The 54,721-nt window shown below is 56.5% G+C and carries 59 protein-coding genes, 1 tRNA gene, 1 other RNA gene and 1 pseudogene (1 of these 62 cut by a window edge); 30 read left to right on the top strand and 32 right to left on the bottom strand.

The window, feature by feature from the left end; translation table 11 throughout:
* Nucleotides 1-178 precede the first annotated feature (178 nt).
* The 9 genes from AAC620_RS08590 to AAC620_RS08630 form a co-directional block, all read right to left on the bottom strand.
* Entirely contained in the window at nt 179-496 is a 318-nt protein-coding gene (locus AAC620_RS08590) for an H-NS histone family protein (RefSeq protein WP_340244297.1), read from the bottom strand.
* 696 nt (nt 497-1,192) lie between these two features.
* Nucleotides 1,193-1,624, bottom strand: coding sequence for a hypothetical protein (locus tag AAC620_RS08595; protein WP_340244298.1), 432 nt, complete (start codon nt 1,622-1,624; stop codon nt 1,193-1,195).
* 273 nt (nt 1,625-1,897) lie between these two features.
* Entirely contained in the window at nt 1,898-3,400 is a 1,503-nt protein-coding gene (locus AAC620_RS08600; RefSeq protein ID WP_340244646.1) for a Do family serine endopeptidase, read from the bottom strand.
* Between the two features lie 193 nt (nt 3,401-3,593).
* Nucleotides 3,594-3,797 carry a DUF2065 domain-containing protein gene (locus tag AAC620_RS08605; protein ID WP_317655503.1) on the bottom strand — a complete coding sequence of 68 codons (204 nt, stop codon included), beginning with the start codon at nt 3,795-3,797 and terminating at the stop codon, nt 3,594-3,596.
* Nucleotides 3,797-4,675: a protease modulator HflC gene (hflC, locus tag AAC620_RS08610; protein ID WP_317655504.1), complete on the bottom strand. Its 879-nt coding sequence runs from the start codon at nt 4,673-4,675 to the stop codon at nt 3,797-3,799. The genes AAC620_RS08605 and hflC overlap by 1 nt, the downstream gene beginning before the upstream one ends.
* Nucleotides 4,675-5,811 (bottom strand): FtsH protease activity modulator HflK, encoded by a 1,137-nt coding sequence (gene hflK / locus AAC620_RS08615; protein ID WP_317655505.1) that lies wholly within the window; start codon nt 5,809-5,811, stop codon nt 4,675-4,677. Before hflK ends, hflC begins: the two co-directional genes overlap by 1 nt.
* Nucleotides 5,812-5,935: 124 nt before the next feature.
* Nucleotides 5,936-7,291, bottom strand: a complete 1,356-nt coding sequence (gorA, locus tag AAC620_RS08620) for a glutathione-disulfide reductase (RefSeq protein WP_340244303.1) — start codon at nt 7,289-7,291, stop codon at nt 5,936-5,938.
* Nucleotides 7,292-7,312: 21 nt separating this feature from the next.
* On the bottom strand, nt 7,313-8,095 hold the full coding sequence (gene rpiA, locus AAC620_RS08625; protein WP_340244305.1) for a ribose-5-phosphate isomerase RpiA: 783 nt from the start codon (nt 8,093-8,095) through the stop codon (nt 7,313-7,315).
* A 104-nt stretch (nt 8,096-8,199) separates the two neighbouring features.
* Nucleotides 8,200-8,904, bottom strand: coding sequence for a thiamine diphosphokinase (locus AAC620_RS08630; RefSeq protein ID WP_340244307.1), 705 nt, complete (start codon nt 8,902-8,904; stop codon nt 8,200-8,202).
* Nucleotides 8,905-9,013: 109 nt separating this feature from the next.
* On the opposite strand from AAC620_RS08630, the gene AAC620_RS08635 reads away from it, so the two are divergent.
* A complete protein-coding gene (locus tag AAC620_RS08635) occupies nt 9,014-9,457 on the top strand; it encodes a hypothetical protein (protein ID WP_340244308.1) in 444 nt (147 codons plus the stop codon).
* A 14-nt stretch (nt 9,458-9,471) separates the two neighbouring features.
* A complete protein-coding gene (locus AAC620_RS08640; RefSeq protein WP_340244310.1) occupies nt 9,472-10,929 on the top strand; it encodes a hypothetical protein in 1,458 nt (485 codons plus the stop codon).
* A gap of 3 nt (nt 10,930-10,932) precedes the next feature.
* Here AAC620_RS08640 and AAC620_RS08645 read toward each other — a convergent pair whose 3' ends face one another.
* Nucleotides 10,933-11,166: a DUF2842 domain-containing protein gene (locus AAC620_RS08645; protein WP_317655511.1), complete on the bottom strand. Its 234-nt coding sequence runs from the start codon at nt 11,164-11,166 to the stop codon at nt 10,933-10,935.
* 33 nt (nt 11,167-11,199) lie between these two features.
* A complete protein-coding gene (locus AAC620_RS08650) occupies nt 11,200-12,495 on the bottom strand; it encodes an adenylosuccinate synthase (RefSeq protein ID WP_340244312.1) in 1,296 nt (431 codons plus the stop codon).
* A gap of 283 nt (nt 12,496-12,778) precedes the next feature.
* Here AAC620_RS08650 and secG point away from each other — a divergent pair, with 283 nt between their 5' ends.
* The 10 genes from secG to AAC620_RS08700 all read left to right on the top strand — a co-directional run bounded on the left by secG (nt 12,779) and on the right by AAC620_RS08700 (nt 23,992).
* On the top strand, nt 12,779-13,162 hold the full coding sequence (secG, locus tag AAC620_RS08655) for a preprotein translocase subunit SecG (protein WP_340244313.1): 384 nt from the start codon (nt 12,779-12,781) through the stop codon (nt 13,160-13,162).
* A gap of 192 nt (nt 13,163-13,354) precedes the next feature.
* Complete coding sequence (locus tag AAC620_RS08660) at nt 13,355-14,998, top strand: CTP synthase (RefSeq protein WP_317655514.1); 1,644 nt, start codon at nt 13,355-13,357, stop codon at nt 14,996-14,998.
* Nucleotides 14,999-15,018: 20 nt separating this feature from the next.
* Complete coding sequence (rlmJ, locus tag AAC620_RS08665; protein WP_340244316.1) at nt 15,019-15,807, top strand: 23S rRNA (adenine(2030)-N(6))-methyltransferase RlmJ; 789 nt, start codon at nt 15,019-15,021, stop codon at nt 15,805-15,807.
* Nucleotides 15,808-15,847: 40 nt separating this feature from the next.
* Entirely contained in the window at nt 15,848-16,285 is a 438-nt protein-coding gene (locus tag AAC620_RS08670; RefSeq protein WP_340244317.1) for a tellurite resistance TerB family protein, read from the top strand.
* Nucleotides 16,286-16,359: 74 nt separating this feature from the next.
* Nucleotides 16,360-17,694 (top strand): glutamine synthetase family protein, encoded by a 1,335-nt coding sequence (locus AAC620_RS08675; protein ID WP_340244318.1) that lies wholly within the window; start codon nt 16,360-16,362, stop codon nt 17,692-17,694.
* Between the two features lie 66 nt (nt 17,695-17,760).
* Entirely contained in the window at nt 17,761-18,450 is a 690-nt protein-coding gene (locus tag AAC620_RS08680) for a type 1 glutamine amidotransferase (protein ID WP_340244320.1), read from the top strand.
* Entirely contained in the window at nt 18,447-19,814 is a 1,368-nt protein-coding gene (locus tag AAC620_RS08685; RefSeq protein WP_340244322.1) for a glutamine synthetase family protein, read from the top strand. Before AAC620_RS08680 ends, AAC620_RS08685 begins: the two co-directional genes overlap by 4 nt.
* Nucleotides 19,811-21,112 (top strand): NAD(P)/FAD-dependent oxidoreductase, encoded by a 1,302-nt coding sequence (locus AAC620_RS08690; protein WP_340244324.1) that lies wholly within the window; start codon nt 19,811-19,813, stop codon nt 21,110-21,112. The genes AAC620_RS08685 and AAC620_RS08690 overlap by 4 nt, the downstream gene beginning before the upstream one ends.
* Before the next feature lie 132 nt (nt 21,113-21,244).
* The gene (locus tag AAC620_RS08695; RefSeq protein ID WP_340244326.1) at nt 21,245-22,471 is read left to right on the top strand and encodes a DegT/DnrJ/EryC1/StrS family aminotransferase; all 1,227 of its coding nucleotides are present in this window, start codon (nt 21,245-21,247) and stop codon (nt 22,469-22,471) included.
* A gap of 144 nt (nt 22,472-22,615) precedes the next feature.
* On the top strand, nt 22,616-23,992 hold the full coding sequence (locus AAC620_RS08700; RefSeq protein ID WP_340244328.1) for an aminotransferase: 1,377 nt from the start codon (nt 22,616-22,618) through the stop codon (nt 23,990-23,992).
* Here the strand turns inward: AAC620_RS08700 and AAC620_RS08705 are convergent.
* Genes AAC620_RS08705 through yajC form a run of 4 tightly spaced genes read right to left on the bottom strand, consistent with a single transcriptional unit; the run spans nt 23,989 to nt 27,342 of the window.
* Nucleotides 23,989-24,342, bottom strand: coding sequence for an Mth938-like domain-containing protein (locus tag AAC620_RS08705; protein WP_317655523.1), 354 nt, complete (start codon nt 24,340-24,342; stop codon nt 23,989-23,991). The genes AAC620_RS08700 and AAC620_RS08705 overlap by 4 nt on opposite strands.
* 22 nt (nt 24,343-24,364) lie before the next feature.
* Nucleotides 24,365-25,333 carry a protein translocase subunit SecF gene (secF, locus tag AAC620_RS08710; RefSeq protein WP_340244330.1) on the bottom strand — a complete coding sequence of 323 codons (969 nt, stop codon included), beginning with the start codon at nt 25,331-25,333 and terminating at the stop codon, nt 24,365-24,367.
* Nucleotide 25,334: 1 nt separating this feature from the next.
* A complete protein-coding gene (secD, locus tag AAC620_RS08715; RefSeq protein WP_340244331.1) occupies nt 25,335-27,002 on the bottom strand; it encodes a protein translocase subunit SecD in 1,668 nt (555 codons plus the stop codon).
* Nucleotides 27,003-27,060: 58 nt separating this feature from the next.
* Nucleotides 27,061-27,342, bottom strand: coding sequence for a preprotein translocase subunit YajC (yajC, locus tag AAC620_RS08720; RefSeq protein WP_317655526.1), 282 nt, complete (start codon nt 27,340-27,342; stop codon nt 27,061-27,063).
* Between yajC and AAC620_RS08725 the strand changes: the two genes are divergently transcribed.
* The 5 genes from AAC620_RS08725 to AAC620_RS08745 all read left to right on the top strand — a co-directional run bounded on the left by AAC620_RS08725 (nt 27,333) and on the right by AAC620_RS08745 (nt 31,683).
* On the top strand, nt 27,333-27,578 hold the full coding sequence (locus tag AAC620_RS08725; RefSeq protein WP_340244333.1) for a hypothetical protein: 246 nt from the start codon (nt 27,333-27,335) through the stop codon (nt 27,576-27,578). The two genes, yajC and AAC620_RS08725, sit on opposite strands and share 10 nt — an antisense overlap.
* A gap of 99 nt (nt 27,579-27,677) precedes the next feature.
* On the top strand, nt 27,678-28,970 hold the full coding sequence (gene serS, locus AAC620_RS08730) for a serine--tRNA ligase (protein ID WP_340244335.1): 1,293 nt from the start codon (nt 27,678-27,680) through the stop codon (nt 28,968-28,970).
* The gene (locus tag AAC620_RS08735; protein ID WP_340244337.1) at nt 28,954-29,679 is read left to right on the top strand and encodes a hypothetical protein; all 726 of its coding nucleotides are present in this window, start codon (nt 28,954-28,956) and stop codon (nt 29,677-29,679) included. The genes serS and AAC620_RS08735 overlap by 17 nt, the downstream gene beginning before the upstream one ends.
* A gap of 64 nt (nt 29,680-29,743) precedes the next feature.
* Entirely contained in the window at nt 29,744-31,156 is a 1,413-nt protein-coding gene (locus AAC620_RS08740; RefSeq protein ID WP_340244339.1) for a helix-turn-helix domain-containing protein, read from the top strand.
* Between the two features lie 71 nt (nt 31,157-31,227).
* Entirely contained in the window at nt 31,228-31,683 is a 456-nt protein-coding gene (locus AAC620_RS08745; RefSeq protein ID WP_340244341.1) for a CoxG family protein, read from the top strand.
* A 44-nt stretch (nt 31,684-31,727) separates the two neighbouring features.
* Here the strand turns inward: AAC620_RS08745 and AAC620_RS08750 are convergent, their stop codons facing one another.
* Complete coding sequence (locus AAC620_RS08750) at nt 31,728-31,967, bottom strand: YdcH family protein (protein ID WP_317655531.1); 240 nt, start codon at nt 31,965-31,967, stop codon at nt 31,728-31,730.
* Nucleotides 31,968-32,108: 141 nt separating this feature from the next.
* Here AAC620_RS08750 and AAC620_RS08755 point away from each other — a divergent pair, with 141 nt between their 5' ends.
* Nucleotides 32,109-33,077, top strand: a complete 969-nt coding sequence (locus AAC620_RS08755) for a Gfo/Idh/MocA family protein (protein WP_340244343.1) — start codon at nt 32,109-32,111, stop codon at nt 33,075-33,077.
* Between the two features lie 58 nt (nt 33,078-33,135).
* On the opposite strand, the gene AAC620_RS08760 is transcribed toward AAC620_RS08755, so the two are convergent.
* The 5 genes from AAC620_RS08760 to AAC620_RS08780 all read right to left on the bottom strand — a co-directional run bounded on the left by AAC620_RS08760 (nt 33,136) and on the right by AAC620_RS08780 (nt 37,953).
* A complete protein-coding gene (locus AAC620_RS08760) occupies nt 33,136-34,959 on the bottom strand; it encodes a M3 family oligoendopeptidase (RefSeq protein ID WP_340244344.1) in 1,824 nt (607 codons plus the stop codon).
* Between the two features lie 102 nt (nt 34,960-35,061).
* A complete protein-coding gene (locus AAC620_RS08765; RefSeq protein WP_340244346.1) occupies nt 35,062-36,069 on the bottom strand; it encodes an endonuclease/exonuclease/phosphatase family protein in 1,008 nt (335 codons plus the stop codon).
* Nucleotides 36,070-36,762 (bottom strand): molecular chaperone DjiA, encoded by a 693-nt coding sequence (locus AAC620_RS08770; protein WP_340244348.1) that lies wholly within the window; start codon nt 36,760-36,762, stop codon nt 36,070-36,072.
* A gap of 60 nt (nt 36,763-36,822) precedes the next feature.
* Nucleotides 36,823-37,302, bottom strand: a complete 480-nt coding sequence (locus AAC620_RS08775) for a GNAT family N-acetyltransferase (RefSeq protein ID WP_317655539.1) — start codon at nt 37,300-37,302, stop codon at nt 36,823-36,825.
* Nucleotides 37,303-37,335: 33 nt separating this feature from the next.
* Nucleotides 37,336-37,953 carry a VOC family protein gene (locus AAC620_RS08780; RefSeq protein WP_340244350.1) on the bottom strand — a complete coding sequence of 206 codons (618 nt, stop codon included), beginning with the start codon at nt 37,951-37,953 and terminating at the stop codon, nt 37,336-37,338.
* A gap of 111 nt (nt 37,954-38,064) precedes the next feature.
* On the opposite strand from AAC620_RS08780, the gene AAC620_RS08785 reads away from it, so the two are divergent.
* The 5 genes from AAC620_RS08785 to AAC620_RS08805 all read left to right on the top strand — a co-directional run bounded on the left by AAC620_RS08785 (nt 38,065) and on the right by AAC620_RS08805 (nt 42,567).
* Nucleotides 38,065-38,658 carry a 5-formyltetrahydrofolate cyclo-ligase gene (locus AAC620_RS08785; RefSeq protein ID WP_340244351.1) on the top strand — a complete coding sequence of 198 codons (594 nt, stop codon included), beginning with the start codon at nt 38,065-38,067 and terminating at the stop codon, nt 38,656-38,658.
* A 10-nt stretch (nt 38,659-38,668) separates the two neighbouring features.
* Nucleotides 38,669-39,481: a TIGR00282 family metallophosphoesterase gene (locus tag AAC620_RS08790; protein ID WP_317655543.1), complete on the top strand. Its 813-nt coding sequence runs from the start codon at nt 38,669-38,671 to the stop codon at nt 39,479-39,481.
* An 84-nt stretch (nt 39,482-39,565) separates the two neighbouring features.
* Complete coding sequence (locus tag AAC620_RS08795; RefSeq protein WP_340244354.1) at nt 39,566-41,347, top strand: SLC13 family permease; 1,782 nt, start codon at nt 39,566-39,568, stop codon at nt 41,345-41,347.
* A 15-nt stretch (nt 41,348-41,362) separates the two neighbouring features.
* The gene (locus AAC620_RS08800; RefSeq protein ID WP_340244356.1) at nt 41,363-41,746 is read left to right on the top strand and encodes a hypothetical protein; all 384 of its coding nucleotides are present in this window, start codon (nt 41,363-41,365) and stop codon (nt 41,744-41,746) included.
* Between the two features lie 80 nt (nt 41,747-41,826).
* Nucleotides 41,827-42,567, top strand: coding sequence for a YebC/PmpR family DNA-binding transcriptional regulator (locus tag AAC620_RS08805; RefSeq protein WP_340244357.1), 741 nt, complete (start codon nt 41,827-41,829; stop codon nt 42,565-42,567).
* A 60-nt stretch (nt 42,568-42,627) separates the two neighbouring features.
* On the opposite strand, the gene AAC620_RS08810 is transcribed toward AAC620_RS08805, so the two are convergent.
* Both AAC620_RS08810 and AAC620_RS08815 read right to left on the bottom strand, forming a co-directional pair.
* Complete coding sequence (locus AAC620_RS08810; RefSeq protein ID WP_340244359.1) at nt 42,628-43,335, bottom strand: HAD family hydrolase; 708 nt, start codon at nt 43,333-43,335, stop codon at nt 42,628-42,630.
* A gap of 149 nt (nt 43,336-43,484) precedes the next feature.
* Nucleotides 43,485-44,414, bottom strand: coding sequence for a DMT family transporter (locus AAC620_RS08815; protein ID WP_340244361.1), 930 nt, complete (start codon nt 44,412-44,414; stop codon nt 43,485-43,487).
* A 124-nt stretch (nt 44,415-44,538) separates the two neighbouring features.
* Here AAC620_RS08815 and AAC620_RS08820 point away from each other — a divergent pair, with 124 nt between their 5' ends.
* Nucleotides 44,539-45,396, top strand: a complete 858-nt coding sequence (locus AAC620_RS08820; protein ID WP_340244362.1) for a LysR family transcriptional regulator — start codon at nt 44,539-44,541, stop codon at nt 45,394-45,396.
* Nucleotides 45,397-45,402: 6 nt separating this feature from the next.
* On the opposite strand, the gene rpoH is transcribed toward AAC620_RS08820, so the two are convergent.
* Nucleotides 45,403-46,296, bottom strand: coding sequence for an RNA polymerase sigma factor RpoH (gene rpoH, locus AAC620_RS08825; RefSeq protein ID WP_340244363.1), 894 nt, complete (start codon nt 46,294-46,296; stop codon nt 45,403-45,405).
* Nucleotides 46,297-46,577: 281 nt separating this feature from the next.
* Between rpoH and AAC620_RS08830 the strand changes: the two genes are divergently transcribed.
* Nucleotides 46,578-48,164 (top strand): gamma-glutamyltransferase family protein, encoded by a 1,587-nt coding sequence (locus tag AAC620_RS08830; protein ID WP_340244365.1) that lies wholly within the window; start codon nt 46,578-46,580, stop codon nt 48,162-48,164.
* On the opposite strand, the gene AAC620_RS08835 is transcribed toward AAC620_RS08830, so the two are convergent.
* Complete coding sequence (locus tag AAC620_RS08835; RefSeq protein ID WP_340244367.1) at nt 48,161-49,192, bottom strand: RluA family pseudouridine synthase; 1,032 nt, start codon at nt 49,190-49,192, stop codon at nt 48,161-48,163. The genes AAC620_RS08830 and AAC620_RS08835 overlap by 4 nt on opposite strands.
* On the opposite strand from AAC620_RS08835, the gene AAC620_RS08840 reads away from it, so the two are divergent.
* A complete protein-coding gene (locus AAC620_RS08840) occupies nt 49,191-49,520 on the top strand; it encodes a DUF6476 family protein (RefSeq protein WP_340244369.1) in 330 nt (109 codons plus the stop codon). The two genes, AAC620_RS08835 and AAC620_RS08840, sit on opposite strands and share 2 nt — an antisense overlap.
* A gap of 19 nt (nt 49,521-49,539) precedes the next feature.
* Here the strand turns inward: AAC620_RS08840 and AAC620_RS08845 are convergent.
* Nucleotides 49,540-49,616 (bottom strand) — tRNA-His (locus tag AAC620_RS08845).
* A gap of 140 nt (nt 49,617-49,756) precedes the next feature.
* Here AAC620_RS08845 and AAC620_RS08850 point away from each other — a divergent pair.
* Nucleotides 49,757-49,945: a DUF6324 family protein gene (locus AAC620_RS08850; RefSeq protein ID WP_340244370.1), complete on the top strand. Its 189-nt coding sequence runs from the start codon at nt 49,757-49,759 to the stop codon at nt 49,943-49,945.
* Here the strand turns inward: AAC620_RS08850 and AAC620_RS08855 are convergent, their stop codons facing one another.
* The gene (locus tag AAC620_RS08855) at nt 49,946-50,404 is read right to left on the bottom strand and encodes an MmcB family DNA repair protein (protein WP_340244372.1); all 459 of its coding nucleotides are present in this window, start codon (nt 50,402-50,404) and stop codon (nt 49,946-49,948) included.
* Nucleotides 50,405-50,499: 95 nt separating this feature from the next.
* Here AAC620_RS08855 and ssrS point away from each other — a divergent pair.
* Nucleotides 50,500-50,655, top strand: a non-coding RNA gene (gene ssrS, locus AAC620_RS08860) — 6S RNA.
* A gap of 15 nt (nt 50,656-50,670) precedes the next feature.
* Here the strand turns inward: ssrS and AAC620_RS08865 are convergent.
* The 3 genes from AAC620_RS08865 to AAC620_RS08875 all read right to left on the bottom strand — a co-directional run bounded on the left by AAC620_RS08865 (nt 50,671) and on the right by AAC620_RS08875 (nt 52,288).
* Nucleotides 50,671-50,982, bottom strand: a complete 312-nt coding sequence (locus tag AAC620_RS08865) for a hypothetical protein (protein WP_340244373.1) — start codon at nt 50,980-50,982, stop codon at nt 50,671-50,673.
* 111 nt (nt 50,983-51,093) lie between these two features.
* On the bottom strand, nt 51,094-51,591 hold the full coding sequence (gene nusB, locus AAC620_RS08870; RefSeq protein ID WP_317655558.1) for a transcription antitermination factor NusB: 498 nt from the start codon (nt 51,589-51,591) through the stop codon (nt 51,094-51,096).
* A gap of 106 nt (nt 51,592-51,697) precedes the next feature.
* On the bottom strand, nt 51,698-52,288 hold the full coding sequence (locus tag AAC620_RS08875) for a riboflavin synthase (protein ID WP_340244374.1): 591 nt from the start codon (nt 52,286-52,288) through the stop codon (nt 51,698-51,700).
* 257 nt (nt 52,289-52,545) lie between these two features.
* Here AAC620_RS08875 and AAC620_RS08880 point away from each other — a divergent pair.
* Nucleotides 52,546-52,677 (top strand): annotated as a pseudogene (locus AAC620_RS08880) (capsule biosynthesis protein CapA); the annotation flags it as partial.
* A 34-nt stretch (nt 52,678-52,711) separates the two neighbouring features.
* Here the strand turns inward: AAC620_RS08880 and ribD are convergent.
* Both ribD and nrdR read right to left on the bottom strand, forming a co-directional pair.
* Nucleotides 52,712-53,821: a bifunctional diaminohydroxyphosphoribosylaminopyrimidine deaminase/5-amino-6-(5-phosphoribosylamino)uracil reductase RibD gene (gene ribD / locus AAC620_RS08885; protein ID WP_340244375.1), complete on the bottom strand. Its 1,110-nt coding sequence runs from the start codon at nt 53,819-53,821 to the stop codon at nt 52,712-52,714.
* Between the two features lie 6 nt (nt 53,822-53,827).
* Nucleotides 53,828-54,295 carry a transcriptional regulator NrdR gene (gene nrdR / locus AAC620_RS08890; RefSeq protein ID WP_317655566.1) on the bottom strand — a complete coding sequence of 156 codons (468 nt, stop codon included), beginning with the start codon at nt 54,293-54,295 and terminating at the stop codon, nt 53,828-53,830.
* 276 nt (nt 54,296-54,571) lie between these two features.
* Between nrdR and rpmB the strand changes: the two genes are divergently transcribed.
* Nucleotides 54,572-54,721: the 5' portion of a 50S ribosomal protein L28 gene (rpmB, locus tag AAC620_RS08895; protein WP_317655567.1), read on the top strand. 141 nt of this gene lie beyond the right edge of the window; 150 of the gene's 291 nt are visible here — the first part of the coding sequence; its start codon is at nt 54,572-54,574; its stop codon lies off the right edge, out of view.

The following is a 54,721-nucleotide window of genomic DNA, read 5'->3' on the forward strand; positions in this document are numbered from 1 at the left end:
CCTCCATTTTTTCCAACGTATAGCGCAACCGCGCGACATTGGTGAGGATGTCAAAATTTAAAGCCAATTGCCTCCACCTCGCAAAAGTTTGCCTCACTGGTTTGAATTATAACCCGCAAAACACTTGCTGCATAGCCGCTCATGTGGCCAAGCACGGCCTGGCCACACAACGCTTCAGTTACTTTATGAGCAAACCGTCAAGTGACTTGCCGGAGGCAAGGTGTGCCTCGACCCACTTTGGCTGGCGCCCACGCCCAGTCCAAGTCTGCTCTGAATTGTCCGGGTTCACGTATTTTGGCGCCACCTTGGATACCGACTTCCTTGGTTGCCCGCCCAATAAGTCCGAAAGCGAAAAGCCCATCTCAGCAGCCTGCTTCTCAAGTTTGGCTAGCGCCTCCTTCTTCATTCGGTCTTCGTAGCCATCGATAGCCTTACTGACGCGCTTATTCAAATCACGGAGTTCAGCTAAGGAAAGGTTATCAAGATCTATATTCATTTTGATACTCCAAATAAACTACTTGAAACCAATTCAGTAAATGGAAGAAAAATTCAAGATTTTTTTTAATGGGAGCGCAAAAAAATTTTTTAAATTTCTCATCAATAATTAATCAATGAAGCAAAAATAATTAAGTGACAAAAGAACTTCAGAATGAAACAGAAGATTTAATACCAAAAATGTAATAATATCAATCTGGCAACGAAATTGCGTACCCAGCTCTCTTGTCCGTTCCGAGCCTAGTTACGTAGCCACCCGCACACAAAGCTTTGAGTGAACGAAAAAAAGAACTCCGAGACACACCGTCCTCTCCCCTCAACATTTCCAGAACCTCAACCGGAGAAAATATATTTTCCGAATTGGATGCCGCAAAGGCTGCCCTCAACACCCTCCTCTCAAGATGAGACAGGCTGCCTATCCCAGCAGCCTGCTCCATACGCTCCAGACGCGATGCCAGTACACAGATACGAGCTAAACTTGCATGCCGCCCCATTGGAAGCCAATCCAAATAATTTAATCCACGCGGACAATATATCTCAGCAGGTAAAATCAATCAATTGCGCCAGCAATCGAGGGTAATATTATTCATACAACGGCGACCATTTTATCAAGCTACCATTACATTAGAAATCGCCAGAAATGATAAAATTCATCGCGAGACGAGCGGCCCAAAGATATCGATAACCATATAGGCCCTCAGCTCGCTGGCGGCGCCTCTTGAGTTGACGCGTCTGCTTCAGCTTCAGACTGGGCAGCCGCACGCTCGAGTGCAGCCGCCTCCCGGGCTATAAAATCACAGTGAGCACCCAATTGAGCCGACAGTAATTTACCGTCATGCGAAAGGTCAGCAATTTTCCAACGAACCCCGTCGCGCAATAACGTCACATCCACGCGCTGCGAGCCCGGATTGCGACCAGTCAATACGGATACCTGTGCTGCTTGCAAGGTCTCTATCTGGCTCTCATAGACCAAGGTTTCAGGGAGTTCCGTGAGGACTGGCAAGACGTCGCCCATCTCTAGTGCCCTCCCATAAGCTTCCTGATGGCACGCAGCGGCACGGGCCGAGGCCTGCACCAAATCATCGGTGAGATATTGCGGCTGCATTTCGGGATCTGTGAAAGCGGCCATAACCACCCCACCACGCGGAGGGATCACCTGCGCCAAAGCCTGTTGGGGGGGGCTCAACTCCTCCACAGGGGGCATGCTCATCGGTTGACACCCTGCAAGGAAGGTGGCGGTCAAGATCAAAGCAACGGGCAAGTGGCGCATGGGTTTGGCCCTCCTTGGGGCAGTCGAAATTCTGGTCACGCCTCCCCTAGCAAACCCTTGCGCTTGGGGCAAAGAAATAGCGCGGGCCGAAGATAAATTCAGCCCGCGCCTGTGTCTGCTAAGTGGGGTGCCTTAATCCGTCAGGGTTAAAGCAACAAAGCGTGGATCCCCCGCGCGGCGGATCAGCAAGAGAATAGATTTTTGCCCTGCATCACGCGCCTCTCCAACAATTTGGTCAAATTCCTGTGGGGTGGAAATCGGCATTTGCGCAACTTCGGTCACGATATCGCCCGCCTGCAGGCCCTTTGCCGCCGCGTCCGAGCTTGGATCGACCGCCTCAATCACCACACCGCTCAGGCCCCGTGCCGCGAGATCTGCGCGATCCTCTTCGGTGATAGGGCCAAGACGCAGGCCAAGCACATCCACGGATGCGGGTTTAATCGGTTCGGGCTGCCCCGCGCCGCCTGCATCCGCGGTCTCGCGGCGCCCCAAGGTGACAGAGAGGGTTTCAACGGCACCATTGCGCAGAACGTCCATATCCACTGTTTCCCCAACAGGGGCCGCGGCCACAACACGCACCAATTCGCGGGTATCCTGAATATCCTGCCCATCAAAGCTGAGGATCACATCGCCCACCTCGACACCCGCATCACGGGCGGGGCCTTCTGGCACATCTGTGACCAATGCACCGCGCGCCTCCTCCAAGGACAGGCCATCGGCGATATCTTGGGTCACGTCCTGAATGCGCACGCCCAACCATCCGCGGCGGGTTTCGCCGAATTGCTGCAATTGATCAACCACATCGCTGACCACGGCAGAGGCCATAGAAAACCCGATACCAATCGAGCCACCGTTGGGTGACAGGATCGCAGTGTTGACGCCGATGACATCGCCCTCGAGGTTGAACAATGGCCCGCCCGAGTTACCGCGATTGATTGCAGCGTCTGTCTGGATGAAATCATCATAGGCCCCCGACAATTCCCGCCCGCGTGCCGATACGACACCGACCGAGACAGAGAACCCCTGCCCTAGCGGGTTGCCCATGGCCATAACCCAGTCGCCCACGCGCAGCGCGTCACTATCCCCAAAGGAGACAGAGGTGAGCGGGCTTTCAGGGTCTACCTTCAAAAGCGCAATATCTGTGTTGGGGTCTGTGCCAATCAATTCAGCCTGCAACACCTCGCCCGTGCGGAATTCAATCGAAATCTCATCGGCCCCTTCGATCACGTGATTATTGGTGACGATGAACCCATCTTCAGAGATCACAAACCCCGATCCAAGCGCCTGCGAGCGGCGGGGGGCTTGGCCCCCTTGGCCGTTGCGGTTCATGAAATCGTTAAAGAAATCCTCAAATGGCGATCCAGGTGGCAGCATGGGTTGGATGCCCTGCGGCCCTTGTTGGCGGGCGGCAACGATTGAGGTTGTGGTGATATTCACCACCGCATCGCCCACTTGATCCACCAAATCTGCAAATGTGTCAGGCCGCGCCGATTGCGCTTGCGCGGGGCTTTGCAGGGTGATCAGCCCCAGCGCCACAAGTGCGGCAGCCAGTAATAGCGCCGTTTGGCGCAGACGCGAGACCTGCGGTGGCGCGATGGCAATTGCATTCGCCCGCGCAGCACCTCTTGGCCGCATCCATTCCGTGGTTTGATAATCGCGTCTCACCTGCACACTCCTTTTTCATCTCCCAAACCACGCCCAGACGAGCTGCGGTTAGGTTCCGTCATAACCAATAGGGTCAGATGAATATTTGGCCGCCCACAAGGCTATTCAAGAACCATCCCTATCACCCTATCTCACACCCCCGTCACAAGGCCGTGAAAGTAAATTACAAACTTCCCGCAAAGGCCAGAATGATAACCCCGAAACACACCGCGCCAAAGCCAATGAGGCGGCGTGTTTCCACGGGGATCGCCGCGAGAAAAGCAATCAGATTTTCCAAACGCGAAGGGGCCAGCACAAAGACCAGCCCCTCGATCAGCAGGGCCATACCAAGCCCTGCAATTATAATGTCCCACGACAATCCCAGCATCAGCGCGGGCTCTGCGAAGACCCCAAATAATCAAAGAATTCGCTATCAGGGGCCAACAGGAAGGTGGAATTCCCCGTGCGCAGGGCTTGGCTATAGGCATTCATCGAACGATAAAATTCAAAGAATTCCGTATCCTGCGAGAAGGCCTCGGCAAAGATGCGGTTCCGTTCCCCATCTGCTTCACCGCGGATGATTTCGGCTTCGCGGGTCGCCTCTGACACGATCTCAACCACGGTGCGGTCGGCTTGGGCGCGGACACGCTGTGCAGCCTCGGCACCACGGGCGCGTTCATCGGTGGCTTCGCGCTGCCGTTCGGCCTCCATACGGGCGAAGGTGGCTTCAAGGTTTTGCTGTGGCAATTCCGTGCGCTTGAGGCGCACATCCAGAACCTCAAGACCCAACCGCTCGGCCAAGACACGCGCTTGCGCCGTGATCCGCGCCATAAGTTCTGCGCGCTCGCTCGACAAAATCGTGTTTGATGTCACACCATCAGCACCCAAAACAGCACGGATCTGTGGGTTGAGAATATCTTGCAACTGCGCCTCAGCCGCACGTAGACCGCCCGCGCCAATCGCCTGACGGAAGGCAACCACATCTGAAATCCGATAGCGCGCAAAGGCATCAACCACCAAGCGGCGATCATCAGACGGGGTCACCTCAATCGGTTGGGTGTCAAGCGACAGGATCCGGTCGTCATAATACACCACCTCTTGGATGAACGGCACTTTGACATTCAACCCTGGCTCTTCGATGACCTGACGAATTTGACCAAATTGCAGAACAAGCGCCTTTTGACGCTCATCCACGATGAACAGTGAGCTGAACGCCACGGCAACGGCGAGAACGCCAACGGGGATTAGGAAAGCGATACGAGACATTAGTTATTCCCCCCTGCTGCGGGCTCAGTTCTGCGCAATTCATTGAGCGGCAAATACGGCACAACACCATTCCCCCCACCATTCTCATCCATGACGATCAGGTTCACATCACCCAGAACCTGCTCCATGGTTTCAAGATAGATACGGCGGCGTGTTACTTCGGGCGCCCCGCGATATTCTTGAAGAACCGCCAAGAAACGGCTTGCTTGACCTTCGGCCTCATTGACCACTTGGGCGCGATACCCTTCGGCCTCTTCTAGCAGCTGCGCAGCTTCACCGCGCGCGCCTGCGAGGGCTTGGTTGGCATAGGCATCCGCCTGACGCTCTAGTCGGTCGCGTTCCTGTTCTGCGGCTTGCACATCACGGAAGGCGTCAATCACCTCGGCGGGTGGGTCAGCGCGGTCAAGGTTGAGACGCACGATATTGATGCCTGAATCATATCCATCCATCGTGGTTTGGATCAAATCCCGCACCTGATCTGCGATCACGCCGCGATCACGGTTTAGAATTGGCGAAAGTTCGGATTGCGCGATAACTTCGCGCATGGCGGCCTCGGACACCGAGCGCACAGTGACCTCTGGATCTCGAAGGTTAAAGAGGAACTCTGCGGGGTCTTTGATGTTCCAAACAACTTGGAAATCAATATCAACGATGTTTTCATCCGTGGTCAGCATCAGGCCCTCGCCCGCACGGGAAGACCCAATCGCCTCGGTGCGCTGCGTGGTGACTTCGATCACTTGTGCACGCACAAAAGGCCAAGGCGCCAAATGCGGGCCATCGCCCGTGGTGCGATAGAAACTGCCAAAGAATGTCTCAACGCCCTGCTGAGACGGCTGAACCGTGTAAAAGGACGCCAAGAACCAAGCAACGATGCCTGCGCCCGCGCCAAGCAGGAACATGCTGCGTGTCGGTTTAAACCCACCGCCACCTGCGCCGCCGCCAAAGCCGCCGTTGCCGCCACCGCGCCCCCCCATCAAAACGCGGAGTTGCTCTTGGCCCTTGCGAACCAAATCATCCAATTCGGGGATCTGTTGCCCACCGCCCTGTTCAGGGCGGCGCGGGCCGCCATTGCGACCATCATCATCGCCACCGCGATTTCCGCCAGAGCCCCAAGGGCCGCCGTTATTTCCAGCCATGCTGCGCTATATCCTCTTGTGATCTCTCGTCTTACATATTCAGTCAAATCTGTGCCCTGCCGCGCCACGCTGCACCACATGGGCCATCACCGTCTTGTCACAGATGTGCCTTTGCGCCTGATTTTCAAGCCACGCGGGCGGGTGTTTTCAGTGTAACCAATTCCTCCGACATGGTGGGATGCACGGCGCAGACGCGGTCAAAATCTTCCTTTGTTGAGCCCATTTTCACAGCAATACCCGCCAATTGGATCATCTCACCCGCCTGTGGGGCGACAATGTGACAGCCCAAAACGCGGCGCGTTTCAGCGCAAACCACCAATTTCATCATCACCCGATCAGACCGCCCCGCAAAACTGGATTGCATCGGTTTGAAAGAGGTCGCGTAGACCTCAATTGGGCCTGCTGCTCGGGCCTCTTCCTCAGACAGGCCCACAGTGCCAAATTCGGGCTGTGTGAACACCGCCGAGGGGATTAAGTCATGATCCACGGGCGTCTTCTTGCCTTCAAAGACTGTCGCCACAAAGGCCATCGCTTCGCGAATGGCAACGGGGGTCAGGTTCACACGATTGGTCACATCCCCGATCGCATAAATCGAAGGCACGGCGGTTTGGCTGAAGTGATCCACCACAATCTCACCACCACGGCCCAATTCTACACCGAGGGCGTCTAAACCCAACCCATCAGTGTTGGGACGGCGGCCTGTGGCAAAAAACACCTGATCGAAACTTTGCGTCTCGCCATTTGTCGCCTCAACACGCAAGCCCGTGTCTGTTTTCTCAATCCCGATCACATCGGTGCCCATATGGATAGAAATCCCATTGGCCCGCATCTGGTCGCAAATCAGCCCACGCGCCTCATCATCAAAGCCACGCAGAATTTGTGCGCCGCGATAATATTGCGTGACCTCAACCCCAAGGCCGTTGAGAATACAGGCAAACTCGCACGCGATATAGCCACCACCCACAATCAATATTGATTTCGGCAGTTGCGGCAGGTTGAAAATATCATCCGATACAATGCCATATTCCGCGCCTTTTACATCGGGGCGGACGGGCCGACCGCCCGTAGCGATCAAGATATGTTTCGCGGATTTGATTGTGCCATCGGCAAGGCGCACGGAATGCGGATCCGACAGGGTGGCGCGCTGCGCAAAAACAGTGACGCCTGATTTGTCCAACAGGCCGTTATAAACCCCTTCCAAGCGATCTAACTCGGCGGATAATTTGCGCTGGAAATTCGGCCAATGAAATGCCCCCAGTGAAATATCCCACCCATAGGCCGCTGCATCTTCTGCCATCGGCGCATATTCCGAGGCAAAGACCATCAGTTTTTTGGGCACGCATCCGCGGATCACACAGGTGCCCCCCATGCGGCTATCCTCAGCCAAGGCCACCTTGGCCCCCAAACCTGCTGCAACGCGGGCGGCGCGCACCCCGCCAGAGCCGCCACCAATTACGAAAAGATCATAGTCGAATGTCATCAATCAGCCTGAGTTGAGGGATTAGGAGAGGTTAAAGAGGTTATCACCCTCAAGAATTTCGATCTTTTCCCGCTCGACCGTGCCATCGTTGATATTGCGCACCTCAACGGTGCCATCGCCATTGCCGATCACGATAATGTCGCAAATATCTAAGAACAGACCATTCTCTACCACGCCAGGGATCTGGTTCAGAACAAGCGAGGCTTGTTGCGGGTTGGCAATGCGCTTGAGATGCAAGTCGATGATGAAATTCCCTTCATCTGTGCGATAGGGCTCTTCCCCCGAAAGGCGCAAAGATGTGCTGCGACCCAGAACATCGAGATTGACCAAAACTTCCTCAATCAGGGCTTTGGTGGTTTGCCATCCAAACGGAATAACCTCAACGGGCAAGGGGAAGGCCCCAAGACCCGTTACCTCTTTTGCAGGTTCGGCAATCACGATCATCTGATCTGAAGCTGTTGCTACGATTTTTTCTTGCAACAACGCACCACCGCCACCTTTGATGAGGTTCAAGTTTGGGTCAAACTCATCCGCGCCATCAATCGTGAGATCCAGCCATTTCACCTCGTCCAAGGTTTTGACTGTGATGCCAACTTCACGGGCAAGCTCTGCTGTGCGGGTTGATGTGGCGACACCTGTCACCTGCAATCCGTCTTCGCGCACCATCTCGCCCAGACAGCGCACCATCCATGCTGCTGTTGATCCCGTCCCAAGCCCAAGGCGCATCCCATCTTCAACAAAATCAACAGCGCGCTTTGCCGCCACATATTTTGCTTTATCAATTGGGTTCAGGTCAGCCGCCATTCGCGCGTCTCCATATTGTCATGCCAAAGGGTCAGCCGCGCTGCGCCAGTGGCGTTTGTCGATCTCGCATCATGTTTAGCGAAACTTGTTCAGGGATGCGAGGGTCAAAGAGACAAACCGAAACTCTGCAAAACCTGATCACGGTGGCGCGCAGGCAAAATGGCAAGCAGCCCTGCCCCCTTGGCCATCAGACGCAGCGCCCCACCCGTGGCCTTGTTGGATGTGCCAATCTGCCCCATCGGGTCGAAGGTCAAACCATCGAGGGGCCAACGCAGCCCCTCAGCGGCACAGGCCACAGAGGCAAAAGGGAACAAAGAGACCCGCGTATCTCGCGGCAATTCAAAAGCCATTTCACGATGCGCAGGTAGGTGGAAAACCACATCCTGCGCGCTTTGCAAAATGACAGGCGCGCCTTGATGCCGTGCCAAGGCCTGCATTGCGGCCAATCCATGATCGGCGCGCGGCCCTAGAAACCCAAAACCTATGATCCCCGCAACATCCAAAACCAGCAAAGATTTCTCAAAATCGGTGCTGTCTTGCTCGGGAATGTGATGCAGAACATCCCCAAATTGGTCGCGCGTCTCAGGGCTGATGGAATCCATATCCCCAATCACGGCAACAGGTTGCAGACCGAGTGCGCGGGCATGATCCGCCCCTCCATCTGCCGCCACAAGAATCGCCCCGCGCGCGACCAAATCCTGCACGGCCTCAAAATCGACCGCCCCGCCACCAATCAGGCAGATCAATCCCGCTTCGGAAACGATCCGCGGCTCTCTCGCCGCATTGTGGCGAATTTCGCAAGAATTCATCACTGAATAGCCCCAATCCTGTCGTCTTTATGATTAATAGTTTTTTTACCGTAAATGAATAAATGATAAATGAAATCTATGCGCCCCAAAGCGCAAGCGAGTGGTTCAGATGGGTGAAACGCAAAAAATTCTAACGGTGTCCTATGGCACATTTTCCTGCACGTTGGAGGGGTTTGATGATCCGTTCAGCGCCATGAAAGGTGTCGCAGAATATTTCCGTGACCTCGCCGCAGAGGATCGTTTTTTTGGCGCAGAACCCCCGCAGCCCGATGCAGAGATGCTGCGCCAATTCGCTGAAACCGCGGCACGAGGAAAAATTCGCGCCGAGATGATTGAAAACGGCATGATCCTGCGCCCCGAGCTTGCTCAGGATGCACCTGCCCCAGACACGGCGACCGCTGTCGCGCAGCCCACAGCACCGCAGGCCCAAAACCCTGATGCGGGCGCAGCACCTATGCCTGACCCAAAGCCCGCCGATGCACCGAAGGGCGATGCAGCCGTTTCTGCACCGCCCCCCCAAATGCTGTGGAGGGGCCCAGGCGTCCCAGATTAGCGGCATTAAGCAGCGTGATCTCGCGTGCGCCGCAAGACGAGTTTACCGAAGATCAACACGCTGACGCCGATTTCATGGCACCCCCCGCGAAACCTGAGCCCGCGGTTGAGATTTCAGCGGATCCCGTAGCATCGGAGCGTGACCCACAAATCGAGGCCTTAACCCGCAATCGAGAGGCAGAAGCCTCTGATATGACCGCGCCTGTCGCCTTGCGCAAAACGCCCGAAGCTGCGTCAACCATCGCGGCGGAACCTACGCCTGAAATATCGCCTGAGCCGATTGCGCAGGCGGCAGCCCCGCAACGGACAGCCGAAACCGAAAAGGCAACCACGGTTGGCGAAACTTTTGCGGAGGCAACAGATAATCCCGATTTGGCCGCTGCAGCAGAAGCTGCCCTTGCCGATATTCTGAACGAGGCGCGCATCCGCCGCACAGCGCCCAAACCAGAAACACCAGATCACCTGCCCGTATCCCCGGCACCAGACAGCCCTGTCGAGGCTGAGGCCACCCCCGCCACTGCAAGCGAAGCTGCGCCTTCAGACATCCCACCGCTTGATATCGTCACCGAGATGACCGAGCGGATCGATGATTTGGCCAAACGCGACACGCGTGACGCGGAGGCACCCCCGCCTGCACCTGCAATGACTACCCTCGACACTGTGGCCGATGACGAGTTGATGGCACAGCTCAACGCCATTGCGCAGGAAGAAGGGAAAAGCCCAACCGCCAAGCCAGAGATGGCAGCGCCCGCCGACAATCCTGACGCGGTGGCGGCCCGTCTCTTCGCCTCAAGCGAAGCCTATATGGGTGATGAGGGACACGCACGCCGTCAAAACACTTTGCGCCACCTCAAGGCGGCGATGGCTGCAACAAGTGCTGAGGCACAAGTCGCGCAAGCAACCGAGAGGGCGCGCCGCGTGAGCGTAGATGTAAAGCGTGGCAGTTTGGACAACGGGCCAGAGGCATCTGAGGTGGCAACCCGACCTGCCCCCTTGGTGCTGGTGTCCGAACAACGCATTGACCTCACTGCACCCGCACTTGGCGACGTTGAGGAAGCTTTGCCCCCACGCCGCGCCGTGGCGGGTGGCGGGGGCTATGCCAATGGCGCGCCCGTGCCACGCATGCCAACCCGCAAGTTCACGGCAACTTTGGCGATGTTGGCAGAACGCACCGCCAGTCTTGGGGGCGGTGCAGAAACCCTGCCGAAATTGCGCCCAGACCTTCGTGGAAATTTTGCGGCGGCGTTTCTAGACGCGGCCCCTAAAACGGCGGAGGACGCAATTCTTTTGGCGGCGCGCCATATCATCGACTATTCCGACAGCCCAAAGTTTCAGCGCCCACAAATCCTTGAGCTGCTTGAGGTCGATGCAGGGGCAGGTTTCGAACGCGAGACGCTGTTGCAAGGGTTTGCAGCCTTGTTGCAGTCAGATCGCATCAGCCGCGATGAGAATGGGGCCTTTTCTCTCGCTTAATGGCTAGCGCTGATCGTCATGAGCTGCGTCTGGGTCCGCCTGTCCAACGCCCTTGAAAACGGCTTTGAACGGCAGGGCCCACAAAATACCAAGCCCCACATATATGGCAAACTCCACCCAGATGGACGGGCGCTCAAACAAGCTCATCAGCCACCACGCAGCCGCTATATAAGCAGGCAGCCCGAAGATCAGGATAAGCAGGGACAAACGCTTGCGGGTTTTATAGCCAAGGGCCATGACAGGCAGCTCTCCCTTTGGTCGGTGATCAGATCAATCCGCGAACGGGTCAGTCACAAGAATTGTGTCTTCACGCTCGGGTGAGGTGGAAAGTAGCGCCACGGGGCAGTCAATCAACTCCTCCACACGGCGCACATATTTGATCGCGTTGGCAGGCAAATCCGCCCAAGAGCGCGCGCCTTCGGTCGTCTCATGCCACCCTTCCATCTCTTCATAGATTGGCGTGCAGCGTTTTTGCGCCTCAGACGCGGTTGGAAGGTAATCAATCCGCGTGCCGTCCAATTCATAGCCCACGCAGATTTTGAGCGTGTCAAACCCGTCAAGAACATCCAGCTTCGTCAGCGCAATGCCATTCACACCAGAGGTCGCGCAGGTCTGGCGCACAAGGGCGGCGTCAAACCACCCGCAGCGCCGCTTGCGCCCTGTGACCGTGCCAAATTCATGGCCACGCGTCCCCAGACGGGTGCCATCGTCATCGTCCAATTCCGTTGGAAACGGCCCCTCGCCCACGCGAGTTGTGTAGGCCTTTACGATGCCCAGCACATAATCAACCGCACCTGGCCCAAGGCCGACACCTGTCGCAGCCTGCCCTGCAATGACGTTGGAGGAGGTCACAAAGGGATAAGTGCCAAAATCAATGTCCAGCAGCGCGCCTTGTGCGCCCTCGAACAAAATACGCTTACCCGCGCGGCGCTGTTCGTTCAGAACCTTCCAAACGGGTGCGGCATAGGGCAAAATCTCAGGCGCAATGGCCTTGAGCTTTTCGATCAGCGCATCGCGATCGACAGGCGCGATGCCAAGGCCACGGCGCAGCGGGTCGTGATGCTGCAGCGCGCGATCAACACGGGCGATCAAGGTGGCCTCATCCGCCAAATCCGCTACCCGCACTGAACGGCGACCAACCTTATCTTCATAGGCAGGGCCGATCCCGCGGCCTGTGGTGCCGATTTTGGTGCCGGCGCTGGCCGCATCCTCGCGGGCACGATCCAACTCACCATGGATTGGCAGGATCAGCGGGGTATTCTCCGCAATCATCAGTGTTTCAGGACTGATGGTCACACCATCTTGGCGGATTTTTGCGATCTCTTCGATGAGATGCCAAGGATCGAGAACAACGCCATTTCCAATAACGCTCAGCTTGCCGCCGCGCACCACACCCGAAGGCAGCGCGTTGAGCTTGTAGACCTTGCCGTCAATCACCAATGTATGGCCTGCGTTATGCCCGCCTTGAAAGCGGCAAATCACATCTGCGCGCTCGCTGAGCCAGTCGACAAGCTTGCCCTTGCCTTCATCCCCCCATTGCGCGCCAACAACCACAACATTCGCCATTTTACGATCCGTCCTTATCCGCAGGCCAGAATGGCCGGCTCTTGCAAACGATGGCGTCTATAACGACACGCAGCCTCGGTGAAAAGCGCGAAACGCATAGCCCGCCTGCGGCAGAACGCGGGACGGGCCCGCATCCTTGGGTCATGGAACTGTCATATGTGTTGCAATATTCAAAGGATTCGCCTTAAAGTTGTGAAACTCTTGGCTTGCGGCGGCGGGTCGCATCCCCTAAGTAAGCCGCGAAAAGTGACGGATTGTTACAGACACGCACCTGAGGCCGCTCATGGAAAATATCGTTCTCGTCATCCATCTTATCCTCGCAATCTGCTTGATTGCCGTGGTGCTTTTGCAGCGCTCCGAAGGGGGCGGCATGGGCCTTGGTGGCGGCGGTGGTGCAGGCGGTGGCCTTATGACAGGCCGCCAAGCGGCAACAGCCCTCAGCAAACTCACATGGGCCTTTGCGACTGCGTTTTTAATTACATCGGTTACATTGACCATTTTGGCGGCGCGAAACTCGGCCACCACATCTGTGCTAGACCGCATCGGCACATCAGCCCCCGTTGACGGGGCCGCAACCGATGGCACAAACGACAGCGCGCCTGCGGCAGATAGCCTTCTGCCCCCAGCACTGGGGGATGCGCCTGCGCTGCCGCCACGGGCGGAATAACGCAGCATCTAAAATTAATTCACCGCAAAGGCCCAATAAATATTGGGTCTTTGTTATTTTTAGCCACATGATATAGCGCTGACCGCTTGCCCTAAGGACACGAATCCTGATACGGTCAAATCCCGTGATACAGGTGGCAAACGCGGTCTGTTTCCAACAGACAAAATAGCCCGCGCGGGAGAATACAGGTATATGGCACGATACATTTTTATCACGGGTGGTGTGGTCTCTTCGCTTGGCAAGGGCCTCGCGTCAGCCGCGCTAGGTGCATTGCTACAGGCACGTGGCTACACCGTGCGTTTGCGCAAGCTTGACCCCTATCTCAACGTTGATCCTGGGACGATGTCGCCCTTTGAACATGGCGAAGTTTTCGTGACCGATGATGGTGCTGAAACCGATCTGGATTTGGGCCATTACGAGCGCTTCACAGGCGTCTCTGCCCGCGCAACGGACAGCGTCTCATCAGGCCGCATTTATTCCAACGTTTTGGAAAAAGAGCGCCGTGGTGATTACCTCGGCAAAACCATCCAAGTGATTCCCCACGTCACCAATGAGATCAAAGATTTCATCGCCATCGGCGAGGATGAAGTGGATTTCATGCTGTGCGAAATCGGCGGCACGGTCGGCGATATCGAGGGCCTGCCGTTTTTTGAGGCGATCCGTCAATTCGGCCAAGAGCGCCCGCGTGGCCAGTGTATCTTTATGCACCTGACCCTGTTGCCCTATATCAAAGCATCGGGTGAGTTGAAAACGAAGCCCACCCAACACAGCGTAAAGGAGCTGCGCTCTATCGGGCTTGCCCCCGATATTTTGGTATGCCGTTCTGAGGGGCCAATCCCGCGCAAAGAGCGCGAGAAGCTTGCGCTATTTTGCAATGTGCGCCCCGATAGCGTGATTGCCGCACAAGACCTTAGCACGATTTATGATGCACCTTTGGCCTATCACCGCGAAGGGTTGGATCAGGCGGTGTTGGATGCTTTCCAAATCGCCCCCGCCCCGAAGCCAGATCTCAGCCGTTGGGAAGATGTATCAGATCGCATTCACAATCCCGAAGGCGAAGTGCGCGTGGCGATTGTTGGCAAATACACGCAGTTGGAAGATGCCTATAAATCTATCGCCGAGGCGCTGACCCATGGCGGCATGGCCAACCGCGTCAAAGTGCGCGCCGAATGGATTGATGCCGAGATTTTCGACCGCGAAGATCCTGCGCCACATCTTGAGGGCTTCCATGCGATCCTTGTCCCTGGTGGGTTTGGCGAGCGCGGAACAGAGGGCAAGATCAAGGCTGCAGAATTCGCCCGAACCCGCAAGATCCCTTATTTGGGCATCTGCTTGGGTATGCAAATGGCGGTGATCGAGGCTGCGCGCAATCTGGCGGGCATGGCCAAAGCAGGATCGGAGGAATTTGATCACGAAGCGGGTCAAAAGCGGTTCGAGCCGATTGTGTATCACCTCAAAGAGTGGGTGCAGGGCAATTATAAAGTCACCCGCAAATCCGATGACGATAAGGGCGGCACGATGCGTTTGGGTGCCTATGATGCGGTTCTCGCAGAAGGCAGCCGCGTAGCCGAGGCCTATGGCACAACCGCCATCGAGGAACGTCATCGCCACCGCTATGAAGTCGATATCAAATATCGTGATAAACTTGAAAAATGCGGTCTGCTTTTCTCGGGCCTTTCGCCCGATGGGAAACTGCCCGAGATTGTCGAGATCAAAGACCACCCGTGGTATATCGGGGTTCAGTTCCATCCAGAATTGAAATCGAAACCCTTCGCACCGCACCCGCTGTTCCGTGACTTTGTGCGGGCAGCCAAGGATGTCAGCAGGCTTGTCTAAGCCTGCCTGACAGGCCCGCGATGCTGTCTTATCAACATATCTATCATGCGGGCAATTTGGCCGATGTGCATAAGCACGCGGCCCTCGCATGGGTCTTGGATTACCTGACGCGCAAAGACAAACCGCTGAGTTATATCGAAACCCATGCGGGGCGGGGGCTTTATGATCTTGCCGCCCCCGAAGCCGTCAAAACGGGCGAAGCAGAGGCAGGCATCGCCCGCTTGCGCGCAGGTTTTGCAGCAGATCATCCTTATGCGACCCTGCAGGAAAAAATTGCCGCAAAATACGGCCCTCAGGCCTATGCGGGTTCTCCCCTCTTGGCGGCGGAATTATTGCGGCCCATGGATAATTTACATCTGGCAGAATTGCATCCTCAGGAACACGCTGCCCTGCAGGCGGCAATGATCCAAGCGGGCGGTGCGCAGCTCTATCGCCAAGACGGGTTCGAGATGGCCCAATCCATCTGCCCACCTGATCCACGGCGTGGCCTCATGTTGATTGATCCCTCCTATGAGGTGAAGACCGACTATGCCCGCATTCCAAAAATCATGGGTCAGTTGGCGCGCAAATGGAATGTTGGAATTATAATCTTGTGGTATCCGATCCTCGCAAACACAGCCCATCAGCCGATGGAAACAGAGTTACGCCAAACCTTTGCTGATGCGATGCTCCACCGCCAAACCTTCCCCCCCGCCCGCGAAGGGCATGGGATGATTGGCTCGGGCCTGTTTATTCTCAACCCGCCTTTCGGCATGGAGGCCGCATTGGCCGAGATTGCAGCGGTGTTTGCAAAAGCCAAGGCGCATTAGGCGGGTTCTCTTATCGCAAAAACGGCTTATATTGGGGCCTATGTTTGCAGATCTCCTTCGCCGCCTTGGCGCGCCCAAACCAGAACCCATCACTGACAGCGATGCGCGGCTGGCGCTTTGCGCCTTACTCGTGCGCCTTGCGCGCAGTGACGGCGATTATGCCCAAGCGGAACGCGCAAAAATCGCGGAAACCTTGGCGGCGCGCTACCGCCTTGACCCGTCAGGCGTTGATGCCCTGATCCATGAGGCCGAGGCGGTTGAAGCAGAAGCGCCAGACACGGTGCGCTTTACACGCGCCATCAAGGAGTCGGTCGCCTATGAAGATCGGATCGTGGTGATTGAGGCCCTTTGGGCGATTGCCTTAGCCGATGGGCAGCGCAGCGCGGATGAGGACGCGCTATTGCGTATGGTGGCGCCCATGTTGGGGATCAACGACCGCGACAGCGCCCTTGCGCGCCAACGTGTGGCCAAACTTTAGGCAGGCGCGTAAATTACGCGCCTGCCTGCGCGAATTTCGCTGCCATTTCAAAAATGCCGCGCTAGACTGGCCGCATGAGCAGCTATCTCAACGATAATCCTGAGATCAAAACGATCCGCGTTGCGGCCTCTGATCTCAATGGTCAGCCGCGCGGAAAACGGATTGCGCGGCGCTATGCGCAAAAAGCATGGGAAGACGGAACACGCTTTCCCTTCTCCGTCATGAACCTTGATATTTGGGGCGAAGATATCGATGACAGCCCGCTTGTCTTTGAAAGCGGTGATCCCGATGGTCTGCTTCTGCCGACCGAGCGGGGCTTTGTGCCAATGCCGTGGCTCAGCAATCCAACCGCGCTGTTGCCGCTTTGGATGTTCCACGAAGATGGCCGCCCCTTTGCGGGTGATCCGCGCCACGCGCTGGCGCGGGTTCTAGATCGGTATAAGGCGCTTGGCCTGACCCCTGTTGTGGCCACTGAGTTGGAATTCTACATCATTGATGATCGCGGCCCCGACTTGCGCGTGCCGCCATCGCCCCGCTCAGGCAAAAGACGCAACCAAGCCGAAATTCTGGCCCTCAGGCAGCTTGATGCCTTCGATCAGTTCTTTACCGAAATTTATGATGCCTGCGAGGCGATGGATATACCCGCCGACACATTGATTTCCGAGGCAGGCCCCGGACAGTTCGAAATCAATATGATGCACCAATCCGATGCTTTGAAGGCGGCGGATGACGCGTGGCTGTTCAAGCTTTTGGTCAAAGGCGTTGCGCGCAAATACGGCTTTGCCGCCTCGTTTATGGCGAAACCCTACGAGGATTACGCGGGCAACGGAATGCATATGCATTTCTCGGTTCTTGATCAGCAGGGGCGCAATATTTTCGACAATGGCAGCGCCGAAGGGTCAGAGGCGCTGCACCATGCCATTGCGGGGTGTTTGAAAGGGATGGCAGGGTCTATGCTGATCTTCGCCCCCCATGCCAGCAGCTATGATCGATTTGTGCCAGGCGCCCATGCCCCGACTGCTTTGGCATGGGGTTATGAAAACCGCACAACCGCGCTGCGGGTTCCCTCTGGCGCGCCTACCGCGCGGCGGATCGAACATCGGGTCGCAGGGGGTGATGTGAACCCCTATCTCTTGGTGGCCAGTATCCTTGGCGCGGCACTCACAGGGATTGAGGGCAAACTCACACCCCCCGCGCCCACCCATGGCAACGCCTATGATGCGGCGAGCCCGCATTTGCCCACCACATGGGGTGAGGCCATCGCGGCCTTTGAAGACTGCCAGATGACCGCGCAAATCTTTCCGCGGGAGTTGGTCGCAAACTACCTCGCCACCAAGCGTCAAGAGATGCATTACATGGCCGAACTTTCACCCGAGGAGCAGATGCAACTCTACCTCGACACTGTCTAAACTGCCCCCTTGCCGAACGATGCGCGGCGGCGTAGCCTTTGGGTATCTTTTTTTTACAGGCCACCCATGATCATTGGCATTTTACAAACAGGCCATATGCCTGATGAATTGAAACCTGATTTCACCGATTACGCGCGGCTTTTTGCCCAGCTTTTGGACGGGCAAGATTTCGAATTCCGCGTCTATAACGTGGTCGATATGGAGTTTCCCACAGGCCTGTTTGATGCCGATGGGTGGCTCATTACGGGCTCACGCCATGGGGTCTATGAGGATCATCCGTTTATCCCGCCGCTCGAGGCATTGATCCGCGACATCCACGCCGCGCGCATTCCGTTGATTGGGGTATGTTTCGGGCACCAAATCATTGCGCAGGCCCTTGGCGGGCGGGTTGAAAAATTTTCAGGCGGCTGGTGTGTCGGACGGCAAGAATACCACCTCAAAGATGGCCGCAAATTGCATTTGAACGCATGGCATCAAGATCAGGTCATTACCCCCTGTGAGGAGGCGGAAACCCTTGCCTCGAATGAATTTTGCGCCCATGCGATGCTGTCTTACGGGGGGCATACCTTCACTGTGCAGGCCCATCCAGAATTCGGGGCTGATGTGATTGCGGGGTTGATTGCGCATCGGGGTCAAGGGATTGTGCCCGCCCCCCTCTTGCAGCGCGCCAAGGCCGAACTTTCAGCCCCCACCGATAACGGGATTTTGGCTGAACAGATGGCCAGCCTATTCAAAAGCGCCAAGGTGCCTGCATGAGCAGCGTTTATGACAGTTTTCTTGACAAGCTTCCTGAGGTTGCGCGCAGTTTTCTAGAAAATCGCCGCTTGGACGAGGTGGAATGTATCGTCTCCGACCTTGCAGGTGTTGCGCGCGGTAAGGCCATGCCCGGCCAGAAATTTGCAGGCCAAACCCAGTTTTACCTGCCCAATTCTATCTTCTTCCAAACGATCACGGGGGATTGGGCGGATGCTTCGCCTGATGGGTTCACTGAACCTGATATGGTTTTGACCCCTGATTGGGATACTGCCCTGCCTGCGCCATGGACAGCCGATTGGACGCTACAGGTGATCCATAACATTCATGACCAACAGGGTCAGATGGTGCCCTTTGCCCCGCGCAATGTGCTACGCCGCGTGGTCGAAATGTATAACGCCAAAGGGCTCGCGCCGATTGTGGCGCCTGAGATGGAATTCTACCTCGTGGCCCCGAACACCGACCCCGCCCGCGAGATCGAGCCACCTATGGGCCGCTCAGGGCGGCGGGCTGCCGCCCGACAGGCCTATTCCATGTCTGCGGTCGATGAATATGGCCCTGTGATTGACGATATCTACGACTTTGCCGAAGCCATGGGCCTTGAGATTGATGGTATCTTGCAAGAGGGCGGCGCAGGCCAAATTGAGTTAAACCTCCGTCATGGCGACCCTGTGCGATTGGCAGATGAGATTTTCTATTTCAAGCGCATGATCCGCGAGGCCGCGTTGCGCCACAACTGCTATGCCACCTTTATGGCGAAACCGATTGAGGGTGAGCCTGGTTCAGCGATGCATATCCATCATTCAGTGGTGGATATGGCCACAGGGCAAAATATCTTCTCGACCCTGTCAGGTGATGAAACGCCCGAATTTCTACATTTCATCGCAGGGCTGCAGAACAACCTGCCTGCTGCGATTGCCCTCCTCGCCCCATATGTAAACAGCTATCGCCGCTATGTCCCTGATTTCGCAGCCCCCATTAACCTTGAATGGGGCCGAGATAATCGCACGACAGGCCTGCGTGTGCCCGTGTCCGACCCTGCAAGCCGCCGTGTTGAAAACCGCCTGCCAGGCATGGATTGCAACCCCTATCTTGGGATTGCCGCCTCTCTGGCCTGCGGTTTGATCGGGCTGCAAGAGGGCAAAATGCCAAGCGCTGAATTCAAGGGCGATGCCTATCAAGGCGATGACAATATTCCCCGCGGCCTTGGCGATGCTTTGGATTTATTCGTGGAAAACGCGGCAATGACCGAAATCCTCGGGCCTGAATTTTGTAGCGTCTACAAGACAGTCAAAGACCTCGAATATAAAGAATTCCTGCAAGTCATCAGCCCTTGGGAACGCGAGCATCTTTTGTTGAACGTATGAACCCGCTCTATCGCAACGACATTTCGGGACATCATGCCCCCTCTTGGTATGCGGCCTCAGTGCCCCCCGCGCCGGATCGGCCCGCATTGGCCGACATGATCCGCGCTGATGTGGCCATCTTGGGCGCAGGGTTCACAGGTCTTTGGGCGGCCCTAACCCTTGCCCGCCGTGGCGTGCGGGTTGTGGTTCTAGACGCGCATCGCGTGGGGTTTGGGGCATCGGGGCGCAATGGCGGGCAGGTGCATTCTGGCTTTAACAAGGGGCAAGATTGGCTTGAGGCGCGACTTGGGGCCGATGCGGCCCGCGCCTTATGGGCCCTGAGCGAAGCGGCAAAGAAAAACCTGCGCGATTTTTGCGAGACCCACGCGCCCGAAGCAGAATATCGCTCAGGGATCGCGCATGGCGCCTATAGCATGGCCGAGCGGGATGAATTGGCCCGCGAGGCTGATTATATGGCCCGCACCTATGACCATGAAATCCATGTGATGGATCGTTCCCAATTTGCGGAATTGGTCAAATCCCCGCTTTATCGCGGTGGCACGCTTGACCCAAGCGGCGGACATCTACACCCCTTGGCCTATGCCCAAGCCCTTGCCCGTGCAGCCGAGGCCGAAGGGGCGGTCATCCACGAATGCAGCGAGGTGACAGAAATTGTCCGCGGGGCAAAGGCAACCCTGAAAACTGCCAAGGGCAGCGTCACAGCAGATCAGGTGATTGTCGCAGGAAATGGGTATCTGCCCAATATTCTGCCGCAGGTGAATGCGGCCGTGATGCCCATTAACAGTTTCATTGCTGCGACCGAACCCCTGCCCCAAAAATGGCAAGAGGTGCTGAGCCAAGATATTGCCGTGGCGGATAGCAAATTCGTTGTGAATTACTATCGCTTCAGCGCAGATCGGCGGTTTTTATTCGGCGGGCGGGAAAGCTATTCGATTGGCTTTCCCGATGATATCTCCACCGCGCTTGTCGCACGGATGCATCGCCTATTCCCTCAGCTTGAGGGGGTGAAGATCGACTATGTTTGGGGTGGCGCGCTTGGCATCACCCCCACCCGTTTGCCGATGGTCAAGCGCATCGCGCCCAATATCATCGCCGCTGGCGGGTTTTCGGGACAAGGCGCTGCGCTGTCAGGCATGGCGGGGCGAATTATGGCCGAGGCTATTTTGGGGGATGGGCGCGGGCTTGAGACATTCGCAACCCTTCCCACGCCCCGCTTTCCAGGTGGCAGCGCATTGCGCGCGCCAATCCTTGCCCTTGCAATGACATGGTTCGCTTTGCGCGACCGATTGGGAATTTAGCGCTGCGGCACTGATGCCACAGACGCATGGCGAATTGCCCTGACCGCCCCAGTGTCACAAAAGCTTCGCTAGATTTTGAACCGCTTTTTATGTAAAGATTTTTGAAAGGGACTTTTTCAAAAAGGTGAAATCATGACCGTTGCGCCAAATGTTTATGACGCAGAACCGATCCCCGAAGCCGCGCGTGCCGAGATCGACCGACTTCTGCACTCTGGCGACCTGTTCCGCTACACCGCCCCCGCCGATGCGCCTGTTGCGCTGCTTGAGCGCGAATTTGCAGATTTGATGGGCGTGAAATACGCGCTTGCGGTGTCCTCTTGTTCCGCCGCGCTGTTTTTATCGCTCGAGGCGCTTGGCCTGAAACAGGGCGCGCGGGTGATTATTCCTGCCTTCACCTTTGCCGCTGTCCCCTCGTCCATCGTGCATGCACGGATGCAGCCTGTATTGGTCGAAGTGGGCGAAAACTACCGCATTGATTTGGACGATTTCACAGCCAAGATCGACCAAGACATTGATGCGGTTTTGATCAGCCATATGCGCGGCCATACATCCGATATGGATGCCATCAAGGCGCTGTGTGACGCGCGCAATATCCCCGTGATTGAGGACGCGGCCCATTCGCTTGGCACGCTGTGGCATGGCGAAAAAATTGGCACCATTGGCAAAGTTGGGTGTTTCTCTTTCCAGTCTTATAAAATGATCAACGCGGGCGAAGGCGGAATTTTAATCTCGAATGATCCCGACCTGATTGCCCGCGCTGTGATCATGTCAGGGGCCTATGAGCATAATTGGAAAAAGCACAAAGGCCCGAATGGTCAAAATGACCCAGAATTGGCTGAGGCCTTTGCACGTTGGCAAAACCAATTGCCGCTTTACAACATGCGCCTGCAAAACCTGTCTGCCGCAGTGATCCGTCCGCAATTGCCTGAATTGGCGCGCCGTGTGCGCGATGGCCTTGCCAATCACGACTATGTCGCGGGTGAGTTGAACAAATCACCTTGGCTGAATGTTCCCCCTGCCTTGGCGCCCGAAACCCGCGCACCAGATTCTATCCAGTTTAATCTGGTGGATTTTGCGCGCGATGAGGATGCGGTCGCCTTTCAAGATGCAGCAGCAGCGCGCGGCGTGAAGGTGCAGGTCTTTGGCCTATCAACCGACAATGCCCGTGCGTTTTGGAACTGGCAATTCATTCCCGGTGAGAGGCCTGATCTGCCAAAGACCCGCGCGATGTTGATGCGCGCCTGCGATGTGCGCCTGCCCGCCCGCCTGACACGCAGCGAGCTTGACTTTATCATTAACGCGCTGGTGATGGCGGCCGAAGATGTGATGGGGTCAGAGGAGGCCGCCTACGGCACCTAACGCAGCACCGCTGATCCAACAGCAAGACAAGCCCGCGCACGATTTTGCGCGGGTTTTTTATTATGGCTTTGGCGCGTTTGCCCAATTGCAGCAGCGCAGATGCGGCGCTAGCCTCTGCACAGACACGCTTGAAGGAGTGACCAGATGCCCGCGCATGATCATAGCCCGCTCAATTCATGGGAAGCCCGCGCTGAAGAATATAGTCTTTATGGCTTTACCGATCTGCCATCCGTTCGGGATCGAGGCACTGTCGTTTTAACCCATGGCGAGGGACCTTATGTGTTCGACACAAACGGCAAACGCTATTTGGACGCGAACTCTGGCCTGTGGAATATGGTGGCGGGGTTTGATCACAAAGGTTTGGCCGAAGCCGCCAAGGCGCAATATGACCGCTTTCCTGGCTATCACGCCTTTTTCGGGCGGATGTCAGATCAGACTGTTGCCCTCTCGGAACGTCTGATTGAGGTATCCCCCTTTGACAGCGGCAAGGTGTTTTACACCAATTCTGGGTCTGAGGCGAATGACACCATGGTCAAGATGCTATGGTTCATGACACAGGCCGAGGGGCGGCCACAGGGGCGCAAGATTCTGACCCGCAAGAATGCCTATCATGGCGTCACCGCGGTTTCAGCCTCGATGACAGGCAAACCCTACAACAGCCTCTTTGGTCTTCCGATGGAGGGGTTCATCCACCTGACTTGTCCGCATTACTGGCGTGAAGGGCGCGCAGATGAAACCGAGGCAGAATTCAGCGCCCGCCTTGGCGCAGAATTGGAGGAGGTCATCGCGCGCGAAGGCGCCGACACAATCGCGGGGTTTTTCGCAGAACCCGTCATGGGTGCAGGCGGCGTGATCCCCCCCTCAGCAGGCTATTTCCAGATCGTGCAACAGATCTTGCGCAAGCATAACATCCCTCTCATCGCAGATGAGGTGATCTGCGGCTTTGGTCGCACGGGCAACATATGGGGATGCGACACTTATCAGTTTGTGCCTGATGCGATTATCTCCTCCAAGGTGCTGACCGCAGGCTATTTCCCGATGGGCGCGGTGATTTTAGGGCCAGAATTATCCGCGCGACTGCAAGCCACCATCGACCCGGTCGAGGAATTTCCGCACGGCTTCACCGCCTCAGGCCATCCTGTGGGCTGCGCTGTTGCGCTTAAGGCAATCGATGTGGTTCTGAACGAGGGATTGGCCGATATGGTAAAGATCGGCGCACCCCGCATGGAGGCAGGTCTTCGCGAGATCGCGAAGCACCCAAATATCGGCGAGTTGCGCGGGATCGGCTATATGTGGGCGCTTGAGGCGGTGCAGGATCGCGCCACAAAAACCCCCTTTGCCTCGGATTTATCGGTCAGTGAGCGCATCGCCAACACCTGCACGGATCACGGCTTGATTTGCCGCCCCTTGGGACAGTCCGTGGTTCTGTGTCCGCCGTTCAATCTGACCAATGAGCAAATGGATGAAATGTGCGACAAGCTGAACAGCGCATTGAACGCCGTGTTTCGGCAGGTTGCCTAAACAGGGAGCAGGGCCGCACCGATGCGCCGCCCCTCGCCAAGCAGCACATTATAGCTGCGCGCGGCTGAGGGGCTGCCCATCACTTCGACACCCAATCCCGCGCCTTCAAGTGCCGCGCGTAGTTTGGCGGGAATATGCGCAATCTCTGCCCCTGTGCCAATCAGCAAAACATCAATTAAACCCGCCGCTGCAAGCAGGGGCGCGGGATCATCATAGCCGCCCCAATCCTGCCGCCCATTGGGCAAGATCAGCTGAGCGCCGTGATAGACCGCCCCGTCAATGCGGAAAAAGCCTGCGCCATATCCATCAATCGGCATGCCGCCATTATAGCGCACCTCGTTAAGTTCCATCGGACATACGCCCCCCTTCGGATTAGGTTTTTTCCGCGAAGGTCGTGCCTGCCTTCTGGTCTGGTTTTGTCCAATCGCGCTTTACGCCAATCATCAACACCACGTTCTTTGCAACATAGATCGAGGAATAGGTGCCAACGATGACACCCCAGAAAATCGCAAAGACGAAGCTGCGGATCACATCCCCCCCCAGAACAAGCAGCGCCAAAAGCGCCAAAAGGGTGGTGCCAGATGTCATCAAGGTGCGGCTGAGTGTTTCATTGGCCGATAGGTTCATCACATCCTGCAAATCGCGCTTTTTGTATTTGATCAGATTCTCGCGCAGGCGGTCAAAAATCACCACCGTATCGTTGATCGAATAACCGATGATCGTCAGAATCGCGGCAATGGTCGCCAGATCGAAACGGATTTGGAGAAGGGAAAAGAGGCCAATGGTCAGCAGAACGTCATGCACCAGCGCCGCAATTGCACCGACCGAAAATTGCCACTCAAATCGCAGCCAAATATAAATCAAAATCGCCGCAAGGGACGCGCCCACCGCAATGAGGGCTGTGGTGATCAATTCACCCGAGACTTTGGGGCCAACGGATTCTACCGATGGGAAGGTCATATCCGCCGCGATGGTTTGCAATGCGGCTTCAACCGCCGCGATCATCTCGGGCGTAACAGACTCTTCACCCGCCTGTGCTTGAATTCGGATCATGGCCACATGGCGGTTTTCGCCAAAGCTTGGGTCGAACACTTCGGAAATCGCGATATCGCCAAGGCCCAGCGGGCTGAGGGCTTCACGATAGGCCCCAACATCGACAGGGGTCGAGCTTTCGGCACGGATGGTCGTGCCACCCAAAAAATCAATCCCGAAATTCAGACCAAGCGCGAACCAAACCCCAATGGACAGAAACACCGCCACCACAGAGGCCCCAAAGGTGATACGGGCATGACGGAAGAAGTCGATATTGGTGACTTCTGGAACCAGTCTCAGACGTTTCATATCAGACCTCGATCTTTTTGGGGCGGGCGCGTTCGAACCATGTCACGACCATGACCCGCGTCACATAAAGCGCAGTGAAAACAGATGTGATGATCCCAATGGCCAAGGTGACGGCAAAGCCTTTGACAGGGCCAGAGCCAAGGGTGAACAGGATCACCGCGATTAGGAAGGTTGTGATATTGGCATCCACAATCGCTGACATCGCACGATCATAGCCTAGTTCAATCGCGCGGGCGGGGCCGCGTGCAGTTTTCAATTCTTCACGGATCCGTTCAAAGACCAACACATTGGCATCAACCGCCATACCAATCGTCAGGACGATCCCCGCAATCCCCGGCAATGTCAGGGTTGCCCCCACAAGGCTTAGGATACCAAAGATCATCGCCACGTTCATCAGCAGCGCGATATTGGCGAAAAGGCCGAAAAGGCCATAGCTCGCCTGCATGAACAGCAGCACCGCCAGAAAGGCCACAATCGCGGCAATCCGACCCGCTGCGATACTATCAGCCCCCAATTCAGGGCCAATGGTGCGTTCCTCAAGGAAGGTCATCTCAGCGGGCAAGGCCCCTGCGCGCAGAAGAACCGCCAATTGGGTCGAACTTTCGACTGTGAAACTTCCTGTAATCTGACCAGAGCCGCCCGTGATCGCCTGACGGATTGTGGGCGCTGAAATAACCTCATTGTCCAGAACAATGGCAAATGGCGCACCGACATTAGCAGATGTATATTCGCCAAAGAGGCGCGCGCCATGCGGGTTAAAGCGGAAGCTGACATTGGGCTGGCCATTTTGCGCGTCAAAACCAGGTTGGCTGTCCACGAGATCATCACCCGTCACCACGGGGGTTTCTTCTAGAATATAATACGCGCCTTCTTCATCCATCGAGGGCAGCAGCAGTTGCCGCGCGTCCACACGGGCCTCAGGGTCGCTGGTGCGGGTGATGACAGGGTTAAAGGTCAGGCGTGCCGTGGTGCCAATCAGGTCTTTCAACTCTTGTGCAGAGCCTACACCGGGAACTTGGATCAAAATCCGGTTTTCGCCTTGGCGTTGGATGGTCGGCTCACGGGTGCCTGCCTCATCCACACGGCGGCGCACAATTTCCACAGATTGCTGCATGGTGCGATCATCGGTTGCGATCTTCTCCGCCTCAGAAAGCGAGACGATCAGCACATCGCCCTCGCCGCGCGCCTCAAGGCTGGCTGATCCTACACCTGTTAGGCTGACAACAGGGCCACCCAAACCGCGGGCCAATTCCACCGCGCGGGCCATGCCCGAAGCCTCACCCAATTGCACCCGCAATTCGCCTGCGGGGGCATCGGTGCGGCGAATGGGGCCGACCTCATCGCGGGCATCGCGCAAGGCATCCCGCAACTCGGGCCAAAGCGCATCCATACGTGCGGTATAGACATCCTCAACCCGCACCTCAGCCAAAAGATGCGCGCCACCGCGCAAATCAAGCCCAAGATTAACTAGGCTTGAGGGCAGAACAGACGGCCAAAGCGCCAAATCCGCTTCCAGTTCAGGCGTAGAGGGCGCGCCACCTTCGAGGGCAGCAAGGGCATCATTGTGACGCTCGACCCGATCATAGGCCAAATTTGGAACGGCCAAAGCCAGTGCAACCAGAACCACGCCCCAAATCAGGATGCGTTTCCATAGCGGGATATCGAGCATATCTTAGCCTTTTCTCACACAAAGCCCCGCCAAATGGCAGGGCTTGGTCAGTCGAAAATTATTCTTTCGCGGGTTCTGTTTTTGAAACAACCTGCGTGATGGTGTTGCGCACAACGCGGACATTTACACCCGTTGCAATCTCAAGCTCGACCTCGCGCTCATCCTTAACTTTGCTGACCTTGCCCATGATGCCGCCTGCGGTGACAACCTGATCGCCGCGGCGCAGCGCAGCAACCATCGCCTGATGCTCTTTGGCTTTTTTCTGCTGGGGACGGATCAAAAGCAGATACATGATCGCGAAGATCAAAATCAGCGGCACGAATTGTGCAAATGCTTCCATGGTCGGTCTATCCTTATATTCGCGCCCGCAGCGGCGGAGGCTTGATCAAATTCACCCAAGATCGGGCAGATGGTTGGCGGACTTGGGTGCATGTTAATCCAAGCCCCGTCAATTTGGCGGCACGTTACTTTCCCCCCGCCCGAAGCGCAAGGCAGGCCAATACCGCAACTGCGCCCTGCGGCAATCCTGCCATCGCGCCCTATATGGGTATAAGATGCGGCGCTGTCAGCCCCTGAGGCGCCAAGAATTGTAACACCCCCTTTCCCCGCGCCGCGCAATATTGCATACCGCCCAAAAGGGAACCTGCGCCCCGTTCTGAGATAAAGGCAAATCCAATGCATGACATTCGCGCCATTCGTGAAAACCCCTCACAATTTGATGCAAACCTTGCGCGCCGCAGTCTCGCCCCACTATCTGCGGAAATTCTGGCGTTGGACGAGGCACGGCGCGCCTGCATCACGGCATCCGAGGCGGCGCAGGCCGAACGCAATGCCGCATCAAAAGATGTGGGGGCGGCCAAGGCCCGCGGTGATGACGCTGAATTCGAGCGCCTGCGCGCCCTTGTTGCAGAAAAGAAAGACGAGATTGCCCGCCTCGAGGATGAGGCCAAGACCCGTGATGCAGCTTTGCGCGATATGCTGGCCACGATCCCCAATGCGCCCGCCGCTGATGTGCCAGATGGGGCGGATGAGACTGACAATGTGGAATTGCACAAATGGGGCACCCCGCGCAGCTTTGATTTCAAACCTGTAGAGCATTTTGAATTGGCCTCTGTTGCGCCAAGCATGGATTTTGAGACAGCCGCAAAACTGTCAGGCTCGCGCTTTGTGATGCTTGGGGGTGCTGTGGCACGGATCCACCGCGCCTTGGCGCAATTCATGCTCGACACCCATGTCGATCAAAACGGCCTGACTGAAATGAACGGCCCTGTCCTTGTGCGCCCTGAAACAATGTTCGGCACGGGCCAATTGCCGAAATTCGGCGAAGACAGTTATGAAACCACCAATGGTTGGTGGATGATCCCAACCTCCGAAGTGACGCTGACCAATATCGTCTCAGGCGAAATTGTGGAGGAGGCCGCATTGCCAATGCGCTATACTGCACATTCTCTGTGCTTTCGGTCTGAGGCAGGCAGCGCAGGGCGCGATACTGCGGGGATGCTGCGTCAGCACCAGTTCGAAAAAGTTGAAATGGTTTCGATCACGCATCCCGATCACTCGGATGATGAACAAAAGCGGATGTTGCGCTGTGCTGAGGGCATTTTAGAGACGCTCAATATCCCCTATCGCACTGTCACGCTCTGCACGGGCGATATGGGCTTTGGCGCGGTGCGCACCTATGACATCGAAGCATGGCTTCCGGGTCAGGATTGCTATCGCGAGATTTCGTCAGTCTCAAGCTGCGGAGATTTCCAAGCACGCCGCATGAATGCGCGCTTCCGCCCATCAGGCGGCGGCAAGCCTGAATTTGTGCATACCCTAAACGGCTCTGGCCTTGCGGTCGGGCGTTGTTTGATCGCAGTGCTTGAAAATGGGCAAGAGGCAGATGGCTCCGTCACCCTGCCTGCGGTGCTGCACCCCTATTTGGGCGGCAAAACACGGCTTTTGGCGGATGGCACGCTTGGCTAACTCTGGCCTAAACCCCACAACATTGCGTGCCGCTGTCACGCTTGTCTTGGTTTTGGCCTTTGCAGGCGCGCCGCTTTTAACCGCGCCTTTCACAGGATTTGACCCTACAACCCTGCCCTATGATGTCAGCACCCCCCCTGTGCAACCTGCGGGCTATGCTTTCGCGATTTGGGGGGTCATTTACCTATGGCTGATTGCAAGCGCGGGCTATGGGTTGTGGCACCATGCCAACACTCCAAACTGGGATGCCATGCGCTGGCCCCTGATCGTCAGCGCAGGCATTGGCGCAATCTGGATTGAGGTGGCGCTGCGCAGTCCGATTTGGGCAACGATCCTTATCTTCGTCATGCTGATCACCGCCGTTCTGGCCTGTTTGCGCGCACCAATAAGCCCAACCTCATGGGCGCGGGCGCCTTTGGGCCTATACGCGGGGTGGCTCTCGGCTGCGGGGTTTGTGGCGCTTGCAACAACCTTAACGGGCTTTGGCATAATGCCCCGCGAGATTGCAGGTTGGGCGGGTCTTTTGGGGGCGCTTGCCACCGCCTCCGCCTTGACCACGCGGCTCAGGGTCATCACTTATCCGATTGCCGTGATCTGGGCCTTGGTTGGCGTGATTGTCTCGCAATGGCAAAGTGATCCATCGCTAAGCCTTGCCGCTGTTGGCGGGATCGCCGCCCTCGCCTATCAGGGGATCCGTGCCCGCGCGTGAGGCTTGCGCGCAATCTTGCAAATTGGCAAAATGGGGTTTGCAAAGCCAACCAAGGGGCAAATCCATGCGCGCGAATGGCCAAGACACACGCAAGCTCTATGTTGGCGCGAAATTGCGCGAATTGCGTCAAAGGCTTGAGCTGACGCAGAAGGACTTCGCGGCCAAGCTTGGCATTTCCTTGCCCTACCTGAACCAAATGGAGAACAACAACCGCCCGCTCTCGACTGTGGTTGTTTTGGCCTTGGCGCAGGAATTTGGTTTTGATGTGACTGAACTGACCTCGGGCGATGCGGAACGCCTGATCTCTGATATGCGCGAGGCCTTGGCAGACCCCGTTTTCACGGATGGCCAACCCGCGCTGACCGATCTGAGGCTGGCCGCCTCGAACGCGCCCGCGCTTGCCCGTAGTTTCCTCTCCCTGCATCGCGCCTATCGTCAGGCGCAAGAGCGCCTCGCCTCCTTGGATGAGGCATTGGGCCGCGATGGCAGCGGCGCTGCCCCCTCACCTTGGGAGGAGGTGCGGGATTTCTTCCATTATTGCGACAATTACATTGATGCCGTGGATCATGCCGCCGAACGTTTTGCCGCGAAAGCGCAAGGGGACTTGGCCGCGCATACCGAGGCCATGTTGGCCGCACAAGGCGTCACAATTCGGCGCGCGACAGATCAGGGATTGCGCCGTTATGACATCGAAACGCGCGTTTTAACGCTGTCGCCACGCGCCGCGCCCGAAACACAGCGCTTTCAATTGCTGCATCAATACGCGCTTTTGGGGCAGGCGCAGTTGTTGGACGCAACGCTTGATTTCGCGCGGTTCCAATCGGAGACAGCCCGCGCCATTGCCCAAGTCGGCATGGCCAATTATTTCGCGGGCGCTGTGTTAATGCCCTATACCCGTTTTGCCGAGGCCGCGCGCACCACCCGCCATGATCTAGAACGCCTGTCGATCCAGTTTGGCGCTTCAATTGAACAAGTTGCCCATCGTCTGGCCACCCTACAAAGACCAGGGGCCAAAGGGGTGCCGTTTTTCTTTACCCGTGTCGATCAAGCAGGCACGATCACCAAGCGCCATTCTGCGACACGCTTTCAATTCGCGCGCTTTGGCGGGGCTTGCCCTTTGTGGAATGTCCATCAGGCTTTTGAAACACCGACCCAATTCTTGCGCCAATTAGCCGAAACGCCTGACGGGGTGCGCTATTTCATTTTGGCGCGGGATGTTTCGAAATCAGGCGGGGCATGGGGCGCACCGCTGCGCCGCTTTGCGATCTCTTTGGGCTGCGAGGTGAAACATGCCAAGGAATTGATCTATGCCGATGGCATGCCGTTGGACGATGATGGGGCCTATCAGCCCATCGGGATTTCCTGCCGCATTTGCGAACGGCAAAATTGTCACCAACGCTCTGTGCCGCCTCTCGAAGGAAAACTGCGCGTTGATCCGCATGAACGCGGCACACTGCCCTATCGCCTCGAAACTTAGACCATGCAGAATTGACGGCTGACTACCCTAGGATATAGGGTTTTCGCAACATAGTGACGGAGATGACATCCATGGAATTAGCAGCCTCTCGTATTTTAAACGCAGACCGCGCAACCGTTTGGGCGGCGCTGAATTCCGCCGAGGTGCTCAAGGCGTGCATCCCAGGATGCGAGGAATTGACAGGCAACCCTGAGGAAGGCTTCGCCGCTACAGTCAAACAGAAGGTTGGGCCTGTTTCAGCAACCTTTAAGGGCGAGGTCACGCTGTCCGATATCGTTCCGCTTGAAAGCTACACGATCACAGGCGAAGGCAAAGGCGGTGTCGCGGGCTTTGCCAAAGGGGGCGCGAAAGTGGCCTTATCCGATGCCGAGGGCGGTGGCACGGAACTGACCTATGAGGTTGAGGCCAAAGTTGGCGGTAAAATCGCACAACTTGGCTCGCGCTTGATTGATAGCTTTGCCACTAAAATGGCTGATCAATTCTTTGAACGGTTTCAGGCGCAGGTCGAAGGCACTGCTGAGGGTTAAGGCGGGGGGCCAATCAGGCCCGCCCCCAAATTTTCAGTCTGCGATTACGCCGCCGCCAACATGGCGGCGATTTCGTCTTTGAGACGCATCCGCTCCTTGCGCAGCGCCATTTCAGCCAATTCTTCCAATGGCTCAACACCTGTCTCGGCACGATGCACGGCGCGGTTCACCTCGTGATAATCAGCCGCCAGTTTTGCAAAATGCGCGTTTTGGGTTTTCAGCTCATGGATTTTCTCAGCATCCTGTGGAAAATCTTCGGCCAGTTCATGCGGGGTGTTCGACATCGGTTCGCGTCCTTTTACCATTACAGTCACGCCCCATCTAAATCCCCAGACAGGCAGCGGTCTTTGCGCTAAATCAAATGATTGCACTTTGCATGCGCTACAGCTTGGCGCTAGGGTTTCGGCATATAAGGGAGGGACAGAATGGAACATTACGTCAATTGGGGCATTTTGGGCGCATCCAATTTTGCACTAAACGAGATGGCACCTGCGCTGCATCTGGCGGGGCGTGGGCGTTTGGCGGGAATCGCCACGCGCGATGTCGGCAAGGCCGCGCCCTTCACTCGGATCGCCCCTGACCTGAACGTGCATGACAGCTATGACGCGCTCTTGGCGGATCCGATGATTGATGCGGTCTATATTCCGCTGCCCCATACGATGCATGTTGAATGGGGGATCAAAGCCCTCCAAGCGGGCAAGCATGTTTTGGTTGAAAAACCAACCGCAATGACCGCGCCCGAAATCCAACCTTTGATCGAAGCCCGAGATAAATCAGGTCTGGTTGCAAGCGAGGCCTTTATGATCGTGCATCACCCGCAATGGCAAATGGCCCGAGAGATTATTGCATCGGGCCAATTGGGGCAGCTGCAGCGCGTGCGTGCGGCCTTTACCTATAACAATGCGGCCGATACCCAGAACATCCGCAATAAGGCGGCCATGGGTGGCGGATCATTGCCCGATATCGGGGTTTACACCATCGGCTCGACCCGTTTTGCAACAGGTGGAACCTTACGCGAGATTTATGACGCGAAAATCGAATATGAGGGCGATTGTGAAGTTACCGCAGAGGCGCGTGCAGGCTTTGACGGGTTTGATGCGCAATGGCTCACCTCAATGCGGATGCACCCGTTCCAAGAGGTCACCTTCCACGGCAGCGATGGGGTTTTGCGCGTCCCAACCCCCTATAATGCGGGCGTGTTCGACCAAGCCCGCCTCGTGATTGAAACAGGGATGGAGCGCCGCGAAATCCGCTTCCCCAAGGTCAATCAATATGTGTTGCAGGTGGAAAATCTGAATGCCGCCATTTTGGATGGTGCCGCGCTCAAATGGCGACTGGAAGATGCGGTAGAAACCCAAGAAACGATTGACGCAATCCGCGCCAAGGCGGGGTAAGAAAAAAGGGGCCACGCATCCGCGCGGCCTCTTTTTCTTTGGCTGTGGTGGCGCGGGGTTATTCCATCGCCTCTAGCTCATCAATCATGCTTTCAATCATCGACAGGCCCTTATCCCAAAACGCAGGGTCAGAGGCATCAAGCCCAAAGGGCGCAAGCAGTTCTTTGTGATGCTTTGATCCGCCTGCCTTCAGCATATCGAAATACTTCTCCTCAAACCCGTCTTGGCCCTCCTCATAGGCCGCATAAAGTGCGTTCACCAACCCATCGCCAAAGGCATAGGCATATACGTAGAAGGGCGAATGCACGAAATGCGGGATATAGGCCCAGAAGGTTTCATAGCCTTCCATGAAGTTAAACACAGGCCCAAGGCTTTCGGCCTGGACGCTCATCCAAAGCGCGTTGATATCGTCAGGGGTCAACTCCCCCTCGCGCCGCGCCGCATGGAGTTTGCATTCAAAATCATAAAACGCAATTTGCCGCACGACTGTGTTGATCATGTCCTCCACCTTGCCCGCCAACATGACCTTGCGCGCAGCTTGATCCTTGGCCTCGGACAACATTCTGCGGAAGGTCAGCATCTCGCCAAAAACGCTTGCCGTCTCCGCCAAGGTCAAAGGCGTGGAGGACAACAATTCGCCCTGCCCTGCCGCCAGACGCTGATGCACCCCGTGGCCCAATTCATGCGCCAAGGTCATCACATCGCGCGGTTTCCCAAGATAGTTGAGCATCACATAAGGGTGGGCATCGGCCACTGTGGGATGCGCAAAGGCACCAGGCGCTTTGCCCTCTTTCACCGCCGCGTCAATCCAACCATCGGTGAAAAACGGCTCGGCCAATTCCGCCATGCGCGGATCAAAGGCCGAATAAGCCTCGGTCACAATACGGCGCGCCTCGGTCCATGGCACGATGCGCTCATCCTCCATCGGCAGGGGCGCGTTGCGATCCCAGACCTCTAAGGTCTCAAGGCCCAGCCATTTGGCCTTAAGCGCGTAATAGCGGTGCGAAAGGCGCGGATAGGCCGCCACGACCGCGTTGCGCAGCGCCTCGACCACCTCGGGCTCGACATGGTTGGCCAAATGCCGTGCCGCCTGCGCGGAGGGCAATTTGCGCCACCGATCCTCGATCTCTTTTTCTTTGGCCAAAGTGTTATGCACCCGCGCAAAGAGGGGCAATTGCGCAGCGAACCCCTTTACCAATGCGCGCGCACCCTCCTCGCGCTTGGCGCGGTTCTGCTCAGATAGGCAATTGAGCGTGGCCTCAATCCCCATCACTTCGCCATCCACCTCAAAGCTCATGCCTGCGATCGTTTCGTCAAAAAGACGGTTCCACGCAGCCGCCCCCACGACCGATTGGTCATGCAGAAACTTCTCCATCTCGTCAGACAGCTGATAGGGCTTCATCGCACGCATCCGATCAAAGACGGGGCGATACCGCGCCAGTTCGGCATTCGCAGCCAACAACGCCTCAAGATGGGCTTCGTCCAAACGGTTAAACTCAAGACTAAAGAATACCAGCGCGGTGGTCGCATTGGTGATCTTGTCCTGACAATCGGACATGAATTTCGCGCGGCCTGCATCGGTGGTTTTTTGGTAATAGCGCAAACCTGCAAAGGACATGATGCGCCCCGCGACCATGTCGATCTTTTCATAGCGCAGCACGCAATCCAGCATGGCCTTGGCATCGAGATTGGCCAATTTGCCCTCGTAATCCGTGGCAAATGCCGCGCATTCTTTGGTCAGAAATTCCATGTCGCGCTTGAGTTCGGGCGCATCAACCGATGGGTAAAGGTCGCTCAAATCCCATTCGGGCAAATCCGCCCATGCCCCGCCACCTGTCTCGGACTGGGCATCGAATTGGCGGGGATCGGTATGATGGGTCATGGCACTGCCTTTGATAAACTGCGAAATATCTTTCCCAAGATATGCGGTGCAAACCCCGCGCCCTCAACCCCTAAGGCGCAGATTTCCTCTCAGGGCGCCAAGTTAAAGGTCAAGATCAACCACAACGGGGAAGTGATCGGATGCCACCAACAGCGCCGTGCGCAGATCAATATCCGCATAGCAGGCGGCATCCTCGAACGGATGCCAAATGCGCCACTGCCCCCGTTTTGCGCGCAAATCGGGGCTAACCATGATGTAATCTAGCAGCGCAGACAGATAGCGCTTTTCCTCTGGGATATAAAACCGCGCGCTAGTTTGTGTTGCCGCAGTCAGGCTTTGCAACGCGCGCGCGGCATGCGGATCAAACAATTGTTGCGCCCGCGGCAGATCGCAGCCCAAAACAATCTCAAGCGAGGAGCGCCCAAACAGTTTTTCATATTCATCCAAACCTGGCCCGTCATTGAAATCGCCCATCACAATCAAGGGATCACCTGCGGCCAAATGGTCATCAACACGGGCACGCAACCAAATCGCTTGGGCCAGTTGTTTGCGCCGATTGGCGATGGCGAGGCGCATCACCTCCTCGGGGCTACGGGCCCCATGCGGGGCTTTGGATTTCACATGAACACCGATCATGCGCATTGCACCTTTGGCGGTTGTTACTGCGACCTCAAGCGGCGGCTTGGAAAAGCCAATCACATCGGCGCGCGCATCAATATCGAGATCAATTCGGAATTTTCCGTCAAACCGCGGCGCGGCCTCGCTTGCCACGGGATCATGGCGCACATCCATCTGATCAGGATCATACAAAAGCGCAATTTGCTGTTGTGTGTCGTTATCAAACCCTTTGATAGCCTTACGGCAGCGCAGCTCAAATCGGGCTGCAAAATTTTCAAGGGCACGCACTGTGTCGCGGGATTTCTTGGTGTCTGGGGCTTCGATGATCATCACCGCATCGGCATCTAGCTCGATGAAAACCCGCCCCAAGGCCCGCACTTGATCCGCGCGGGTGATTTTATAACGCGATGACCATGTGCCATCTTCAAGCAAGCTGCCATCATCCGAAAACAGCGCATCAAACCATTCGACATTGTAGCTGGCGAGGCGCATCTATCCCCCCTGTCGGGTCTGGGATTTTACAATCTCGTCATAGGCGCGGTTGATCGCCGCCATTTTATGAGCAGCAAGATTAACCGCTTCGGGCGGCACGCCACGGGCCTGCATCTGGTCTGGGTGGTTTTCCCGCACAAGCGTGCGATAGCGGCTGCGAATGTCCTCTGCACTGGCCTCAGGGGATATGCCCAAAATGGCAAAAGGGTCTTGCGGCGCATCAGGGATGAATGTTGCGCGCAGGGCCGAAAACCGCGCAGGCGAAATGCCAAAAATCTCGGCCACCCGCGCCAAAAATTCATCTTCAGCGGGGTGATAGTGACCATCGGCTTGGGCGATATGAAACAGACCTGAAAGCAGATCCTCTAAAATTGGTGCGGCGGGCTCGAACATCCGTGCGATGCGGCGCGCGTAATCCTGAAATCCCGCTACATCCTCGCGCGCTAGGTTGAAAACACGCGCAGCGGCGGCAGTATCGGCCGCAGGAATATGGAACACTTGCCGAAAGGCTGCGACCTCATCACGGGTGACTTGACCATCCGCCTTGGCCATTTTTGCCCCAAGCGCGATGACTGCGATGGTAAAGGCCACACTGCGCTCGGGCGGACGGCGCAGGCGCTCGAACAGAACCGAGAGGCTTTCACCACGGGCGAGGGCGGATATGGCATCCGTTATTTTGGCCCAGATCGACATGGGCCTAGCCATAGCTTGTTTGGCAGGGCTTGTCAGAGTTTTTTGGGCTTTTGCCGCCACTCAAAGATCTTTCTGCATCAAGACCAGATCGTGCCAGCGTTCAAATTTCCACCCCATGCGCGGCATCCGCCCCGTTTCGGTATATCCCATGGATTTATGAAATTTCTGCGCAATGTCATTTTCGCCACCAATACCTGCCACAAAACGCGCGATGCCTGCCTTTCGCCCTTCGTCCTCAAGCGCCGATAGGAGGCGGGGGCCGAGCCCGCGTGCGCGCGCCGATGGGGCCATCAAGATCGTATGTTCTGCGATAAACCTATAACCATCCCCCCCGCGAAACGGGCCAAAGCGCGCGAACCCAATGACCCGCGCCCCTTCGACCATCACAAGCGCGCATTGATCGGTGAGGATATGCTCCACATCTTCAACCGTCTTGAGCGTGCTTGTGAACGTATAGGCCGTGTCACGGATCACATGGTTCCAAATCTCAAGGATCGAAGGAATATGTGCGGCACGGGCGGGACAAATTTCTGGGGTCATTTTGAAGGTGTCGATTGTTGAGAGAACTACAATTTAAAGAACCACAGTGCCAGTTTCGGTCGCAAGCGTTACGGAAATCTTAGGCGCGTCCGCCTTCGCGATAGACAGGCGGGTATCCGCGAAAAGAGGCGCAAGCGCGGCCCGAAGCGCCTCTGCCTGTGGTGTTTCTAGCGCGAGCGCCTCAAGCCGCACCCCAACCTCATTCAGGCGCGTTGCAGGGTGGCCGCCCGATTGCCATTCGATCAGCGCAGGGAACAGGCCATCAAACGGCAAAATCCCATCTTCAGGGATCGTCATGCGCCACCGCAGATCACCACGGCCCAAATTCCAGACCTTGCCCACAGGAAAGGGAATTTGCGCCAAAGCAGCGTCCAAATCTGTCACTGCGCAGACCCAAGACCGCGCCCGCGGCGCGCCAGAGAACCGATCCAAATCAAACCAACGCGGTTGCGAAGGTGCGGGAATGTCTGGGCACGGGGTGATCAGTTCCAAATATTCCGATGGCCCAAGCCCAATGAGGCGATTATGAGTGCCCATATCCATATGCTGACCGCCGCCTTGAAAGGTCAGGCCATGGGCCGCGGTCAATTCTGCCTCGGCGCTAGCCAAGTCTTCTGCGGCGATTGCCACGTGATCTAATACCATCATCATCTTCAAGTCGCCTTTATGCAGGGTTATGGTCGCGCGCAAACATCCTTGCGCCCTTGCACGACCTTATGATCGTGTTGAATGAAGATTTCGGCGCAAAGGCAAGAGGCAAAAATGACAACCCCAGATGACAAGGCGCTCTTGCGCAAATCTGCCTTCGCCGCGCGTAAATTGGCCCATACTGAATTAGGGCCTGCGCCTGAAGCCGCGACCGCGCGACTTTTGGCTGAAATCGGGCCAGTCGAGGGGGCAATCATCGCCGCCTATATGCCCATTCGCACGGAAATAGACCCCCGCCCTGCAATGGCACGTTTGGGGCAGAAAAATCGCCTTTGCCTTCCCGTAATCGTGGCCAAGGATACGGCGCTGCTGTTTCGAGAATGGGCTTATGATGGCCCGTTGATCACGGGGGAATTTGGCGCAGAAATCCCGCCCGAAGGGGCAAGCCTGATCCCTGATATCGTCATTGTGCCTTTGGTCGGGTTTGACGATCATGGCCAGCGCCTTGGGTATGGGGGCGGGTTTTACGACCGCAGCCTAGAAGGTCTGCGCGCAGCAAAGCCTAATTTGCGCGCGATTGGCTTTGCCTATAGTGCCCAACGATTTGGCGGCTTGCCCGTTGAGCCAACAGATCAACCTTTGGATGTGGTCGTCACCGAAAGCGGCCTTCACCATGCTGCGCTTGCGCAAAACACCAAAGGGGACTAGGGGTTTCCCCATGAAATGCCTTTTCTTAGGAGATGTGATGGGCCGCGCGGGGCGCGCCGCCATCACCACCCATCTGCCGCGTCTGCGCGAAGACTGGAAACTTGATTTCGTTGTTGTGAATGGCGAGAACGCCACTTCGGGCATGGGCCTGTCAGGTGGGCATGCGAAAGATATTCTGGCGGCTGGGGCTGATTGCATAACTTTGGGCGATCATGCGTTTGATCAAAAGGATATGTTTGGCTTTATCGAAAATGAGCCGCGCGTGATACGGCCCCTGAATATCTCGAAAGCGGCACCCGGACAGGGCGCGCGTATTTTCACAGCCCCCGGTGGGCGCAAAGTATTGGTTGCGCAGGCCTTGGGTCAGGTGTTCATGAAACACCCCTATGATGATCCTTTCTCAGCCCTTGATCCAATCCTAAAGTCGCATCCTTTGGGCGGCATGGTGCAAGCGGTCATCGTGGATTTCCACGCTGAAGCGACATCCGAGAAAATGGCCATGGGCCATTACTGCAATGGCCGCGCGAGCCTTGTTGTGGGCACCCACACCCATGTGCCGACCGCAGACACGATGATCCTGTCAAATGGCACCGCCTATCAAACTGATGCGGGGATGTGCGGCGATTATGACAGCGTAATCGGGATGGATAAGGCCGAACCGCTGCGCCGTTTCTTGACCCATATCCCAAAAGAGCGTTTCAGCCCCGCCCTCGGTGAGGCGACCCTATCAGGGGTATACATTGAAACCGATGACCGCACAGGCCGCGCCACTGTCGCGCGCGCGGTGCGGGTCGGCGGCAAGCTGTCTCAGGCAACTGCGTGAACAGGGTGCTTGCGCTCTCCTGATCAGATGGGGAAGATGGGGCTGTGGGCGGGCTGACCTTGGCCTGCACAAGCGAGGGTGCCAATGCTAGACTTGGGACTGACACCAACGGGTGAGGCGATTACAACCCTGATCATCTTGGTTGGGATGTTCATCCTATTCCTGCGCGAGACCTACCCGACCGAGGTGGTGGCCATTGGTGTCGTTGGCCTGCTCCTGGTCACGGGTCTTTTGCCCTATAGTGATGGTTTGGCGGTTTTGTCGAACCCCGCACCATGGACAATTGCGGCCATGTTCATTGTCATGGGGGCTTTGGTGCGAACAGGGTCACTTGATCGGGTGACGCGTTTGGCAGAAAGCACGGCCAAAACGCATCCGAAATTGGCGGTGACGCTGTTGCTTGGTTTTGCGGCTTTGGCCTCGGCCTTTATCAACAACACGCCCATTGTGGTCATCATGATCCCGATTTTCGTGCAGGTCGCGAAAATCCTCAAACAATCTGCGTCTAAACTTTTGATCCCGCTGTCCTATGCCGCAATCATGGGGGGCACGCTGACATTGATCGGCACATCAACCAATCTTTTGGTCGATGGGGTGGCGCGCAGTCAGGGATTAGAGCCTTTCACGATTTTTGAGGTAACCCCGCTTGGCCTTGTCGTGGTCGCATGGGGCATGATTTACCTTGCCTTAATCGGGCGGCATCTGCTGCCTGATCGCGCCTCTATGGCCACGCTTTTGGGCGGCAATCGGGCCAAAATGAAATTCTTTACCGAAGTGGCCATTCCAGAAGACAGTGCGCTGATCGGGCAGAATGTCACCGAGGTCGAGCTGTTTACCCGAGACGGGGTGCGTTTGATTGACGTTTTGCGCGGGGATGCCTCGCTGCGGCGCAACATGGACGGGGTCACGTTACAGTTGGGCGATCGCGTGGTTTTGCGCACCGAGATGGCCGAGCTGTTGGGGATGCAAAGCTCAAAAGACCTGCGCACGATTGATAAGCTGTCTTCGGTGGAAACCACCACTGTTGAGGTTCTGATTACACCTGGGTGCCGCATGGTGGGCCGATCCCTCGGGTCTATGCGCCTGCGGCGGCGCTATGGCGTTTACCCATTGGCAGCGCATCGGCGGAACCAAAATATCGGTCGGCAATTAGATGATTTGGTCGTGCAAGTGGGCGATACCCTGTTGTTGGAGGGCGATCCCGCCGACATCCAACGCCTTGCGGCTGACATGGATATGGTCGATGTCTCAACCCCATCCGAACGCCCCTATCGCCGCGAGAAAGCCCCAATCGCGCTGTTGGCTATGGCAGGCATCGTGGTTTTGGCCGCGCTGAATTTGGCCCCTATTTTACCCTTGGCCGTCTTAGCCATGGCCGTGGTTCTGATTGCACGCTGCATTGACGCCGAGGAAGCGTTCTCGTTTGTCGAAGGGCGCCTTTTGGCTTTGATTTTTGCCATGCTGGCTGTTGGCGCAGCACTTGAACACACGGGCGCCATCGAGCTGTTGGTTGGCAGTCTTGCCCCTTGGCTTGAAAATGTGCCGCCCGTGGTTCTGATTTGGACAATCTATTTCATCACAACACTTCTGACGGAACTGGTGTCCAACAACGCAATCGCCGTGATTATGGCCCCGATTGCCATCGCGCTTGGGCAGACGATGGGGGTGGATCCGCGCCCCTTGGTCGTGGCGGTGATGATTGCAGCCTCTGCCTGTTTTGCGACACCGATTGGATACCAGACCAATATGCTTGTTTACGGGCCTGGGGGCTATCGCTTTACCGACTATCTCAAAGTGGGTATCCCTTTGAATATATCCTTAGGTGTCGTGGTCTGTTTGACCATTCCTCTGCTTTGGCCACTGTGAAAAGGATGGTTCTTGATGACACGCAATTTTGCACTTGTGCCTTTGGTTTTTGCGCTTTGTGCTTGCGCGCTTTCCCAAGTGAACCCAAACCCTACGGACATCCGCCTTTCGCGTGGTGACCTAGAGGTGCGAATGAATGATGGAACGACCTGCACCGCAACCGCGCCCGAAGCGGATGTGACGCTGTGGCAAGGGGCGCTTGAGGGCTGCCCTGATGGCTTTGGCTATGTGGTTGAGATTGACCCGCGCAGCAATATCTTGCGCCGCGTGGTCGAATTGGTGGTCAAATCCGTGGCACCCGAAGCCGAGCTTCCCCCAGTGGCAAGCGTGACCATCACCGATGCGCGGGGCCAGACCTACGAATTTGTATCACCCCGCCCCGTGGCCCCCATTCGCTGATCATCCCGAAAGCCGCGCTTGCGCAATCTGGGCCGCAGGGCTAAAACCCCGCGCGAGTTTCAAACACAAGGACGCATGCCATGGCAGGCCATTCAAAATGGGCGAATATTCAGCATCGCAAAGGGCGGCAGGACAAGCTGCGCTCTAAGCTGTTTTCTAAGCTGGCAAAGGAAATCACCGTTGCCGCGAAGATGGGCGACCCCGATCCTGATAAAAACCCACGTTTGCGCCTTGCCGTGAAAGAAGCGAAGTCAAGCTCAGTGCCGAAAGACGTGATTGAGCGCGCGATCAAGAAATCGCAAGGCGGCGATGCGGAGAATTACGAAGAAATCCGTTACGAAGGCTATGGCCCCAATGGCGTTGCGGTCATCGTGGAAGCCATGACAGACAACCGCAATCGCACCGCATCAAATGTGCGTTCGACCTTTAGCAAGAATGGCGGGAATTTGGGCGAAACAGGGTCGGTTTCCTTTATGTTCGACCGCAAAGGTCAGGTCAGCTATCCCGCCTCTGCAGGGGATGCAGATAGCATCATGATGGCCGCGATTGAGGCCGGGGCCGAGGATGTCGAAAGCAGCGAAGATGGTCATATCATCTGGTGCGCGGACACCGACCTGTCGGATGTTTCGACCGCCCTCGAAGATCAATTGGGGGAATCGGAAAGCACCAAATTGGTCTGGCGTCCTCAGACGACAACACCGCTTGATCTTGACGGGGCGCAGAAGCTGATGAAGCTGATTGATGCGCTTGAAGATGATGACGATGTGCAAACCGTCACAGCGAATTTTGAAATTCCTGACGAGATCATGGATCAACTGTGATCTGATCTGCCCGCATGAGAATGAAAAAAGGCTGGCCATGTGGCCAGCCTTTTTTGCACCTTATTCAGCGGCGTGTTGACCTTGCCCATCGGGGGCGGGCCTGACCAATTTTGTAATATCCAAAATATGCAGCAAGGGCAGATCAGCAGGAAATTCGTCCTCTTCTGCCAAACGGCTGGGAAAGCCCACCACATGGCACCCCGCATCTTGCGCGGCATAGGCCGCGGCACCGCGATCAACGATTGCCAAAACCTTGTCTGCTGGAACCTCTAGCGCCCTGATGCAGCTTTGCATGGCCTCAGGATGGGGGGCGTGGCGGGTGACATCGCCGCGCAGGATCACAGCGTCAAAAGAAATTCCTTCGCGGGCACGGGCCGTTGCCCCCAAAAGCGCACGCACAGGCATCAAATCCGAGCGCGATACAAAGCCAAGACCCCGCCCCCCATGGGCCGCAGCGCGCAGCACATCGCGCACACCCGAACGCAAGTGAATGTTCTGAGCCAGTTTCGCTGCAAAGATTTTCTGGTGGGTCGCATCAAGTGCATCGGCACGATGATCTTCACCATGCAGCGCCGCATAGGCCGCCGCCAAATGACGATGCCCCACCTCATGGGTCAGGGATGCATATGTTTCCCATGACCAGAACCAATCTAACCCATGGATACGAAAGGCCGCGTTCCACGCGGCAAGGTCAAGCTCTGCACAATCGGCCAATGTGCCAAGCCCGCCAAAAATCACCGCATCATAGCCCTGCAACCAGTCAGACATTCACCGCAACTCCTTTGGTTTGACTGAAGCAGATCAACGTAAAGGAACAATGAAATGGCCGCCCTTTCTGCATTGCAGCGTGGCAGGCTGGTGCGCGCTTGTGCAAAAAACAAGCGCGATGCCCAAGAAACAGGCAATCCAAAATTCACCTACTTTGTTTGCGGCACCGCTGGCGTGATTTGACGGCGATTTAAAACCGCTTCGCGCCATGTAATAAAGGAAATCGAGCCTATGATAATCGCCCCACCGAAAATCACATAAGGGTCAACCGCCTCGCCGAACATGACTGCCCCCATCGTGGTCGCCCATACCAGTTGAAGGAAGGTCACAGGCTGCGTGACAGTCAAAGGTGCAGCTGCAAAGGCCAAGGTCATTGTGTAATGTCCCGCCGTGGCGAAACAGGCCACAAGGAACAGCCAAAAAATCTGTCCCCATGTGGGTGTGATCCAAACCGCAAAAGCAAAGGGGGCAAGGCCGATGGTCACTGTGACCGACAGCATCCCAACCACCACTGCTGCATCAACCCGATCTGCCATGATCTTGGCGACCAAATAGCCCCCTGCGAAAAACAGGGCCGTGAAAATCATCGCGAAATGCCCCATCGATAATTCGCGAAAGCCCGGGCGCAAGATCACAAGCGCCCCGACAAAGGCCAAAAGCACCGCAAGTGCGCGGCGCAGCGCCATACGCTCGCCCAAGAAAAGCACTGCCATAACAGTGACATAAACAGGGTTCAGATAGTTCATCGCCGTCACTTCAGCGATGGGGATTTGCGTCATCGCATAGAACCAACAAATCACGCCCAAACTGTGCAACACGCCCCGCAAAGAAAACAGCGCCAGATCCCCCCGCGTCAGGCGCGCGCGCAAAATGGGGCGGATCATGGGGATCAAGAAACCCAGGCCTAAAATATAGCGCAAAAAGGCGGATTGTGCGGGCGGGACATCACTGCCAACATGTTTGACCAAGGCCGTCACCAGAACGAAACAGAGGCCCGTCAACAGCATCCACGCCATCCCAATCACGGGGCGCGTGGCTGTTTCTTTTTTGAGGCGTGGGGTGGTCGTCATAGCGCGCATGATGCGCCAATCTCAAAAAACCACAAGCCGCAAAATCCCGTGGGCGTGACGCGATGAAAGTCTTGATTTACCTTCGCATTATTTATAATTATACCTAATAATTCTATACAAATGCAGGTTTGTCATGTTGGATTATGCTGCGCTTGCCGCTTTTGCTGCTGTCTTGCGGACTGGGTCTTTTGACGCGGCCGCGCAAATCTTGGGCGTCACGCAATCGGCCGTGTCACAGCGCGTCAAAGCATTGGAGGAACGGCTTGGGTGCAATTTGGTGCAACGCACCCGCCCGGCCCGCCCAACCGAAGCGGGCCAAAGGATGCTGCGCCACATTGACGATGTTACCCTTATGGAAGCTCAGCTAATCAAAGATTTGGGCCTGCTTGCGCCCAATATCAGCGCGCATTTCCGCATCGCTGCCCCAAGCGAGGCGATTAATGGCCTGCTCCTGCGGGCTTTGGGACGCGCACAAATGCAAAATTTTGAGATCGTGCAGCGCAATTCTGACGATGTGTTGGATTTATTACGGCGCGGCGAGGTGAATGCAGGGATCACAAGCCGCCCTTTGTCGATTTCGGGTGTGGCAAGCTACAGTTTGCCCCCGATGGAAATTGTCGCCTGCGCAAGCCCTGCAATGGTGCGCAATTATCCAGAGGCTGCCATCCTAAAGGCCCCGCGTCTGGTCACCGCGCCAAAATCCTCTCTGCCCGATATTTGGGCCAAGGCACAATTTGGCAATAAGCATGATGCGTTTGGCCCTGCACGGATCATGCCATCGCTTGGGGATTGCGTGATTGGCGCACAATCGGGGCTTGGCTGGGTCGCAGCCCCGCATGACATGCTCAAAGGCCCCCTTGAAACCGGCAGTTTGGTGCAAATCGGCAGCGGCAGAGCGCGGGCCGAAAAAGCATTTTACTGGCATCTTCAACAGCGACTTGAAAAGGCCTTTACCCCCCTCATCACAGCCCAGAACGCAGAACCCGCCTGAACGCGGTTAGGCGGGAATGATCCCGCCCTCTACGGCCAGTTCACGCATTTTCTTTTGCAGCTTTTCAAAGGCACGCACCTCGATCTGGCGCACACGTTCGCGGCTGACATTGTATTTTCCAGACAGTTCCTCAAGGGTGACAGGCACATCTTGTAGGCGGCGCTGCGCGAGAATCTCACGCTCGCGCTCATTCAAAACTTCCATGGCCTGCTCCATCAAGGCCATACGGCTTTGATACTCATCCCGCTCGGCGTAATCTTCGGCTTGGTTAGCATCCTCATCTTCAAGCCAGTCTTGCCATTGCGTGGCACCCTCGCCATCGCTGCCAATCACCGCATTGAGCGAGGCATCCCCACCCGACAGGCGGCGGTTCATTGAGATCACTTCATCCTCAGTCACACCCAAATCTGTGGCGATTTTGGCGACATTCTCGGGGCGCAAATCGCCCTCCTCCAACACGCCGATCCGGGCCTTCGCCTTACGCAGATTGAAGAACAGCTTTTTCTGTGCTGATGTCGTCCCAAGTTTTACAAGGCTCCAAGAGCGCAGGATGTATTCTTGGATCGCCGCACGGATCCACCACATCGCGTAGGTGGCGAGACGAAACCCTTTTTCGGGATCAAAACGTTTGACGGCCTGCATCAGGCCCACATTGGCCTCAGAGATCACCTCGGCCTGCGGCAAGCCATAGCCACGATACCCCATCGCAATTTTAGCCGCCAAACGCAGATGCGATGTCACCAATTGATGGGCGGCTTCGGTATCTTGATCTTCCGCCCAACGCTTGGCCAACATGTATTCTTGTTCGGGCTCAAGCAGGGGGAATTTGCGAATTTCCTGCAGATAGCGGTTCAGCCCCTGTTCGGGGGATGGTGCTGGAAGATTTGCATAGCTGCTCATAAGCATGTGATCCCTGATGTTCGTCTTAATTTGCACGATTTTTTTTAAGAAACCGTGAATGTAACGATGATTAACTTCACCTCAGATGGGAATTTTTATCCCCCATTCAAGGGGAAGCGTGCAGAAAGACCATAGGCCTACCCCCGCAACCAGCAGCAAACAAGGCATACTGCCATTTTTTATAGCAAAGCTCACGCGGATATGATCGCAATGCGCCCCACCCCTTGTCACGAGGCAGCCGCGACATAAGCTAAGGCTCAACGCGTGACGAGGGAAAAACCATGCTTAACACCACACAAGGATTTCGGGGCGCCGTGACAGCCCCCCATCATTTGGCCGCACAGGCAGGTCAGGATATTCTCGCCGAGGGCGGCAGCGCCGTTGAAGCGATGGTGGCCATGGCGGCAACAATCGCCGTGACCTATCCGCATATGAACGGGATCGGCGGCGATGGGTTTTGGCTGATCAAACGCAAGGATGCCCCTGTGCAGGCGATTTTTGCAGGGGGCCACTCTGCCGCGTTGGCAAGCCGTGCGTGGTATGAGGCCGCAGGTTTCACCGATGCAATCCCCACCCGCGGCGCCAAGGCCGCGTTGACTGTTCCAGGATCGGTGGATGGGTGGCGCGCCGCGCTCGAAGCCGCACCAAGCGTCAACCCCCTGCCCCTGTCGCGCCTTCTTGAGCATGCGATCTATCACGCCGAGGCAGGCTTTCCTGTCAGCAACAATCAATCCCAATGCATCGCAGATAAGATTGACGGGCTGAAAGATGTGCCTGGATTTGCGGATACCTATCTGTTTGGCGGCGCAATCCCTGTGGCAGGTGCGCGGTTTACACAACCTGCTTTGGCGGCAACGCTGCGCCAGATCGCGCAAAAGGGCATTGCAGATTATTATCACGGCAATTTGGCCAAAACCCACGCGGCCTTTCTTGAGGCTCAAGGCAGCCCTTTGCGTCTTGAAGATTTCACCGCCTATAGCGCCCGTGCGGTGACACCGCTGTCGGTCAAGACATCAAAAGCCATGCTTTATAACATGATCCCACCCACCCAAGGGATGTCATCACTGATGATTTTGGGGATTTATGATCGCATCCAAACATGGGCCAAAGAAGGGATCGCGCCTATTCACGCCCTGATCGAAGCCACGAAGCAGACCTTTATTCTGCGCAATCGTGAATTGGGTGACCTCAGCGCCATGCGGCAACCGCCCGAGACGTTCTTACAAGATCAGGTGCTAGAAGATCTGGCAGGGCAAATTGACCACAAGCGCGCATTGCCATGGCCCTATGAGCCAAAGGACGGTGATACAATTTGGATGGGGGCCAGCGATGCGGAAGGCACATCTGTGAGCTTTATCCAAAGCGTCTACTGGGAATTTGGGTCAGGCCTGACCTGCCCCGACACGGGCGTGTTTTTCCAAAACCGTGGTGCAGGCTTTGGCATGGGCGATGGCCCGAACCAAATCGCGCCGCGCAAAGTGCCATTCCATACCCTCAACCCCGCAATGGCCGTGTTCGAAGACGGGCGCGTCATGGCCTATGGCACGATGGGCGGCGAAGGACAGCCACAAACCCAAGCGGCAATTTTTGCGCGCTATGCCTATTTGGGTCAGGAATTGCAGCAGGCGGTTACAGCGCCACGATGGCTGTTGGGGCGAACATGGGGCGATGCAACGACCTCTCTGAAACTCGAGGCACGGTTTGATCCTGACTGGATCACGGCCCTTTCCGATATGGGGCATGAGACAGAAATCTTACCCGATTACAGCGATTTGGTTGGTCATGCAGGCGCGGTTGTCACCCATTTGGACGGCCTGGTTGAGGCCGCGACCGACCCCCGCGCAAATGGCTTGGCCTTGGCGCACTAAGCTAAGGTTGCCTCAAGGCGAGTGACAATGGTTGCCATATCCTCGGGCAAATCCGCCTCAAAGCGCATCCATTCGCCACTGGCAGGGTGCGCGAAGCCAAGCGAGGCAGCGTGCAGGGCCTGACGCGGAAATTGGTTCACGGCACCCGCAAGCTCGGGCCCAAACAGCTTTTCCGAAACCCTACGCCGCCCGCCATAGACGGGGTCCCCCACGAGCGCATGACCTGCATGCGAAAGATGCACGCGAATTTGATGCGTGCGACCCGTCTCTAGCCTGCATTCAATCAAGGCCAAGGCATCGTGATAGCTTTGCAAGGGTTTGACACGCGTCACAGCGTGACGCCCCCCTTGGAACAGAACCGCTTGACGTTGACGGTCAGTTTTATGGCGCGCCAATTGGGTGGTGATTTTTAGGATATTACCATCCTCAAAACTTGTGCCACGCACACCGCGCAGGCGGGGATCAGCGGGGTCAGGGCTGCCATGGCAGAGCGCGATGTAATGCCGCTCGGCACTATGGGCGGCGAATTGGTCGGCCAGTCCATGATGCGCACGATCTGATTTCGCAATGACCAAAAGGCCCGATGTGTCCTTATCGATGCGATGCACGATGCCTGGCCGCTTTTCGCCGCCCACCCCAGATAAATTGCCGCCAAAATGATGCAGCAGCGCATTCACAAGCGTGTGGTCAGGACTGCCTGGTGCGGGGTGGACAACCAAACCTGCGGGCTTATTTACAACAATCAGATCGTCATCCTCGTAGCAAATATCAAGCGGGATATCCTGAGGACGGGTTGCCACCTCTGATGCCTCGGCCACGCGAATGGTGATCTCATCGCCCTCAACAACACGCGCGCGGGCATCTGTGATTGTTGCGCCATTGATCGCGACATCCCCTGCCGCAATCAACCGGGCAAGGCGGGATCGGCTGAGCGCGGCTTCTTCTGGCACATCGCGGCCAAGTGCCTTATCAAGACGAGGTGCAGGCTCTGGCCCAATCTCGAAACTAATGATGCGGAGTTCCGCCATGAACACGCCTTCCTCAGGTGACTATCCTCAATCTGCCGCGCTGCCATCCCATTTGGTCTGGCTGCAGCGTATGGTTTGGGTTTTGACCCTTGTGATGATCTTGGGCCTGATAACGGTGGTTTCGGTTTTTGTCACCCGTTTCCCAAAGCCCGCGCAAAATGAAATCGCCCTTCCAACCGACCTTACCCTGCCCGAAGGGATCACAGCAACGGCCGTGACCTTTGGCGATGGGTGGATTGCGGTGGTCGATCAAGGCGCGCAGATCATTGTGTTTGACGCGACCACCATGGCCGAAATCGGACGGTTGGAAATCACAACCGCGCAGTAACGACAGACTGGGAGAGAGATGGTACCGCCTCCCCGGCTTGAACGGGGGACCTCTGGATCCACAATCCAGCGCTCTAACCAACTGAGCTAAGGCGGCACTGTCGGCGGAAATAGCCCCCTCGCGCCGCGATTGCAAGGGGTGGATGACGCGGATATTGTCATTCATGGCGCAAAGGATTAGGGCCTTTGCCGCAAGGGGCAATGCATCCGTGCCTTTTGTCATCTGGAGAGGAAGAGATGAGTATCAATAGCGACAGCGATATCGCCGCGAATCTACAGATCGGGCCAACAAGCCTTGGGATGGTGCGCATCTATGTCGAGGCCGAAGGTGTCGACCTTCCGCTTGATTTCGATCCTGACGAGGCAGATGAGATCGCCGAAGAATTGCGCCTTGCCGCCGAAGCCGCACGCAAATCGCGCAAATAATCAATAACGCCCCATCGGGTCGCGCATCCGCGCCAAGCGCCGCGCGGCAGTCTGCGCCAGATCATGCGTGATCTTTTTGCGCCGCGCAGGGGCCAGTTTCACCTCTGGCCCCATGCGGATCACTTCGGCATCGTAACCATCTGCAAAGATCAGCCCAGTATCCTCAGGCAGAATTTCGGTTGGGAAATCGGCATCAACCGCCCAGAAATAGCGGTCACACCATTCGAGGTAGCCATCCCATTTGCCGTCACTGCGGAAATCAGCCACGCCTGATTTGCACTCGATAATCCAAATTTCACCTTTGGGCCCAAGTGCGATGACATCCACGCGCTTGCCCCGTTTGGGGCAAAACTCCTCCAATGTGGTGAAACCAAGCCGCGCGAAATGCCGACACACCCCCCGTGCAAGACGTTGGCCTGCGGTCATTAAATCGGACGGGTGCGGATCAGAGGCAGTCATAGCATATGATTGGAACAAATACGGAACAAAAGCAAGGCTTGGGTTGATCCTGCCCCACTTGTCGAAAGCCACGGAAAGACCTAAGAGATGCGGTGACGGTTCTGCGCCATTCGTATCTGTGGCAACATTCCGGTGGCCTTAATCATTTCCGAGGGAGCTGGCTCTGTCACGGCCCTGGTCGCGTTACCTGGCACCCACCTGTATATGCAGGCTCTCGGGAATTACGCCTCTACGGTGGATGCGGTTCCGTCACCTCAGCCGTAAAATCAGCCGCGCTTATCCTCACGGATACGAACGGGAATTGGCTGCATCTCGGGTGTAAAGGCCCGATCACGGCGACCCTTATCGCCTTTGTCATCATCGGATAGGGTCATAATGCGATACCCGATTTGCGCCGAACCGAAGGTGATGGTGCAAAAGATATAAAGCATCACAACGGCAAGAACCCCATCGGCGCTGTTCAGAACCAAATGACGCAGATTGGCAAGGTTGAACCCCAACAGCATCGCAACAAAGGCAAAGGCAATCACGGCACCAATGGCCGCGTGGCGTAGAATGAAACGGATATGTTCTGGCATCTCGCACCTCCCTTTGCAGGATAATTTGGGAAACCCTAAAAAGAGGTTAGCGCAAAGAAACGCCAGTGCAACTGCGATTCCTGCGACAGATCGGCCGCATGGCTTTGGCGGTTAAAAGGCTTCGGGGCGTGCTTCGCGGGCAATATGATCTAGAACGGCGTTCACGAATTTTGGTTCGCGCCCTTCGGGAAAGAACGCCCGCGCAATATCAACAAACTCGGTGATGATGACCTTAGGCGGTGTATCAGACCCAACCAATTCCGCCCCAGCCGCGCGAAACAAAGCGCGCAAGGTGGGATCAATGCGGTCAATCGGCCATTTTGCAACCAAGGCGCGATCAGTCATTTGGTCAATCTTGGCCTGACGCGCCACAGCATCCTCAAGAAGCTGGGTGAAAAGGTCGATATTGCCCTCAGCCATTTCTTCGCCATCCAGAACCGCACCAAAGCGATGCGCCTCGAATTCGCGGCGCACAGCGTCCACGCTTTGGCCAGAATGCTCCATCTGGAAGAGGGCTTGCACCGCGTATAGACGGGCTGCCGATTTCATCTGCCGCGCATTTTGTGGGGCAGTCTCTCGGCTGGGGGTGTCATCTGACGGGGTGCTCATCGGGCTTGTATCAATCCTTGGGGCGCGGCATCTCAAGCGCGCATCATCTGTCATAAGTCGCGCCGCATCTAAGATGCTTCGCGCGGCGCGTCAACGCAGAGAGGTGTTAACCTTTCCAATCCTGCAATCGGGCGACATAGCGCGCGAGCATATCAATCTCGATATTCAGGCACGCGCCCACCGCCATTGCCCCCCAGGTAGTGACGGATTTCGTGTGGGGGATCACATTCACGCCGAAAACATCGCCTTCCACTTCGTTCACGGTCAAAGAGGTGCCATTCAGCGCGACCGATCCTTTTGGCGCGATAAATCCCGCCAAATCGCGTGGTGCGCGAAACCGCATGCGGGTGGATTGGCCTTCGTCATACATTTCAATCAATTCAGCCACGCCATCCACATGGCCCGAAACGATATGCCCCCCCATCTCATCACCCAAGCGCAAGGCCCGCTCAAGGTTGATGTGATGCCCCTCGACCCAGTCCGAAATCGTGGTTTTCGACACGGTCTCGGCCGAGATATCGACCGCGAACCAATCCTCACCCAATGACACAACCGTCAAACAAACGCCGTCACAGGAAATCGAAGCGCCGATATCAATGCGTGTCGTGTCATAATGTGTAGAAATGCGCGCGCGCAAATCCCCGCGCGGCTCTAATGCCGTGACCGTTCCGATATCTGTGATGATGCCAGTGAACATCGGCCCGCCTTTCCTTTGAGACCCTCTTTGTCCCTCTGCCTAGCGCCGCCCCTGCCTTAGGGCAAGAGCGTGCCCCAAAAGCTGCGCCAAATTTGTGCCACAATTTAGCCCTACTGCAACCACCATCTAAGCGCACGATTTTCGTGGGATGTGCCCAAGCATCCTCACAATAATAAGGCTCGGCACGGGCGGTGCCATTCTCTATTCCCCAATGCGCGCTTTGCGCGCCCCTCCCCTTCGGCGTGTAAAAGGTGACGATGCAGCGCAAGTTTCTTTTTCTTCAGGGGCCTCACGGGCCCTTTTTTTCGGAACTTGCGCAGCAATTGACCGCGGCGGGCGCAATATGTCATCGCATCGGGTTTAATCGCGGCGATCAGGCATTTTGGCGGCAATGGATCGCCTAAATCGTCTACGCAAGGCGTTTTAGACGCGCGACCATTGGCTGAGAATATCCGCCCCAACCGCACGGTGCGTAAGGCGCGAGAACCGTGGTGCAGCGGCAAGTTCGGAAATCCCCAAAGCGCCAAGCGCGGGCTTCCCCTCGGCACCGATCAGGCTGCCTGCGGAAAATACACTGAGACGATCCACCAAATCCGCCGATAACAGACCTGCGGCCAAAGCCCCCCCGCCCTCGCAGAAAACAGAGGTCAGACCTGCATCCCCCAACGCCTGCAATGCGGCGTTCAACTCAAGATGCCCCCCTTGGGACTGGGCAAGCGGGATCAAATGCGCCCCTGCCTCGCCCCAATAGGCACAGGCCTCATGCGGGGCGTCTTGGCCATGGACAAGCCAAAGCGGCGCCTTCGCTATAGAGGCTTGCAAACGCCCCCCACGCGGCAAATCTAACCTGCGCGAAAGGATGACGCGCAAGGGCTGATGCGGGCTGCCAATATCGCGCAAGGTAAGGTCAGGGTCATCAGCCCGCGCAGTGGCGGCACCGATCATCACGGCATCATGGAAGCCACGCATGACATGGGTCATACGCCGCGCCTCAGTGCCCGTGATCCAGCGGCTTTCGCCACTGGCCGTTGCGATGCGGCCATCAAGCGTTGTTGCCAGTTTCAAATGCACCAAGGGCCTGCCGCGTGTCACACGCATGAAAAACCCTGCATGGGCCTGCGCAGCTTCGGGCGCGGCAATATCGGTCGTCACAGATATACCCGCGTCACGCAGCCGCGCGATTCCCTGCCCTGCGGTGCGCGGGTCGGGATCAGTCTGGGCAATAACCACACGGGCCACCCCTGCCTCGATCAAGGCCATGCTGCAAGGCGGGGTTTCGCCGTGATGATTGCAAGGCTCAAGCGTAACATAGGCAGTCGCCCCCCGCGCGCCCTCCCCCGCTTGTGCCAAGGCTTGCGTTTCAGCATGTGGCCGGCCCGAAGGTGCGGTCACGCCCCGCCCGATGATCACGCCATCTTTAACAACCACACAGCCAACAGCAGGGTTTGGCCAAGTGCGACCTTGCCCGCGCTGTCCGAGTGTCAGCGCGGCCCGCATGAAGCGTAAATCTTCTTCCTGCGATGCCGCTTTCATTGCGGCTCACCCCTCAGGGGGGATCGGCGGGCGCAATTCAGCAACGAAATCTTCGAAATCATCTGCAGCTTGGAAATTCTTATACACGCTCGCAAAGCGCACATAGGCGACTGTATCAATCCGCGCGAGGCTTTCCATCACGATCTCACCGATAGTTTTCGATGGAATATCCGTGTCGCCGATGCTTTCCAAACGCCGCACAATGCCAGAGATCATTTGATCAATCCGCTCAGGCTCGACCGGACGCTTCTGCATAGAAATACGAATGGAGCGTTCAAGCTTATCGCGGTCGAAATCTTCGCGCTTACCATTGGTTTTCACGACCACCAAATCGCGCAGTTGCACCCTTTCATAAGTGGTGAACCGTCCCCCACAGCCTGGGCAGAGCCTACGACGGCGAATGGCGACATGGTCTTCGGCGGGGCGGCTGTCTTTGACTTGGGTGTCAACATTTCCGCAAAAGGGGCAACGCATGGTGGTTCCTTATCCCTGCTCAATATCCTGCATCTGGATGTTAGTTATCCACAGCCAGTCTAGGGGAATCAATAGTGATTGGGTAGAGGCAGGTTCAAACTACTGCATTTTGCGACAAAACTGCGCTTTCCAAGAGCTCGGACGGAAGCAGAAATCTTGCCGATGAATCGCTTGACACCTGCGGCGAAGGCCCGTATCCCCTCGCGAGATTAAGGGGCGTGGAGCCTTCCGCGCCCTTCTATAGTTATACACCGTTCTTATGACGAGGATGATCCAATGTCACGCGTCTGCGAATTGACTGGCAAGGGGCCAATGTCTGGCAACAATGTCAGCCATGCCAACAACAAAACCAAGCGCCGCTTCCTGCCAAACCTGACGGAAGTGAATTTGGGCTCTGAAATTCTTGATCGCAGCTTCAAACTGCGT

The organism is Roseobacter sp. HKCCA2468 (assembly GCF_037805105.1).
In the GTDB taxonomy this organism is placed as follows: domain Bacteria; phylum Pseudomonadota; class Alphaproteobacteria; order Rhodobacterales; family Rhodobacteraceae; genus M30B80.

Bases quoted from the DNA above. Each gene is read 5' to 3' on its own strand.
- AAC620_RS08590 (WP_340244297.1), bottom strand. From the start codon at position 496: ATGAATATAGATCTTGATAACCTTTCCTTAGCTGAACTCCGTGATTTG.
- AAC620_RS08595 (WP_340244298.1), bottom strand. From the start codon at position 1,624: ATGGCCGCTTTCACAGATCCCGAAATGCAGCCGCAATATCTCACCGAT.
- AAC620_RS08600 (WP_340244646.1), bottom strand. From the start codon at position 3,400: ATGCGGCCAAGAGGTGCTGCGCGGGCGAATGCAATTGCCATCGCGCCA.
- AAC620_RS08605 (WP_317655503.1), bottom strand. From the start codon at position 3,797: ATGCTGGGATTGTCGTGGGACATTATAATTGCAGGGCTTGGTATGGCC.
- hflC (WP_317655504.1), bottom strand. From the start codon at position 4,675: ATGTCTCGTATCGCTTTCCTAATCCCCGTTGGCGTTCTCGCCGTTGCC.
- hflK (WP_317655505.1), bottom strand. From the start codon at position 5,811: ATGGCTGGAAATAACGGCGGCCCTTGGGGCTCTGGCGGAAATCGCGGT.
- gorA (WP_340244303.1), bottom strand. From the start codon at position 7,291: ATGACATTCGACTATGATCTTTTCGTAATTGGTGGCGGCTCTGGCGGG.
- rpiA (WP_340244305.1), bottom strand. From the start codon at position 8,095: ATGGCGGCTGACCTGAACCCAATTGATAAAGCAAAATATGTGGCGGCA.
- AAC620_RS08630 (WP_340244307.1), bottom strand. From the start codon at position 8,904: ATGAATTCTTGCGAAATTCGCCACAATGCGGCGAGAGAGCCGCGGATC.
- AAC620_RS08635 (WP_340244308.1), top strand. From the start codon at position 9,014: ATGGGTGAAACGCAAAAAATTCTAACGGTGTCCTATGGCACATTTTCC.
- AAC620_RS08645 (WP_317655511.1), bottom strand. From the start codon at position 11,166: ATGGCCCTTGGCTATAAAACCCGCAAGCGTTTGTCCCTGCTTATCCTG.
- AAC620_RS08650 (WP_340244312.1), bottom strand. From the start codon at position 12,495: ATGGCGAATGTTGTGGTTGTTGGCGCGCAATGGGGGGATGAAGGCAAG.
- secG (WP_340244313.1), top strand. From the start codon at position 12,779: ATGGAAAATATCGTTCTCGTCATCCATCTTATCCTCGCAATCTGCTTG.
- AAC620_RS08660 (WP_317655514.1), top strand. From the start codon at position 13,355: ATGGCACGATACATTTTTATCACGGGTGGTGTGGTCTCTTCGCTTGGC.
- rlmJ (WP_340244316.1), top strand. From the start codon at position 15,019: ATGCTGTCTTATCAACATATCTATCATGCGGGCAATTTGGCCGATGTG.
- AAC620_RS08670 (WP_340244317.1), top strand. From the start codon at position 15,848: ATGTTTGCAGATCTCCTTCGCCGCCTTGGCGCGCCCAAACCAGAACCC.
- AAC620_RS08675 (WP_340244318.1), top strand. From the start codon at position 16,360: ATGAGCAGCTATCTCAACGATAATCCTGAGATCAAAACGATCCGCGTT.
- AAC620_RS08680 (WP_340244320.1), top strand. From the start codon at position 17,761: ATGATCATTGGCATTTTACAAACAGGCCATATGCCTGATGAATTGAAA.
- AAC620_RS08685 (WP_340244322.1), top strand. From the start codon at position 18,447: ATGAGCAGCGTTTATGACAGTTTTCTTGACAAGCTTCCTGAGGTTGCG.
- AAC620_RS08690 (WP_340244324.1), top strand. From the start codon at position 19,811: ATGAACCCGCTCTATCGCAACGACATTTCGGGACATCATGCCCCCTCT.
- AAC620_RS08695 (WP_340244326.1), top strand. From the start codon at position 21,245: ATGACCGTTGCGCCAAATGTTTATGACGCAGAACCGATCCCCGAAGCC.
- AAC620_RS08700 (WP_340244328.1), top strand. From the start codon at position 22,616: ATGCCCGCGCATGATCATAGCCCGCTCAATTCATGGGAAGCCCGCGCT.
- AAC620_RS08705 (WP_317655523.1), bottom strand. From the start codon at position 24,342: ATGGAACTTAACGAGGTGCGCTATAATGGCGGCATGCCGATTGATGGA.
- secF (WP_340244330.1), bottom strand. From the start codon at position 25,333: ATGAAACGTCTGAGACTGGTTCCAGAAGTCACCAATATCGACTTCTTC.
- secD (WP_340244331.1), bottom strand. From the start codon at position 27,002: ATGCTCGATATCCCGCTATGGAAACGCATCCTGATTTGGGGCGTGGTT.
- AAC620_RS08725 (WP_340244333.1), top strand. From the start codon at position 27,333: ATGCTTCCATGGTCGGTCTATCCTTATATTCGCGCCCGCAGCGGCGGA.
- yajC (WP_317655526.1), bottom strand. From the start codon at position 27,342: ATGGAAGCATTTGCACAATTCGTGCCGCTGATTTTGATCTTCGCGATC.
- serS (WP_340244335.1), top strand. From the start codon at position 27,678: ATGCATGACATTCGCGCCATTCGTGAAAACCCCTCACAATTTGATGCA.
- AAC620_RS08735 (WP_340244337.1), top strand. From the start codon at position 28,954: ATGGCACGCTTGGCTAACTCTGGCCTAAACCCCACAACATTGCGTGCC.
- AAC620_RS08740 (WP_340244339.1), top strand. From the start codon at position 29,744: ATGCGCGCGAATGGCCAAGACACACGCAAGCTCTATGTTGGCGCGAAA.
- AAC620_RS08745 (WP_340244341.1), top strand. From the start codon at position 31,228: ATGGAATTAGCAGCCTCTCGTATTTTAAACGCAGACCGCGCAACCGTT.
- AAC620_RS08750 (WP_317655531.1), bottom strand. From the start codon at position 31,967: ATGTCGAACACCCCGCATGAACTGGCCGAAGATTTTCCACAGGATGCT.
- AAC620_RS08755 (WP_340244343.1), top strand. From the start codon at position 32,109: ATGGAACATTACGTCAATTGGGGCATTTTGGGCGCATCCAATTTTGCA.
- AAC620_RS08760 (WP_340244344.1), bottom strand. From the start codon at position 34,959: ATGACCCATCATACCGATCCCCGCCAATTCGATGCCCAGTCCGAGACA.
- AAC620_RS08765 (WP_340244346.1), bottom strand. From the start codon at position 36,069: ATGCGCCTCGCCAGCTACAATGTCGAATGGTTTGATGCGCTGTTTTCG.
- AAC620_RS08770 (WP_340244348.1), bottom strand. From the start codon at position 36,762: ATGTCGATCTGGGCCAAAATAACGGATGCCATATCCGCCCTCGCCCGT.
- AAC620_RS08775 (WP_317655539.1), bottom strand. From the start codon at position 37,302: ATGACCCCAGAAATTTGTCCCGCCCGTGCCGCACATATTCCTTCGATC.
- AAC620_RS08780 (WP_340244350.1), bottom strand. From the start codon at position 37,953: ATGATGATGGTATTAGATCACGTGGCAATCGCCGCAGAAGACTTGGCT.
- AAC620_RS08785 (WP_340244351.1), top strand. From the start codon at position 38,065: ATGACAACCCCAGATGACAAGGCGCTCTTGCGCAAATCTGCCTTCGCC.
- AAC620_RS08790 (WP_317655543.1), top strand. From the start codon at position 38,669: ATGAAATGCCTTTTCTTAGGAGATGTGATGGGCCGCGCGGGGCGCGCC.
- AAC620_RS08795 (WP_340244354.1), top strand. From the start codon at position 39,566: ATGCTAGACTTGGGACTGACACCAACGGGTGAGGCGATTACAACCCTG.
- AAC620_RS08800 (WP_340244356.1), top strand. From the start codon at position 41,363: ATGACACGCAATTTTGCACTTGTGCCTTTGGTTTTTGCGCTTTGTGCT.
- AAC620_RS08805 (WP_340244357.1), top strand. From the start codon at position 41,827: ATGGCAGGCCATTCAAAATGGGCGAATATTCAGCATCGCAAAGGGCGG.
- AAC620_RS08810 (WP_340244359.1), bottom strand. From the start codon at position 43,335: ATGTCTGACTGGTTGCAGGGCTATGATGCGGTGATTTTTGGCGGGCTT.
- AAC620_RS08815 (WP_340244361.1), bottom strand. From the start codon at position 44,414: ATGCGCGCTATGACGACCACCCCACGCCTCAAAAAAGAAACAGCCACG.
- AAC620_RS08820 (WP_340244362.1), top strand. From the start codon at position 44,539: ATGTTGGATTATGCTGCGCTTGCCGCTTTTGCTGCTGTCTTGCGGACT.
- rpoH (WP_340244363.1), bottom strand. From the start codon at position 46,296: ATGAGCAGCTATGCAAATCTTCCAGCACCATCCCCCGAACAGGGGCTG.
- AAC620_RS08830 (WP_340244365.1), top strand. From the start codon at position 46,578: ATGCTTAACACCACACAAGGATTTCGGGGCGCCGTGACAGCCCCCCAT.
- AAC620_RS08840 (WP_340244369.1), top strand. From the start codon at position 49,191: ATGAACACGCCTTCCTCAGGTGACTATCCTCAATCTGCCGCGCTGCCA.
- AAC620_RS08835 (WP_340244367.1), bottom strand. From the start codon at position 49,192: ATGGCGGAACTCCGCATCATTAGTTTCGAGATTGGGCCAGAGCCTGCA.
- AAC620_RS08850 (WP_340244370.1), top strand. From the start codon at position 49,757: ATGAGTATCAATAGCGACAGCGATATCGCCGCGAATCTACAGATCGGG.
- AAC620_RS08855 (WP_340244372.1), bottom strand. From the start codon at position 50,404: ATGACTGCCTCTGATCCGCACCCGTCCGATTTAATGACCGCAGGCCAA.
- AAC620_RS08865 (WP_340244373.1), bottom strand. From the start codon at position 50,982: ATGCCAGAACATATCCGTTTCATTCTACGCCACGCGGCCATTGGTGCC.
- nusB (WP_317655558.1), bottom strand. From the start codon at position 51,591: ATGAGCACCCCGTCAGATGACACCCCCAGCCGAGAGACTGCCCCACAA.
- AAC620_RS08875 (WP_340244374.1), bottom strand. From the start codon at position 52,288: ATGTTCACTGGCATCATCACAGATATCGGAACGGTCACGGCATTAGAG.
- ribD (WP_340244375.1), bottom strand. From the start codon at position 53,821: ATGAAAGCGGCATCGCAGGAAGAAGATTTACGCTTCATGCGGGCCGCG.
- nrdR (WP_317655566.1), bottom strand. From the start codon at position 54,295: ATGCGTTGCCCCTTTTGCGGAAATGTTGACACCCAAGTCAAAGACAGC.